This is a genomic window from Streptomyces sp. NPDC002669 (assembly GCF_042889165.1).
GTDB lineage: Bacteria > Actinomycetota > Actinomycetes > Streptomycetales > Streptomycetaceae > Streptomyces.
In genome coordinates, this window is the sequence record NZ_JBIAQQ010000023.1 from 112343 (window position 1) to 165115 (window position 52773).

Below are 52773 nucleotides of genomic sequence, written 5' to 3' on the forward strand. Positions count from 1 at the left end.
TGCCGTGTTCCTGACAAGCGCTGTCCCGGAAGTATTCAAGGCACTCAACTTGTGGCGCAAGAGGGCCCCTTGGCCTGAACCTGTCACTCCCGACACGTGTACCCCGGTGCCGTTCGGGGCACCGGGGTACCGCGTCCGGGGGCGTGACGGTGCGGCGCGTCAGCGGTCGACGCGGTTGCGCTCCCCCGCCTCGACGGCGACGGAAAGGGTGTTGCCGGGCGGCGGGAAGGGACAGATGAAGTGGTCCGCGAAGGCACAGGGCGGCAGCAGTGCCCGGTTGAGGTCGACCGTCACGCCGCCGTCGGCGTCCGGGGCGGCGGGCCGCAGGAAGCGGAAGCGGTAACTGCTCCGGCCGCTGGTGGCGTCGGCGAAGACGGCCCAGAGCGAGCCGTCGGCCTCGACCGCCACCTGGAGGGTGTGCTCCGTGCCGTCGATCCCGAAGGCGATCTCGCCGGCGAGTCCGAGTCCGCGCTCGACCCCGTCGGCGTTCTCCACCCGGACCGTGCGGGAGGCGTCGTACGGGCGGAAGGTGCCCGGCAGCACCCAGCGGGGGTCGTACGGGGTGGCCTCGACGGCCCGGAAGGCGCGTCGCGCGGCGGAGTCCGGGTCGAAGTCCCGTACCGCCCACAGCCCTTCGCGGCTCAGCACGACCAGTCGCCGTGCGCCGTGCGCGACGCGGGAGCCGTCGATGGGGCCCCGGTCGGCGGTGAGGCGCACCCGGCCGGTGAAGGGCTCGCCGTCGACGGTCAGCCCGTCCTTGTCAGTGGCGTCGAGCACCACCGCGTCGCCGTCCTCCCGCCACTGTCCGGGAATCCCGGGAAGGCGGCCCTCCGGGTGGTCGGAGAGCCAGTGGGTGCCGGTGAGGGAGAGGGGCCCGTACGGCCCGGCGACCACGGCGGTGCGCTCCTCGTGCCAGTGCTTCCAGTCCTGCGCCGCCTGCTCGGGGCCGTGCGGCTGCTGTGCGTCCGTGCTCATGCGGTCAACCCTTCCACACCGGCTCGGCGAGCCCGGGGTGCGACCACAGCGTGGGACCGCCGTATTCGGGGCGGAATGCGCCGCGCCCCTGGAGGAGCGGGACGACCCGGTCGACGAACTCGTCCAGCCCGCCCGGGGTGAGGTGCGGCATCAGGATCGCGTTCCGCGGGGAGACCTGCTGGCGGCGGATCCCGGGCTCGGCGCCGGTCCCGTCGGGGAGGGACTGGCGTCCGTCCCGGATGTCCGCCGCCCAGGCGTGCGGCGCGGGCCCCGGGCGCACCCGGCCCTCCTGCCGGCCCGCTCCGGGACGACCGCTGTCACCGCGGGCTGTCAAGCCCGTCCACACGGTGAGCCGTACGTCCGGGCCCGGTTGACGGGGCACCGCATGCCCGTTCCACTTCGGTCGCGTGTGGACCGCCTCCTGTTGAGCCGGCCCTCTGCGCCCTCGCGCCTTTCCGCCCCGCCCGGTTCCGGGTGATCCAACCGGATCACCCGGAACCGGGCGGGCGGTTCAGCAGTCGCAACCGCAGTCGCAGCTGCAGCAGTCGCTGCAATTGCTGCAACAGTCACAACATTCGCAGCAGTCACTGCAGTTGCTGCAGTCGCACTGATTGCAGAGCCCTTCGCGGCGCTGGTGGCTCCAGGGGTCCTCGAACGTCCCGCAGCACATCTGGCAGGTGCAGGCCAGGCCCGCCCACACCAGGCAGCCCATGATCAGGCCGCGCCGGTCGCGCGGCGGCTCGGGCGGCCGCCCGGGGCCACCGGGACCGCCGGGGTTCGTCGGCGCGTACGGATTGCCCGGGGGCGGACCGAACGCGCCGGTCGGGTGGGTGGCCGACGACGCGGCCGTTCCGTCCAGCAGGACCGCGCCCGGCTGGTGCGAGCACGCCGTGGTGCCGAACGCCCGGTCCACCGACTGCCGCAGCTCGTGGGCCAGCAGCACGTGGGCCAGCTTGCCGTCGGTGAACTCGGCGTCGCGCAGGGCCAGCCGTACGCCGTGCAGCGCGTCGTCGCACAGCCGGCGCGCCTCGGCGCGCGAGGTGCCGGTCGCGGTGAGCGGGTTCCAGGCGCCCGACGCGGCGTCGGCCTCCTGGTCCTCCACGGCGTCCAGCAGGTGCGCCAGGCGTCCGAAGAGCCGGCCCGCCTCGGCGAGCGGCTCCGCGTTCTGCGGCCGGCCGGCGAGGACCGCGGTGTGGGCGAAGGCCGCCGCGGTGGCGGTCTCGGTGGGCTCGGTGATGGTGAGCAGCGGGGTGCCGGGCCCGGCGGCCAGTTCGATGCCGGTCTGCCGGTCGACGGCGTCGACGAGGAGCGCCGTGTCGAAGCCGAGCTGCGCGCCGGTGCGCGCCCCGGCGCGGTCCCAGCCCGCCGCGACCCGGCGGGCCGCCGCGGCGACCGGGCGGCGCCTCAACAGGCCGTCCCCGTCGGCGACGTGGTCCCGGACCTTCGCCGAGGCCAGCACCAGCGAGACGGCGGCGGCGAGCCGGGCGCCCTCGCCGCGGGCGACCGGGGCGGTCCGCATGGCGCGCAGCGGGCAGGGCCCCGCGGTGCGTCGCCATCCGGTGGTGCGTTCCGACTGAGCCTCCGTCAGGACGGAGACGATCAGGCCGTCGTAGTTCGTCACGATCCGGGCGAATTGCCCATGGTCGGAGCGAAGCGCGAGACAGAGCCCGCAGAGATGGGCCATCCATTCGGTCCTGAGCCCCTCGGACAACCGATGGGTGCAGGGCCTGACGATTCCGAACACGACGATCCCCCGAGAGTTTTCCGCCTTCGCGCCGGGTCGTGCGACCGCGCGACGTGCATCGTACCGAGCACCCCGTTCACCCGTACGTCCCTCATGTCACCCGTACGGTCCGGGGCATCATATTTTCTTTCTTTCACTCCCTTTATACGGGAGGAACCCTGACGAAACGCCACATCTTCTGCATCAGTACCGTCACGAACCCTCTGCGCGCCGACTATCCACTTGGCGCACGATCCGCATCATGGACGACCATAGGGATACGAAAGAGATGCGGACATCACGGAACCGCGGTGAGAGGAGGCGTCCATGGGATCGGTGCGCAAGGCAAGTGCCTGGCTGGGCCTCGTGGAGGACAACGACGAGCGGTACTACGACGACGAGTACGCCGAGGGCCCCCAGACCGGGGCGGCCCAGGCATGGGTGACCGACCCCCGGGTGCAGATCGCGTCCGAGACGGCCGAGGAGACGGGCCGCCGGATCGCCACCGTCACCCCGGACAGCTTCAGGGACGCACGGGCCATCGGCGAGCTCTTCCGGGACGGCGTCCCCGTGATCGTCAACCTCACGGCCATGGATCCCACCGACGCCAAGCGCGTCGTGGACTTCGCGGCCGGCCTCACCTTCGGCCTGCGCGGCTCGATCGAACGCGTGGCCACCCGGGTCTTCCTGCTGACCCCGGCCGACACCCAGGTGGTCAGCGGCGAAGCCGTCGGCCGGCCGGCCGACGGCTTCTTCAACCAGAGCTGAGCAGGGCGCTCGTCGGGCCGTTCCCGCCCCCTTCCGGCAGCCCCCCCGCCGGTCGCGGTCCTAACGGAACGCGTCGAGACCGGTGAGCGCCTTGCCCAGCACCAGCTGGTGCATCTCCACGGTCCCCTCGTAGGTGAGCACCGACTCCAGGTTCGTCGCATGGCGCATGACCGGGTACTCCAGCGAGATCCCGTTGGCGCCGAGAATCGTGCGTGAAGTGCGGCAGATGTCGATCGCCTCCCGCACGTTGTTGAGCTTTCCGAAGCTGACCTGCTCCGGGCGGAGCCTCCCCGCGTCCATCCGCCGCCCCAGGTGGTGGGCGAGCAGGATGCCCTTGTGCAGCTCCACGGCCATGTCCGCGAGCTTGGCCTGGGTGAGCTGGAAGCCGCCGATCGGCCGGTCGAACTGCTCCCGGGTCCTCGCGTACTCCAGGGCCGCCTCGAAGCTGGCGCGCGCCGCGCCCATGGCCCCCCAGACGATGCCGTAGCGGGCATGGCTCAGGCAGCTGAGCGGGCCGCGCAGGCCGATGACGCCGGGGAGCACCGCGTCGGCGGGCAGCCGCACCTCGTCGAGGACCAGTTCGCTGGTGACCGAGGCGCGCAGGGACCACTTGTGCCGGATCTCGGGTGCCGAGAAGCCCGGCGCGTCGGTCGGCACGACGAACCCGCGGATCCCCCGGCCCGGACCTCCCTCGTCGGTCTGCGCCCAGACGACGGCCACCCCGGCGACCGAACCGTTGGTGATCCACGTCTTGCGGCCGGTGAGCACCCAGTCGTCCCCGTCCCGCCTGGCGTGGGTGCGCATCCCGGCCGGATCGGAGCCGTGGTCGGGCTCGGTGAGGCCGAAGCAGCCGATGGTCTCGCCAGCCGCCATGCCCGGCAGCCACCGCTCGCGCTGCTCCTCGGAGCCGTAGCGGTGGATGGCGTACATCGCCAGCGAGCCCTGCACGGAGACCAGGGAGCGGATGCCCGAGTCCGCCGCCTCCAGCTCCAGGCACGCCAGTCCGTACTGGACGGCGGTGGCGCCCGCGCAGCCGTAGCCCTGCAGGGACATGCCGAGCGCGCCGAGCGAACCGAGTTCGCGGGCCAGTTCGCGGATGCCGGGCAGTTCGCCGTTCTCGTACCACTCGGCGATGTGCGGCAGTACGCGGTCGGCGGCCCAGCTCCGGACGGTGTCGCGGATCGCGAGGTCCTCGGCGCCGAGCAGGTCGTCGATGCCGAGGGGGTCGGCGGGGTCGAAGGGCGGGAGCTTCGAGGACTCGGTGGTGGACATGAGGGTGCCTCCGGCGGCTCGCACGATGCTAAAACTAGCAGTGTTAGTTATGGCGTCGCACCGACGTTACGGCTCAGTGCGCCGCCCGTCCAGAGCCGGTCGCCCCGGCGGGTCGGCGCCGGGCGGGCCGGGGTATCGGGTGCGGCGCGCGGTCCGCGGCGGGCGCCTCGTGCGCGGTACGGGACTCGTACGTACTGTCCGCGTCGGTCCGCAGCGGTTCACGCACCTCGTCCGCCGGGGAGTCGGGGGCCGGCGCGGCGTGCTCCATCCCGCGCGGCAGCCGCAGCGCGGCGAGCGCCCCGAGCAGCAGCAGCGCCGCGCTGACCAGCAGCGTGACGCGCAGCCCGGAGACGAAGGCGTGCCGGGCGGTGGTGCGCAGCACCGCGCCCAGCGGTCCGCCCAGCCGGTCCGCCACCTGGTACGCCTCGCCCAGCGAGTGGGTGGCCGCGGTGCGGGCCCAGCCCGGGACGCCCTTGCCGGGCAGTTCCGAGAGGCCGGGGGTGTAGGCGGCGTTCATGACGCTGCCGAGCAGGGCGATCCCCATGCCCGCGCCCAGCTGGTACGAGGTCTCGCCGATCGCCGCCGCGCCGCCCGCGCGGTCGGCCGGGGCCTCGCTGAGCATGGATTCGTACGCCCCGAAGAGGGTGGTCTGGAGGCCGAAGCCGAGGGCGACGAAGGCCGCGGTCAGCAGCACGGGCCGGTCGTGCTGGCCCATCGCGGTCAGGGCCAGCACCGAGAGGGCGGTGAGCACGAAGCCCCAGCCGACCATCCGGCGCGGGCCCAGCAGGCGCAGGGTGTGGGAGCCGAAGGCGCCCGCGACCATGGCCGCGAGGGTGAGGGGCAGCAGTCGCAGGCCGGTCTCCAGGGGGCTCAGCCCCAGGACGAGCTGGAGGTACTGCACGGCTATGAGCTCCAGCCCGACCAGGGCCAGCATCGCGATGACGATGCAGCCCACCGAGGTGGAGAAGGCGGGTCGGGAGAACAGCCCGATGTCGATCAGCGGATGCGCGCGCCGCTTCTGCCGGCGCACGAACGCGACGAGCAGCACGGCCCCGAGCAGCAGCGGGACGAGCGTGGCCGCGCCCAGTACCTCGCCCGCGCCCGCGCGCTTGACCCCGAGGACCACGCCGAGCACCCCGGCCGCGGCCATCAGCGCGCCCAGCACGTCCCACGGACCGTCGTCGCCGCCGCGCGACTCGGGCAGCAGCAGGCGGCCGACCGGCAGGACCAGCGCCATCAGCGGAACGTTGATCAGGAAGACCGAGCCCCACCAGAAGTGCTCGACGAGGAAGCCGCCGACGACCGGTCCGGTGGCGGCGCCCACGGCGGCGACGGCGGTCCAGATGCCGATCGCCACGGCCCGCTCGCGCCGGTCGGGAAAGACCTGCCGGAGGATCGACAGCGTCGCGGGCATGATCATCGCGCCGCCGACGCCGAGCAGGGCCCGCGCCGCGACGAGCACCCCGGGGCTGTCGGCCATGGCGGCGACCGCGGAGGCCACCCCGAAGAGCGCGTAGCCGAGCAGCAGGATGCGGCGCCGGCCGACCCGGTCCCCGAGGGTGCCGAAGAGGACCAGCAGCGAGGCGCAGACCAGCGGATAGGCGTCGACTATCCAGAGCAGGGCGACGGCGCCGGGGCGCAGGTCCTCGGTGACGGCGGGGACGGCGACGTGGAGCACGGTCGAGTCGAGCGCCACCAGCAGGAGGCTGAGGCAGAGAACGACGAGGACGACCCATCGATTGGCACCGTCGGCGGCTGGGCGCAGCCGGAATCGGGCTGTGGTCGTCCCGGACATGCATGTACCTCCAAAGGTCCCTCGCGCTCGGCGGGCCAACCGGGGTGACAGGGGTTCGCTGTCCCTCATGGCCCGGCATCGACGGGCGAGTGATCCGTCAGCGTACGCGAGTTCGGCACCCTCACGCGTGGCCCACTTCATACCCCGTCGGACCTCGCGGTGTGGCGTGCACCACGCCACGCCGCCGCCCGGACCTGCGCGGACTCGCCCCGCGCCCGGCACAGGACGGTACCCAAGGCCCGCCGGGAGTCGTCCGGCGGGGCCCGTGCCGGGCGCGGCCGGTGACCGCACCGGCACCGTCCGTTCCGCCCTTCTCCCGCCCGGAGAAATTCATACCGGCGCCTCCTGTGCTTTTCTGTCCGCAGCCAAACACCCTTCCGAAATGCGTGCGAAATCAATGGCGCGGAGAGTCGCCGGAACGCTTCCGTCGATCAGGAATTAAGGCCCGTCCGAGACATAGCCCACATCACATCGTCATCACGAAGGGACCGGATCGCCCTGGTCGCTCACTAACTCGCTGTAACGTCGATTGGGTGCGTACCGACATCTTCGCCCGGCTGGACCGGGAGCCGGAGCCGCCGAAGATAGAGCCACCGCGGATGAGCCGTCACCGCATCGCCCTCTTCGGCGGGACGTTGGCGTTCTATGCCGCCATCGTCGTCGCCGTCCTGGTCTCTTCCTGGCTGGTGGCCCTGGACTGGAAGGTCATGCTCTTCCGGCCGTATCAGCAGTGGCCGGAGATCCACGCCTTCCTCGACTACTACATCGTGCTCGGCCAGCGCGGCCCCACCGCCACCATGGTCGCCTGCTGGCTCGGCTGGCGCTCCTGGCGGCAGCACACGCTGCGTCCGCTGCTGACCCTGGGCGCGGCGCTGCTGCTGCTCAACGTCTCGGTCGGCGCGGTCAAGATCGGCCTGGGGCGCCTCGGCCCGCACTACGCGACCCAGATCGGCTCCGCCGAACTCTTCGCCGGCGGCGACATATTTCCCTCGGGCCACACCGCCAACGCGGTCGTGACCTGGGGAATCCTCGCCTATCTGGCCACCACCCCACGCGCCCGGCGCTACCTGTCGGCCCTGTCGGCCATCGTCTCGCTCGGCGTCGGCCTCACCACCGTCTACCTCGGTACGCACTGGCTCAGCGACGTCCTGCTGGGCTGGGCGGCGGGGCTGCTGATCATGCTGGGCCTGCCCTGGGTCGAGCCGATGATCACCCGGGCCGAGGCGTGGATCTTCGCCCAGCGCGAGTACCTGCGGGGACGCGGACCCGTTCCGTCCGTGCCCGTCGCGGCCGGGGGCCCCCGGACCGTGCCGATCCCGGAGGGCGGCGACGTCGTGGCACAGGGACCCGTACTGGAGCCGGCCGTCGCGACGGCGGGCGGGCCGGGCACCCGCTCGCGCTCCCATCCCGCGCACCCGTCGCATCCCTCGCCGCACCTGGTGCGTTCGGAGCGGTCCCCGGTCACGCCGACCGGCAGCCGGCGCCCGCCGCACGCCGACCGCGCACCGCGGGGGGGCGCGAGCCCGGCCCGCCCGGTGGCGGGCGGCTGAGGAACCGGCCGCGGGGCCGGTACGCACGACCGCTTCCCCACCGCACAACGAGGAAGGCCCCGACCAATGTCGGGGCCTTCCTCGTGTCTCCGGAGCCCTTCTGCCGCCCGGAGGCCGGGCGGCAGGGCGGTGGGGCGGTGGGGCTCAGCCCACCCAGCAGCGGGTGACGACGGCGTCGTCGACCTCGAAGTTGATCCGCCCGCTCCGGAACTCCATGGTGATGATCGCGCCCGGCGGCAGGGATCTGACGGTGGCCCAGCCATGGCTGCGGGCCCGTCGTTCGGCCGCGTCGGCGGCGAGGCCGACGTACGCGCCGGGCGGGTCGTCGGGCTGGGCGGAGGGGGTCGGTATGGGTGCCATGCCTCTCACCGTAGGCGGCCGGGGACCCGGACGGAAGCCGGGGAGGCGGTCGCCGCACGGCATCCCCACGTCCCTCGCCGGTCACGCTTGTGTCACAGGATCACGACACGCGCACCGTCCGTGCCGCGACGCCCGGACGCGCGTCCGGGGAGCCGACACACAGTAATCACACAAAGTCGGAAATAATCACGCGGCAGCCTCGGAAATCAAACGGAATAGCCCATTCGATTCGTTTCGAATTCCCGTACAGAATGACTTGAGTAAATGAGAATGCCGCCAGGAATTCACGCTTCCTTATGGCACCCTTATCCTTTGGTCACAATATTCGCTTCGGGGGGCGGAGGCGGCTGTCCGGCGCCCCTATAGAGGCCGGCCCTCGCCTCCCGGTGACCGGTCGACACCCCTGCGGACGGAACCGGTCACCTGCGGCGGGGCTCAGTCCAGAGCCCTGGACAGCCGGTCCCGGGCCGTTTTGATCGCCTCCTCGAACTCCGGCGGCTCGACGACCTCGAAGTCGAATCCCAGCATCAGGACGTGGACGACCAGCACGTCCATGCTCGCCGCACCGGTGCGCAGCAGGCAGCTGTCGGCGTCGATCGCCTCCAGGGTCCCGGCGAACGGCGAGGTCCTCGCGGCCGCGCGCTCGATGCCCACCTTCAGCCGGACCACCGCGTGCGTGGCGTACGCGGTGGTGGAGAGTCCCTCGGAGACGTAGGCGGCCAGGTCCTCGGCCGGTGGGTCGCGGGGGACGAACCGCGGGCCGTGCGGCGGCGTGGGCGTGATCCGGTCCGCGCGGAACGTGCGCCAGGCCGCCCGGTCCAGGTCCCAGGCGACGAGGTACCAGCGGCGCTCGGCGCACACCAGCCGGTGCGGTTCGACGGTGCGACGCGTCGCGGCACCGGCGTGGTCGCGGTACGCGAAGCGCAGCCGCTCGGCGTCCCGGCAGGCCGCGGCGAGTTCGGTCAGGACGGCCGGGTCGGCGGCGTGGGCGCCGGGGTCGCGGAACAGCGGCACGGTGAAGGCGTTCAGCGCGTTCACCCGGCGCCGGAGCCGGTTCGGCAGCACCTGTTCGAGCTTGGCCAGCGCGCGTACGGAGGTCTCGCCGATGCCCTCGACGCCGTTGCCCGCCGCCGTGCGCAGCCCGACGGCGACGGCGACGGCCTCGTCGTCGTCGAGGAGCAACGGCGGCAGCTGGGCCCCGGCACCGAGCTGGTAGCCGCCGCCGGTGCCGGGGCTGGCGTTGACCGGGTAGCCGAGGTCGCGCAGCTTGTCGACGTCGCGCCGGACGGTGCGCGGGGTGACGCCGAGCCGTTCGGCGAGATCGGCGCCGGACCAGTCGCGGTGCGCCTGGAGCAGTGAGAGCAGGCGCAGCAGTCGTGCCGAGGTCTCCAACATGGGCGAGTCTGCCAGGGCCCCGGACACCCCGGGCCCGCCCCCGGTCCGGATCCTCGAACGGCCGGGCCCGTCCGGCCCCGGCCCTCGCACGGTCCGGGGCCACGGCGGCTCCGTGCGCGGCGCGAAGGTCGCTGAGCGCGGGCGCCTTGGAGCGCGGTGGCGTCAAACACGGGCATCGGGCCCCGGACGTGCGCCGGGTCGCCCCACCGCGCGCCGGACCGCACGGCACGCGCCGGACCGCCCGGCCGCACGGCGGGGCGGTGCGCCGGCGGGCTATCGAGCGGCCGGGGACTTCGCCGGGGCCGGGTCGAGCCGTACGCAGAGGTCGTTGTCGCTCGAATAACAGGGAGTGGCCAGGGCCCCCTCCCCGACGGGGCGGGCCGGGTAGACGAAGATCTTCTTCCGGTCCCAGACGTCGTCGAGGATGCGGGAGATCCGCACCCCGCCGTCCGGTCCGCCGTCCGCGGCCCCCGGGACCAGCCAGAGCGTCCACAGCTGCTGCTCGGTGAGGGGTCCGTCGGCCAGCCGGCCGACGGGGAGCGCGCAGGTGAAGGTGCCGCCCCGCCCGGTGACCGGTGCCCGCAGCACCCGGCCCTCCGCGCCGGACAGCCGCGCCTCGACCCGGGCGTCGGCGCCGAGCTCCGTCCCGTACAGCGTGCCCCGGACGGTCATCGTGCCGTCCTCCAGGGTGATCGGCCCGGCCTCGGCGTGCGGTGCGCGCAGCCAGCAGCGCACGGCGAGCCGGCCGTCGAGCGTCGGGTACGGGATGCGGACCGCGATCTGCCCGGTGTCCGGGGCCCGGTCGACGAGCAGCCGCAGGTCCCTGATCCCGGGCCGGACGGCCACCGCCTCGGCGTCGTTCGCGTCCGGCTCCCGCAGATGGACGTCCCAGCGGCCCTCGGCGGATTCCGTGCAGCCCGGCAGCACCGCGCGCAGCCGGCCGTCGCGCAGCGGGCTCAGCGCCAGCCGCACGGTCCCGTCCGCGCCCTTGGCACCGCGCAGCCGGAGCAGGAGTTCGGGCAGTTCGCCGTCCTCGTCGCGGCGGCGGTCCAGGTCGAAGGTGATCCCGCCGTCGGGGCCCACGGTGCAGTCGGCCCGGAACGTTCGGCGGGACGTGGTGGCGGTCATGCGGAGTTCCCCCTGCGGATCACGGCGGCCGCCTTGTAGCGCAGGGCGTACGCCCCGTCGAGCACCGTGCCCCGGGCGCGGTGCAGGGTGGTGCGCATCGCGCCGTGCGAGCGTTCGCGCGGGCCCCGTGCGGCGAGTTCGGTGAAGAGCCGTTCGTGGCGTTCGGCGATCCGTGCCGGGTCGAATCGCTGCGAGGCGACCAGGGCGGCGTGCCCCGCCCGGTGCCGTGCCTCGTCGTCGTCGATCAGCCCGAGCAGCGCCCGGGTCACCGCCGCAGTGTCGCCGACCGGCACCAGCCGCCCGTCGGTGCCGTCGTCGATGATCTCGCGGGGGCCGTGCGGGCAGTCGGTGGCGACGACCGGCAGTCCGCAGCGCATCGCCTCGACGATGGTCATGCCGAAGGACTCGCGGTCCGAAGTGACCGCGGCGATCGACCCCTTGGGCCATTCGGCCTCCAGCGGGTTGACCGGGCCCATCAGGAACACGTGCTCGTGCAGGCCGAGTTCGTCGATGAGCGCGACCAGTGTCTCCCGCTCGTTCCCGGTGGCGTCACCGCCGCCGTAGATGCGCAGCCGCCAGTCCGGGCGGGCGGCCACCACGTCGGCGAAGGCCCGCACGAGCAGGTCGTACCGCTTGACCCGGTGCAGCCGGCCCGCGGCGATCACCCACTTGTGGTCGCCGTCGGCGGGGGCGACCGTCGGCGCGGGCACGCTGTTGGGGATGGCCTCGATCCGTACGCCGGGCAGCTTGAGCCCGGTCCGGTAGGCACGCGCGTCGGCCTCGGTGACGGTGGTGATCGCGTCGAGCAGGGCGTAGCGGTGCCCGATCTCGCGGCGCAGCCGGTAGCCGTGGCTGTCGAGGGTGAGGTGTTCCTGGCCGATCCGGACCGGGCCGCGCCGGGTCTGCCTGCTGATCTGCACGTTGAGCCCCGGCCTGGTCCCGACCACGACGTCCGCGTCCAGGGAGCGCAGATGTTCCGCCACCCGTGCGTCGGTCAGCCTGCTGTACTGCCGGTGCCTGCTGTCGCCGCGCGGGAACACCGTGGCGGGGCGGGCGTGCTCGGGCGCGTCGCCGTCGTATGTCGGGCTCTTCTTCCGCAGGTCCACGAGGTGGCTCATGCGCACGCCCGGGGGTGCGCCCAGGACGGGGTCGTCCCGGTGCCGGAAGACCGACACGATCTCGACGTCGTGGTGCCCGGCCAGCTCCTCCGCGAGGTTGAACGTCGTTCGGATCGTGCCCCCGACTCCGTAGGCGTTGTGGAGCAGGAAAGAAATGTGCATGGAACGCCGTGTCTCCCGGGTCAACTGGCCAGTGGGCGGGGTGCACTTGCCATGACGGTACAAAGCTCCCGGAGGTTCACTCCGGAAGGAAACGATTTTCGGCCGCTCGCCGGCTCATCCGTTTTCCTGCTTTGTCGACGTATCGGCGTGCAGGGCTGTCGTCGAGTCGACCACATCGCCGTACACCCCACCAGGAGGAATCGGCGGCATGTGCCCCGACGGACACCGGGATTCACCCTCTGTGGCGGATGGTTCGATTACGTTCCCTTTCTCGCGTGACCCCGGCCGCGGATCTCCCGTTGTCATCTTCATGAGCCGGGAACCGCCCGGCGCACGCACCGAGTTCGAGGAGCCACCCGTGCCGCGCATGCTCGACGTCAGCGAGGACGTACGCGCCGAGATCGGCGATGCCGAAGCCGACCGGCTGCTCGTCGGCGACAACACTCCCGGCAGTTACGACTGCACCTCCTGCCGCACCCCGGGGAACTCCGAACAGGAACGCACCAGCACGGTGCTGTTCGTCGGCGACGAGACCGCGGTGCTCGCCTTCGCCCACGCCACCTGCATCCCCTCCCAGGTCGTCCAGGTCGCCGAGGAGCAGCTGCAGGGGGCCGTGCGCAGCATCACCGGAAACGAGGCCGGGGCCGGGCCGTCGCAGGACCTTCCCCCCGAGCAGGCCGTGCTCGGGATCACCAGCGGTCTCGTCCTGATCGACGACGAGCTCCACCCGGCCCTCGTCGTCGAGCCGACCGGCGCGATCGCCCGGCCGGGCACGGACGGCAGCCGGGGGGACGAGTTCCTCCAGCTGCTGCTGGAACAGGGCTTCCACCGGGCCCCCCGGATGGACCAGGTGCCCGCCGTCCTGCACGGCTGGTCGATCCTGCTCGCCATGGGCAAGCTGCACGCCGTGCTCCAGCCGGGCCCCGACGGCGGCGCCCCGGTCGCCTGGTGGCAGGCGCACGCCCCGCTCCAGGTCACCGAGGGCTGGCGGACCGCGGCCAACAAGTCGCAGACCGTCCTCGTCTTCGCCGCCCCGGCGGGGGCGATCGGCCAGCAGCCCCGCGAGGACCTGCTGCGCGACGCGCTGGACAGGGCCGCGGCCGACGGGCTCCTGGTCGCCGCCGCGATGCCGCTGGCCGGGACCTGATCGTGGCCGACCGGTCCTCGCGCCCGCGGCGAACCGCTATTTCTCCGTCGCGCCCGCATCCGACGGACACCGGGGTCGTTGGCCCGTACGTGCACTCATACGACTCCTCACACCAGCGCCCGAGCCCGATCCCTGCCATGCGCCCCACGCAGGACCCCTCGGGTGGCCAGTCCCACACCCCGATCTACGACGCGCTGTACTCCGAGTACCGCCGTTCGTTCCGGGCGCTGCCGGGTGACCGGAGCGGTGAGGAGAATCTCGGCTTCATGTCCTTCGGCAGCGGGCTCTTCGGCAGCCGTCTTCCGGCGGCCCCCCGCCCGGGCTTCTCCACCGGGCTGTCCGCGACCGGCGGGGCCGGCGGGGCCACCGGCACCCGTGGCGGCACCGGTTCCTGGCAGCGGGTGGGCCGGCATTCCGGGCGCACCCAGCCGGCCGCGCTGCCGCCCGGTTCACGCGGGGCCTGACGCGGCACGAAGCCCCGGCCGGTCCCGGGTCCGGGACCGGCCGGGGCTTCGTGCTGCGCCCGTGTCGGCTACTTGTTGCGGCCGCGCTTCTCGCGGACCCGCACCGAGATGTGGATCGGGGTGCCCTCGAAGCCGAATTCCTCGCGCAGCCGGCGCTCGACGAACCGGCGGTAGCCGTGCTCCAGGAAGCCCGAGGCGAACAGCACGAAGCGCGGCGGCTTGGTGCCCGCCTGGGTGCCGAACAGGATGCGGGGCTGCTTGCCGCCGCGGATGGGGTGCGGGTGGGCGGCGACGACCTCGCCGAGGAAGGCGTTCAGCCGGCCGGTGGGGACGCGGGTCTCCCAGCCGGCGAGGGCCGTCTCGATCGCCGGGACCAGCTTCTCCATGTGGCGGCCGGTGGCGGCCGAGACGTTGACCCGCGGGGCCCAGGAGACCTGCGCGAGCTCCGTCTCGATCTCGCGCTCCAGGTAGTAGCGGCGCTCCTCGTCGAGGGTGTCCCACTTGTTGTACGCGATCACCATGGCGCGCCCGGCCTCCACGGCCATGGTGATGATGCGCTGGTCCTGGACGCTGATGGACTCGCCGGCGTCGATCAGGACGACGGCGACCTCGGCCTTCTCCACGGCGGCGGCGGTGCGCAGGGAGGCGTAGTAGTCCGCGCCCTCCTGGAGGTGGACGCGGCGGCGGATGCCGGCCGTGTCGATGAACTTCCAGGTGATGCCGCCGAGCTCGATCAGCTCGTCGACCGGGTCACGGGTGGTGCCTGCCAGCTCGTTGACGACGACGCGGTCCTCGTTCGCCACCTTGTTCAGCAGCGAGGACTTGCCGACGTTCGGGCGGCCGATGAGCGCGATCCGGCGCGGTCCGCCGACCGGGGTGCCGAAGCGCTGCGCCGGGGCCTCGGGAAGCGCTTCGAGCACGGCGTCGAGCAGGTCGCCGGTGCCGCGGCCGTGCAGCGAGGAGACCGGGTGCGGCTCGCCGAGGCCCAGCGACCAGAGCATGGCGGCGTCCGCCTCGCCGCTCTGCCCGTCGACCTTGTTGGCGCACAGCACGACGGGCTTGCCCGCCCGGCGCAGCAGCTTGACGACGGCCTCGTCGGTGTCGGTCGCGCCGACCGTCGAGTCGACCACGAAGACGACCGCGTCGGCGGCCTCGATGGCGTACTCGGCCTGGGCGGCGACGGAGGCGTCGATGCCCAGCACGTCCTGCTCCCAGCCGCCGGTGTCGACGACCTTGAAGCGGCGGCCCGCCCACTCGGCCTCGTAGGTGACGCGGTCGCGGGTGACGCCCGGCTTGTCCTCGACGACCGCCTCGCGGCGGCCGATGATCCTGTTCACCAATGTCGACTTGCCGACGTTGGGGCGGCCGACGACGGCGAGCACGGGCAGCGGTCCGTGACCGGCCTCGCCGATCGCGCCCTCGACGTCCTCGAGGTCGAAGCCCTCCTCCGCGGCGAGCTCCATGAACTCCGCGTACTCGGCGTCGCCAAGCGCTCCGTGCTCATGGTCCGAGCCGTCGGAGTGAATCTGGTCGTTCATGAAGTCCGTTCCTCTTTGCATCATCGATGGGCCGCGACTGCGCGACCCACTACTCAAGTCTTACCTAGCGCCCGGTGAAACGCCTGGCCCCGTCCAGATGGGCGGTCAGCCGGGCCTGGATCCGTACCGTCGCCTCGTCCAGCGCCCTGCGCGTACGCCGGCCGCTCCCGTCGCCCGCCTCGAACGCCTCGCCGAAGACGACGTCGACCCGGCTGCGCAGGGGCGGCAGTGCCGATATCAACCGTCCGCGGCGCTCGGTGCTTCCCAGGACGGCCACGGGCACGATCGGCGCCCCGCTGCGCACCGCGAAGTACGCGAGCCCGGCGCGCAGGGAGGCGAAGTCGCCCTCGCCCCTGGTGCCCTCGGGGAAGATCCCGAGCACCCCGCCCTCCTCCAGCACACCCAGGGCCCGGGTGATGGCGGTGCGGTCGGCGGTCGTGCGGTCCACCTTCAGCTGCCCGATCCCGTGGAGGAACGGGTCGAGCGGACCGACGAACGCCTCCTTCTTGATCAGGAAGTGGACGGGCCGGGGCGCGGTGCCCATCAGCATCGGACCGTCGATGTTGTGGGAGTGGTTCACCGCGAGTATGACGGGTCCGGAGGCCGGCACCCGCCACGCCCCGAGGACGCGGGGCTTCCACAGCCCGTACATCAGCCCGATGCCGATCCCGCGTCCGACCGCCGCGCCGCGCGGCGAGGGCGAGCCCGTAGTGGCTCGGGTCACTTCGCGGCCCGCTTCTCCTCGACGAGGGTGACGACACACTCGACGACCTGCTGAAGGGTCAGCTCGGTGGTGTCCACCTCGACCGCGTCGTCCGCCTTGGCGAGCGGGGAGGTCTTGCGGCCGGAGTCGGCCGCGTCCCGCTTGATCAGCGCCTCCTTGGTGGCGGCGAGGTCGGAGCCCTTGATCTCCCCGCTGCGCCGGGCGGCGCGCGCCTCGGGCGAGGCGGTGAGGAAGATCTTCAGGTCGGCGTCGGGCAGGACGGTGGTACCGATGTCCCGGCCCTCGACCACTATGCCCCGGTCGGCCGCGGCGGCGATGGTGCGCTGGAGCTCGGTGATCCGGGTGCGCACCTCGGGGACCGCGCTGACGGCGCTGACCCTGGAGGTGACCTCCTGGGTGCGGATCGGGCCGGAGGCGTCCTCGCCGTCGACGGTGATCGTCGGGGCGGCCGGGTCGGTGCCGGAGACGATGACCGGCTTGACGGCGGCGGTCGCCACCTCCTTCGCGTCCTGCACGTCGATGCCGTTGTTCAGCATCCACCAGGTGATCGCCCGGTACTGGGCTCCGGTGTCCAGGTAGCTCAGGCCGAGCTGGGCCGCGACGGCCTTGGACGTGCTCGACTTGCCGGTGCCGGAGGGCCCGTCGATGGCGACGATCACTGCGGCCGGGGCCGTACGGGTTTCCACGGTGGTGGACACCTTCCTGGTACACGGGGGTGGGCGGGAGGACGGGGGCGCGCGTGAATCCGCCCCGCACAAGGTTACCGAGTGTCGGGGCGGAGCCCTGCACCCCTGTGGACAACGCCCTCCGCCCCCGTCCGCCCCGGGCCTACTGCCGTATCGACCAGCCCCGCTCACGCAGTGCCGTGCTCAGTGCGGGGGCCGCGCTCGGCTCGACCATCAGCTGGACCAGACCCGCCTGCTGCCCGGTGGCGTGCTCGATGCGGACGTCCTCGACGTTGACCCCGGCCCGTTCCGCGTCGGAGAAGATCCGGGCCAGCTCGCCCGGCCGGTCGCTGATCAGCACGGACACGATCTCGTACGCGGCGGGTGCGGTGCCGTGCTTGCCCGGCACCCTGACCCGGCCCGCGTTGCCGCGGCGCAGGACGTCCTCGATGCCCTCGGCGCCCTGCCGGCGCTTGTCGCCGTCACCGGATTCGAGGCCGCGCAGCGCCCGTACCGTCTCGTCCAGGTCGGCGGCGACCCCGGCCAGCACGTCGGCGACCGGGCCGGGGTTGGCGGAGAGGATCTCCACCCACATCCGGGGGTCGGAGGCGGCGATCCGGGTGACGTCCCTGATGCCCTGGCCGCAGAGGCGCACGGCGGACTCCTCGGCCTCCTCCAGCCGGGCGGCGACCATCGACGAGATCAGCTGCGGGGTGTGCGAGACCAGGGCGACGGCGCGGTCGTGGGCGTCGGCGTCCATCACGACCGGTACGGCCCGGCAGAGGGCGACCAGTTCCAGGGCGAGGTTGAGGACCTCGGTGTCGGTGTCCCGGGTCGGGGTGAGGACCCAGGGGCGGCCCTCGAACAGGTCCGCGGTGGCGGCGAGGGGGCCGGACCGCTCCTTGCCCGCCATGGGGTGGGTGCCGATGTAGGGCGTGAGGTCGAGGCCGAGGGCCTCCAGCTCGCGGCGCGGCCCGCCCTTGACGCTGGCCACGTCGAGGTAGCCGCGCGCGACGCCGTCCCGCATGGCGGCGGCCAGGACCGGGGCCACGTGGGCGGGCGGCACGGCGACGATCGCCAGGTCGACGCGGCCCTCGGGGGCCTCGTCCGTACCCGCGCCGAGCGCGGCCGCGGTGCGGGCCGATCCGGGGTCGTGGTCGGTCAGGTGGACCTGGATCCCGCGCCCGGCGAGGGCGAGCGCTGCGGAGGTGCCGACCAGGCCCGTTCCGATGACGAGGGCGGTTCTCACTGGGCGATGTCCTTGCGGAGTGCGGCGGTGGCGCCGAGGTACACGTGCGCGATCTCGGACTTGGAAAGGTACGTCTCCACGTGTGCCAGGACGCGCACCACCCGGGGCATGGCCCCCGTGATGTCCAGTTCCTGGGCGCAGATCAGCGGGACGTCGACGATACCCAGCCCGCGGGCGGCGGCGGCCGGGAAATCGCTGTGCAGGTCGGGGGTGGCGGTGAACCAGATGCTGATGAGGTCGTCCGCGAGGAATCCGTTGCGTTCGAGGACGGCGGTGAGCAGGGCCCCGACCCGCTCCTCCATGTGCCCGGCCTCGTCCCGTTCCAGTTGGACGGCTCCGCGGACCGCTCGTACCGCCACGTCGTGCTCCTCGGTTCCCTCGTGCGTCTCGCGCCTGCTGTCCGCCTGCGTGATCCCTGCCCGGTCAGCCTAGAGGGGCGGCGGGGCCCGCGGCCCCGGGTGCTCTGTCAGTGAGACGGGCCGCGTCCCGCCGCCCCTCGTGGGCGGGGCCGTTTCAGAGCCGCTGCTCGCGGACCAGGTCCTCGATGGAGCGGCCTTCGGGCACCTCCCCCGACGGGGTCAATCTGTCGACGGCCGTCGGCAGCGACCGGGCGATCTCGTCGGCCGCCCGCTCCGTGGAGACCCCGGTCTCCCGGGCGACCTGCCGCAGGGTCTCGTCCGGCAGCGCCTCGGCGATCTGGGCGCCGCTGACCGGCTGGTTCGCGCCGGTGCCGACCCAGGACCGCGCCTGGTCGACCAGGCCGGACCGGGTGAGCACGTCGATCAGCCCTTCGAGCGCGCTGCCGCCGCCCCGGCCGCTCCCACCGCCCTGGCCGCCGCCGAGCGCGCCCAGCAGTGCGCCCAGGATGTGCCCCGCGCCGCCGGAGCCGCCGCCCTGTCCGCCACCGCCCTGGCCACTGCCGCCGCCCAGCAGTCCGCCCAGCAGGCTGCCGAGGTCGTTTCCCGCCATGGTTCCGCCCTTCCGAAGGGGATGATTTATCGACAATGTCGATCAGAACCGGGGCTCCTGCCACTCGGGCGGCACGGCTCCCGGCCCCGTGCGCACCGGGAAACTCCCGGCACGGCGCGCCTCCTCCCCCGTACCCTCACCCGCATGATCACCCCTGATCCCGAGGCCCTCGTACGCGACCACACGGTCTACTCCTGTGTGATGGGCTCACGCGCCTTCGGGCTCGCCACGGAGGGGAGCGACACCGACCTGCGCGGCGTCTTCCTCGCACCGACCCCGCTGTTCTGGCGGTTCGACAAGCCGCCGACCCATGTCGAGGGGCCGGCCCCGGAGCAGTTCTCCTGGGAGCTGGAGCGCTTCTGCGAACTGGCCCTGCGCGCCAACCCCAACGTGCTGGAGTGCCTGCACTCGCCGCTGGTGGAGCACGTCGACGCCGTGGGCCGCGAACTCCTCTCGCTGCGCGGCGCGTTCCTCTCCCGGCTGGTCCATCAGACCTTCGTGCGCTACGCGGTGGGCCAGCGCCGGAAGCTGGAGGCGGACGTCCGGCAGCGCGGGGCCCCGCGCTGGAAGCACGCCATGCACCTGCTGCGGCTGCTGGCGAGCGTCCGGGACCTGCTGCGCACGGGCGAGCTCACGATCGAGGTGGGGGCGGCCCGGGAGGAACTGCTGGCGGTGAAGCGGGGCGAGGTCTCCTGGGCGGAGGTGGAACGCCGCATGAACCGCCTGGTCGAGGAGAACGACGGGGCGGTGGCCGGCTCGCCCCTGCCGCCCGGACCGGACCGGGCCCGGGTGGAGGACTTCCTGGTCCGTACCCGCCGGGCCTCCGCGTCCTGGCCCGGCGGGAACACGGCATGAGACCCGGCGGAAACACACGCTGAAGCTCGGCGGGAACACGTGCCGAGGCCCGGCGGGAGAAGCGCGCCGCAGGGCCCGACGGGCCCTGCGGCTACGACGCCCGCCCCACCGGCCGGGCGCGCACCACGAGGTCGTGCAGTGCGTCGAACCCGTCGGCCGCGTCGGGGAGCCGTGACGTCGCCTGCGCCTCGTCGAGCACCGTGTGCAGCGCCTCGACCTCCCGGGACACCGCCGCACCGTCCACGCCCTCCGCTCCCCCGTGCTCGGCCTCGGCCTTGGCCGCGATCAGATCGGGCAGCCGGGCCGGGGCGGACACCTCCCCGAGGAGCGTCGGCAGGTGTGCCAGCACCTCGCCGCTGCGCATCAGGTGGATGCCGGTGAGCAGCGCCCGGAAGGTGTACAGCAGCGGTTTCAGCTCGCCGGTCCTCTCGAAGAGCCGCCACTGGGTGTTGGCGAATCCCCGGTAGTGGTGGGCGTGGTTGCGGGTGAGCACCCGGGGGGCCAGGGCCACCAGCTCCGCGTGCGGGCCGCTCGTGTGCACGACGAGCGGCGAGAGCAGCTGCTCCAGCACGTAACCGTTGGGCTTCAGCATCAGCTGGACGAACTTCCGCAGGTCATGGGTGACGAGGTCCATCTCGACGCCGTCCCGGTCCCACATCCGCGAGCGGGTCTCCTCGGGCCGGCGCAGCCCGAGGAGGTCCTCCGCGGGCAGGAGATGGACCCCCCGAAGGTCCACATCCGAGTCCCGGGACGGGAATCCGTAGAGGTGCGCCCCGGAGACCGTGGCGAACAGCAGCGGGTGGCGCTCCCCGGCGAGGACCGGGCCGAGGTCCATGACCGGCAGTCCGGCCTCCTGGAGGGGCGTCGTTTCCGTACTCATGGCTCAAGAATCCCAGAGCGCCCCCAGCGCCAGCAGGTCGCTCCGGTACTCGATCCGCTCCGACCACTCCTTGGGCCAGGCCGCCGCCCCCAGGTGCGCCCCGGCGAACGCCCCGGTCAGGCAGGCCAGGGAGTCCGAGTCGCCCCGGGTGCAGGCGGCGCGGCGCAGTGCGGTGACGGGGTCCTCGGGGAAGAGGAGGAAGCAGTGCAGGGCGGTGGCGAGGGCCTCCTCCGCGATCCAGCCGTCGCCGGTCCGCTCGCAGGGGTCGGTCTCCGGGGAGGGGTCGCGCAGGGCGTCCTGGGCCCGGGCCAGGGCGGCGAGGCACTCCTCCCAGCCACGCCGGATGTACAGCTCGGGCGAGGCGTCGCCCGCGTACCGCCAGAGGTCGCCGAGCCAGCGCGTGAGGTAGCGGCCGCTGTTCTCGTACGCGTAGCTGCGCAGCTGCCCGATCAGTCCCGTCGGCTCGGCTCCCCGGGCCAGCAGGTACACCGCGCGGGCCGTCAGGTCGGACGCGGCGAGCGCGGTCGGGTGGCCGTGGGTGAGGGCGGCCTGCAACTGGGCGGCGCCGGAGCGCTGTTCGTCGCTCAGTCCGGGAGCGAGTCCGATCGGCGCGACCCGCATGTTGGCGCCGCAGCCCTTGGAGCCGGTCTGGCTGGCCTCCTGCCAGGGCCGGTCGCTGTCGAGCAGCCGGCAGGCGGTCATGCAGGTGCGGCCGGGGGCGCGGTTGTTGTCGGGCGAGTGGTACCAGTCGACGAACTCCTCGCGCACCGGGCGGGCCAGCCGCAGCGGGGTGAGCAGCCCGCGGTCCATGGCGGTGCGCAGGCCCCGCCCCAGGGCCAGGGTCATCTGGGTGTCGTCGGTGACGAACGCGGGCTTCGGCAGCTGCATCCGGCGCCACGGCCCGCACTTGGCGAGGATCGAGGGCACGTTGTTGAACTCGGTCGGGAAGCCCAGGGCGTCGCCGAGCGCGAGCCCGGTCAGCGCGCCGGTGGCGGCCTGCTTGGTGATGGTCCTGGTCACGATCATGTGCTTCTTCCTTCCGGTCTCAGGAGTGGAGGGTGCAGGGCGGTGGCGGCCCCCGCCCGGTAGAGCGCGGCCGGTTTTCCCCGTCCGCCGGTGCGGCGTGGCGGCCCCTCCACGACCTGGACGAAGCCGGGCGTGGTGAGGACCTTGCGCCGGAAGTTGGGCCGGTCCAGTTCGACGCCCCAGACCGTCTCGTACACCTGCTGGAGTTCCCCCAGGGTGAATTCGGGCGGGCAGAAGGCGGTGGCGAGGCAGGTGTACTCCAGCTTGGCGCCGATCCGGTCGTGGGCGTCGGCGAGGATGCGGTCGTGGTCGAAGGCGAGCGGGCCCGGGGCGCGGGGCGGGGTGCCCGCCCGGCCGGGGGTGTCCGTCTCCTTCTCCGGCATCCCGGCGTCCCACCACCGGGCGCCCGCCGCGTCGCCCCCGCCGCGCGGTTCGGGCAGGTCGGGCACGAGCGCGGCGTACGCGACGGAGACGACCCGCATCCGGGGGTCGCGGTCCGGGTCGCTGTAGGTGCGCAGTTGTTCCAGGTGGAGGGCGCCGACGGTGGCCTCCGTCAGTCCGGTCTCCTCGGCGAGTTCCCGGCGGGCGGCGTCCTCGGCGCACTCGCGGGGCAGTACGAAGCCGCCGGGCAGCGCCCAGTGGCCCTTGTACGGCTCCTCGCCGCGTTCGACGAGCAGGACGTGCAGCCGGCCGGCGCGGACCGTGAAGACGGCGAGGTCCACGGTGACCGCGAAGGGTTCGAAGGCGTGCGGGTCGTAGCCCGCGGGGATGCCGGTGCTCATCGGTTCTCCGGCAGGGGGGCGGCGAAGTCCCAGCCGTCGGCGAGCAGCCGGTCGACGGCGGCGACCGCGGTCTCCAGGCGTTTCTCGTGGGGTCCGGTGAGTTCGACGAACCGGCGCCCGGTGCGGGTGAGTTCGGCCCGGAAGCGGTCGGTCATCCAGGGGCGCAGCTCCTCGCCGTCGCGCAGTCCGTCGTCCTCGAAGGCGACGCCCTCGTGGTCGGTGAGCAGCCACAGGTGGTGGGCGACGCGGTCGGCGGTCTCCTCGACGAGCGGGTTGCGTCCGCCGATGTACCGCTCGTGCCAGACGGTGGTGGCGAAGGAGTCGGTGTCGCAGAGGAGCACCGGCGATCCGATGCGGGCGGCCTTCTCCTCCGCGGCGTTCTGGGCCTCGGCGATCAGCGGGAAGTCCTCCGTGCGGAAGACGACGTCCTCCCACTGGGCGCCGGGCCGGCGGGCGCGCAGCTCGGCCAGTTTCCGTTCGCTGAACTCCCGGCCGTACTCGGGGACGCAGCCGGTCCGGGCCCAGATGCCGCCGCGCCGACGGTAGTGGTCGGCCAGGGCCAGGGCCATCGTCGTGGTGCCGGTGGATTCCGCGCCGAGGACGACGACCCGGCGGGCGAGCGCGGCCCGTACCGGCGGCTCCAGGAAGTCCCAGCAGCCGACCGGGTCCTTGCGGACGGCCGTCCCGGAGACGGGGAAGACGGTGCGCTCGGGGTCGACGCAGACGGACTCGGCGCCGAACCTGCGGGCGAGTTCGTCCCCGTACGGCTCCGAGGTGAAGACGGCGTCCACCGGCTCGGGCACGGCCGAGGTGAAGACGGCCATGTGCGCGTCCCAGATCGCCGGGTCGTGGAGGTCCATGGGGATGTCGTCGACGGCGCCGACGACCCGCGCCTCCGGGTGGACCTCCCGCATCCAGGCGACCCGGTCGGCGAGCGGCACGGACTCGACGGAGGCGGCGCAGACCAGGACGGTCAGCCGTTCGCAGCGGTCCTGCGCGGTGCGGACGAGGTGGTGGTGGCCGGCGTGCGGCGGATAGAACTTGCCGAGGACCAGCCCGTGCCCGAAGCGCTTCATGCCGTCGCTCCCGTCAGCTCCCGCCGCTGCCCGGCGAGATCGCGCCGCCAGTTGCGCAGCCCGATCAGGCAGAGCGTCATGAACCCGATGTACAGCAGCGAGGTCAGGTAGAGCTCCTTGTACGCGTACAGCGGGACGTACACCACGTCGGCGGCGATCCAGAGCCACCACGACTCGACGAGCTTGCGGCACTGCCCGTACGTCGCCGTCAGGGACAGCGCGGTCGTCAGGGCGTCCCAGAAGGGCACGGTCGAGTCGGTGGCGCGGTCGAGCAGGGCGGTGAGGGCGAGGGCCCCCACCGCCCCGGCCACGAGCAGCCAGATCCATTCGGTGCGCGTGGTCCGCCTCACCGGCAGGTCCGGTGTTCCTGGTCCACCCCCGTGGGTCCAGGTCCACCAGCCGTAGCAGGCGAGGACGATGAAGACGATCTGCAGGCCGGCGTCGGCGTACAGACCGGACTGCGTGAACAGCAGGAGGAAGAAGAGGTTGTTGGCGATGCCGATCGGCCAGTTGGCGAGGTGCTGGCGGGCCACGAGCCAGACGCACAGCGCACCGCTGCCGAAGCCGAGCACCTCGGTCCAGCTGACCGGGGTGTCCAGAACCGTCACCAGGGGTTGCTGCAGGGGATCGAGGAAATCCGCGAGACTCACGCCCGCCTCCTTAATAGTCACTCTGACTATAAAGGGGGAACGGGCACGGCAAAAGGCCCGCGGCCGGTTCCCGTTCGAAACGTCGGGGGAAACCGGCCGCGGGCCGCGGTGCGGGGGCCGCTACAGGCCGACCTCGCGCATCAGCATGCCCACCTCGGTGTTGGTGAGGCGGCGCAGCCAGCCGGACTTCTGGTCGCCCAGCGGGATCGGTCCGAAGGAGGTGCGCACGAGCCGCTCGACCGGGAAACCGGCCTCGGCCAGCATCCGGCGGACGATGTGCTTGCGCCCCTCGTGGAGGGTGACCTCGACCAGGTAGTTCTTGCCGGTGTTCTCGACGACCCGGAAGTGGTCGGCGCGGGCGTACCCGTCCTCCAGCTGGATGCCGTCCTTGAGCCGCTTGCCTAGGTCGCGCGGGAGCGGTCCCTGGATGGCGGCCAGGTAGGTCTTCTTCACCCCGTACTTGGGGTGGGTCAGACGGTGGGCCAGCTCGCCGTGGTTGGTGAGCAGGATGATGCCCTCGGTCTCGGTGTCCAGCCGGCCGACGTGGAAGAGCCGCGTCTCACGGTTGGTGACGTAGTCGCCGAGGCACTGGCGGCCGTCCGGGTCCTCCATGGAGGAGACGACGCCGGCGGGCTTGTTCAGCGCGAAGAAGAGGTAGGACTGGGCGGCCACGGTCAGGCCGTCCACCTTGATCTCGTCCTTGTGCACGTCCACGCGCATGCCCTGCTCGACGACGATCTCGCCGTTCACCTCGACACGGGCCTGCTCGATCAGCTCCTCGCACGCGCGGCGCGAGCCCATTCCGGCCCGGGCGAGGACCTTCTGCAGCCGCTCGCCCTCCTGCTCGGCGCCGGGGTGGGTCTTGGGGAGCTTGATGTCGGGCTTGTTCGCGTACCGGTCCCGGTTGCGCTGCTCGATCTTGGCGTCGAGCTCCCGGGGACGGGACGGGGCGCCGCGGCGGCGCTGGTCACCGCTCCGGCCGCCGCCCTGTGCGGCCTTCGGGCCGCCCTTGGCCCCGCCGCGGGCCGCGGTGCCGCGGCCCTTGCGGGGACCGTCGCCGCTCTTCTCGCCGGTGGCGCCCACGTCGTAGCGGCGCTCCTCGGGCCTGGGCCGGCGGGGACGCTGCTCCTGGTTGCCGTCACGGCCGTCACGGCCGGCGCCGGCACCCCGGGGATTCCGGTTGCCGCCGCTCCTGCCGCTGCCGCTTCCGCTGTTCCTGCCACTGCTTCGCATCAAAAGTCCGTCTTGTCGTCTGCGTGAGTATCCGGGGTGTCCGGTGCGTCCGGATCGAACGACGGCACACCCTCTGGCGTCTCGGCCTCGATCGCGTCCGCCTCGGGGAGGAAGGGCGCGAGCTCCGGGAGCTCATCCAGGCCACGCAGGCCCATCCGCTCCAGAAAGTAGTTCGTCGTCCTGTACAGGATCGCACCTGTTTCGGGTTCCGTGCCCGCCTCCTCCACGAGGCCCCTCTGCAGGAGGGTCCGCATGACCCCGTCACAGTTCACTCCGCGCACCGCCGAGACCCTCGACCGGCTGACCGGCTGACGGTACGCGACCACGGCGAGGGTCTCCAGCGCCGCCTGGGTGAGGCGGGCCTGCTGGCCGTCCAGGACGAAGCCCTCGACCGCCTCCGCGTACTCGGGACGGGTGTAGAAGCGCCACCCGCCCGCCACCAGCCGTAGGTCGAAGCCCCGGCGCTGCACGGTGTACTCGTCGGACAGCTCGCGCAGCGCGTCGGCGACCGCCCGGCGGGGCCGCTCCAGCACCTTGGCGAGGTGCTCCTCGGTCGCGGGCTCGTCGACGACCATGAGGACGGCCTCCAGCGCGGGCTTGAGGTCGAGATCCGCGACGGTGGAGCCGGTGGTGTCCTGCTGACTCATGCCTTCACTTCCTCCTGGGCGCCCTGCGCCTCGGTGTCGAACTCGTCCGTGACCACGGGTTCGTCCCCCTCTCCCCCGGCCCAGCGCACCAGGAGTTCGCCGAGCGCCTCGTCCTGGTCGAGCGCGACGGCCTTCTCCCGGTACAGCTCCAGCAGCGCGAGGAACCGGGCGACGACGGTCAGGGTGTCCGGGGCGTCCTCGGTGAGCGCCCGGAAGGTGACCTCCCCCGCCTCGCGCAGCCGCGCCACCACGATCCCGGCCTGCTCCCGCACGCTGACCAGCGGTGCGTGGATGTGGTCGACGTACACCTGCGGCTTGGGCCTGGGCTGCATCGCCTTCACCGCCAGCCGGGCGAATCCTTCCGCCCCGATACTGATCGCGACCTCGGGCAGCAGCTCGGCGTGGTGCGGTTCCAGGCCCACGGTCCGCGGGAAGCGCCGTCCCTCCGACTCCAGCCGCTCGCTGAAGATCTCCGCGATGCGTTTGTACGCGCGGTACTGGAGCAGCCGGGCGAAGAGCAGGTCGCGCGCCTCCAGCAGCGCCAGGTCCGCCTCGTCCTCCACCTCGGCGGTGGGCAGCAGCCGGGCGGCCTTCAGGTCGAGCAGGGTCGCGGCGACCACGAGGAACTCGGTGGTCTGGTCCAGGTCCCAGTCCGGCCCCATGGCCCGGATGTGCGCCATGAACTCGTCGGTGACCTTGGACAGCGCGACTTCGGTCACGTCCAGCTTGTGCTTGGAGATGAGCTGGAGCAGCAGGTCGAAGGGCCCCTCGAAGTTCGCCAGCCGAACGGTGAACCGCCCGTCCTCGGCGGCCTCGCCCTCCGCCCCGGACGCCTCGGGCGCTTCTGGTGCCTCGGCCGTCTCCAGCGCTTCTGTCGCTTCCGGGGCCCCGACCGTCTCCGGTACCTCCGGCGTCTCCGATGCCTCGGCCGTCTCCGGCACGTCCGGTGCTTCCGGGGCCGCCGGGTGTGCGGGGGCCGCCCCGTCGGCGGGGAGCGCCGGGCCGCCCGCCCGTTCCGGTACGGTCCGGCTCCCCGGGCCGCGACCCAGGGGGCGGCGAGGGGGACGGGCGGGCTCGTCGGTCGTCGGCATGAGGGTCCAGGGGCTGCGGGACACGGGTGTGGCCGTACGGAAGGGACCGGGCCGCTCGACCGGCGGCCCATCAGCAGGCTAACGCCCCGGGGGCGGTGGGGAGTGGATCGGCGAGCGGCGTCATGCGGCTTCGGATCCGAGGCGGAGAGGGACCTGCTCGACCGCGGCCCAAGGCCCGGGGAAGGAGCGTCGGCGACCGACGGCTCCGCGGGCGCGGGGCGTCGGGATCCCGCTCCCCACCGCCCCGGGACGTACCGGGTTCTGCCCGGCGGTCCCCGGCGGCTCGGCGCGCGGCGTCGGACGCGGCGCGCCGCGGGCCGGGGTCTTCGCGTACGGCCGTGCCGGGACGTTCCCGGCGGCTCGGCGGCGCGTCGTGCGCCTGCCGGGGCCACAGGCCGGTCTCCGCCCGTCAGCGGCCGCGCAGCCGCCGTACGAGGATGCTCGCGTCGCCCCGCGACTCCAGGTCCGCCAGGACCACGGCGACCGCCTCGCGGACGATCCGTCCGCGGTCGACGGCCAGTCCGTGCTCACCGCGCAGCACGAGGCGGGCGTGCTCCAGGTCCATCAGTTCCTCGGCCGAGACGTAGACGGTGATCTTCTCGTCGTGGCGCTCGCGGCCGCTGGGCCTGCGGTTCGCACCGCGGCCGCCGCGCCTGCGCTGCGGCTGGACCGCGGCCGCCGCCTCCTGCGCGGCCGGCGGGGCGGACTGCTGGGGCCTGCGCCCCGCCTGCGCGGCCGCCGCGACCCGGTCGCCCTCGCCGCCGCGGCTGCGCGACTCCCCCGCGTCGGCGTCCGCCGCGGAGTGCTCCTCGCGCGATGCGGCTGCGGTCTCCTCCGCCGTGTCCGTCCCGGTTCCGTCCGCCCCGGGGTCGCTCTCACCGGCGGGGCCCGGCACCCGGGCCTCGCCGCTCGCCTTGCGCCGCCGGTCCCCGGGGGACGAGGCCTGCAGCCCCATCCCCCCGGTGGTACGGAACAGTTCGTCGGCCCCGGGCAGACTCACTCGGCGTGACACCGGGCGAGCACCTCCCTGGCGAGCTGGCGATAGGCGGCGGCACCCACCGAGTTGGAGGCGTACGTGGTGATGGGTTCGCCGGCGACCGTGGTCTCCGGGAAACGCACGGTGCGCCCGATGACCGTGTGGTAGACGTGGTCGTCGAACGCCTCGACGACGCGCGCGAGGACCTCACGGCTGTGCACCGTGCGGGAGTCGTACATGGTGGCGAGGATGCCGTCGAGCTCCAGGTCGGGGTTGAGCCGCTCCTGGACCTTCTCGATGGTCTCGGTGAGCAACGCCACACCGCGCAGCGCGAAGAACTCGCACTCGAGCGGCACTATGACCTTGTGGGCGGCCGTCAGGGCGTTCACCGTGAGCAGGCCCAGCGAGGGCTGACAGTCGATCACGATGTAGTCGTAATCGGCCATCAGCGGCTTCAGGGCGCGCTGCAGCGTGGACTCCCGGGCGACCTCGCTCACCAGCTGCACCTCGGCGGCGGACAGGTCGATGTTGCTGGGCAGCAGGTCCATGTTGGGGACCGCGGTCTTCAGCAGGACCTCGTCGGCCGACATGCCCCGCTCCATGAGCAGGTTGTAGACCGTGAGGTCGAGCTCCATCGGGTTGACGCCGAGCCCGACCGACAGGGCTCCCTGCGGGTCGAAGTCGACGAGCAGGACCCGGCGTCCGTACTCCGCGAGCGCGGCACCCAGGTTGATGGTCGACGTGGTCTTGCCGACGCCGCCCTTCTGGTTGCACATTGCGATGATCTTCGCGGGACCGTGGTCGGTCAGCGGGCCCGGGATCGGGAAGTAGGGCAGGGGCCGACCGGTCGGGCCGATCCGCTCGCGGCGCTGGCGGGCAGCGTCGGGCGCGAGGGTGGCCGCGTATTCCGGGTCGGGCTCGTATTCGGCGTCGGGGTCGTAGAAGTGCCCCTGGGGCACCTCGTCGAAGTCGGCGAAGCGGGCGGTCTCCCGGCCACTCTCGTTGCCGGCCATGGCGTTCACGTGTAGGCCGTCCATCATCTGGGGGGCTGTCGTCATGTGCTGTTGGGTGGAGAAGGCGCGGACAGCGACGGAGCCGACAGCCTCCAGCCCGTTCGGGCTCTGGCCCCGCGCAGGCATCCCTGGTTGTACACCCCCGGGAGTAAATGTCGACTCATTCACAAGTCGTCTTACCTCCTTGGATGTGACCAGGAAACTTATCGATAGGTCAGCGTGGCACCATGCCGACGATTGGCGACTCTATGGCGTGTCACCGCTTCGCAGCAACACAATCCGCCGGACCCGGCCCGATGTGTCGGCAATCGAACACCTCCCTGTCAAGGGCATGCGGCCATCACGGCGCACTTTTAACCGGTGTACGAATCGGTTGAAGAGTTACGTTCGAGACGAGTTGAACGCGCCGCGCACGGGTCCCGACATGCGTCCGGCCGGACCTTGCTCGGCAAGGTCCGGCCGGACGCATGAAGTTGACGGGAGATGGGTCACCTTCCCGCCGCGGCCCCTCGGGCCGCCGGAAGGACGTCAGCCGAGGAGCGAGCTCAGCTCGACGTGCTCCAGGCCGTGCGCCTCGGCCACCTCGCGGTAGACGACCTTGCCGTCATGGGTGTTGAGGCCCTTGGCGAGCGCGGCGTCCCGGCGCAGCGCCTCGGCCCAGCCGCGGTTGGCGAGCTCCACGATGTACGGCAGCGTGGCGTTGGTGAGGGCGTACGTGGAGGTGTTCGGCACCGCGCCCGGCATGTTCGCGACGCAGTAGAAGACCGAGTTGTGGACCTTGAAGGTCGGCTCGGCGTGGGTCGTCGGGTGCGAGTCCTCGAAGCAGCCGCCCTGGTCGATCGCGATGTCGACAAGTACACTTCCGGGCTTCATCTTGGCGACGAGCTCGTTGGTGACCAGCTTCGGGGCCTTCGCGCCGGGGATGAGCACGGCACCGATGACGAGGTCGGCCTCGACGACCGCCTTCTCCAGCTCGAAGGCGTTGGAGACGACCGTCTGCACCTTGGTGCCGAAGATCTTGTCCGCCTCGCGGAGCTTGTTGATGTCCTTGTCGAGCAGCGTGACGTGGAAGCCGAGGCCGACGGCGATCTGGGTGGCGTTCCAGCCGGAGACGCCGCCGCCGATGACGACCGCCCTGCCGGCCGCCGTGCCCGGGACGCCGCCCGGCAGCACGCCGCGGCCGCCGACCGAGCGCATCAGGTGGTAGGCGCCGACCTGCGGGGCCAGCCGGCCCGCGACCTCGGACATCGGGGCGAGCAGCGGGAGCGCGCGGTTCGCGGTCTCGACCGTCTCGTAGGCGATGGCGGTGGTGCCCGACTCCAGCAGCGCGTCGGTGCACTCGCGGGAGGCGGCGAGGTGGAGGTAGGTGAAGAGCGTCTGGTCCTTGCGCAGGCGGTGGTACTCCTCGGCGACCGGCTCCTTGACCTTGAGCAGCAGGTCGGCGGTGGCCCAGACCTCGTCGGCGGTGGGCAGGATCTGCGCCCCCGCGGCCACGTACTCCTCGTCCGTGATGGAGGAGCCGGCCCCGGCGTTCTGCTCGACGACGACCTGGTGGCCGTGGCGGACGAGCTCGTTCACACCGGCAGGCGTGATCGCCACGCGGAACTCGTTGTTCTTGACTTCGCGGGGGATGCCGACCTTCACGTCGATCACGGTCCTTGGCTCAGAGGGTTACCCGGGCATACCCATACATACCCGGATAGACACTACGTAAATGGAGACACCGCGAACGCACGCGGCACAGCCAGTCTAATGAAGGGTTTCGTACTGTCTAGCCTTACAAAGCATTATTTTTCTGTCGCCGTACTACGGATTTCGCAGGTCGAGCCCTTCTGGTCCAGCAATCTGTCGGCCACGCCCCGGTGCAGGCCCGCAGCGGCCGGGTCGCCGAGCCGGTCGAGCGTGTCGGCCAGCCGGAGCTCCAGCGCCGCCTGCAGCCGGACGTCACCGGCCCGCCGGGCCCATTCGACGGCTTCCCGGCAGGTGTGCAGCGACTCGCGCGGCCGGCCCGCGTACTCCTGGACCCGGGCCGCCTCGCTCAGCGCCCGCGCCTGGGCGGGCACGTCACCGAGCCTGCGGTACCCGGCCGCCGCGGCCCGCCAGTTCCGCAGCGCCTCGCCGTACCGTCCGGCGTAGGTGTGGACGGCGCCGAGCCGCCCGTACAGCCGTGCCTCGTCGGTCCGCTCCCCCTGGGTGAGCCGCTGCGCCAGCGCCCGGCCGTACCAGTCGGCGGCCCGCTGGTAGTCGCCCAGCTCGGCGTAGGCGCCGCCCACGGATTCCATCGCGCGGCCGGTGGCGTACGGGTCCTTCGCCTCCCGTCCGGCGTCCAGGGCGGCCCGGTACCGGGCCAGCGCCTCCCGGGTGCGGCCGGTCCCGGCGTCGAGGTCGGCGAGGTTGAGGAGCGCCGCGGCCCGCTCGCGCGGCAGGTCGCGCCGCTCGGCGACGGCCAGCACCAGGCCGTGCAGCCCGTACAGGTCCGGGGCGGCCGCCTCGGTGCCCTGGTGCGCGGCCAGTGCCCGTACCAGGGCGGCGACCAACCGCCTGGCCAGCGTGTCGAGTTCGCCGTCCTCGACGGCCATCGCGGCCGAGGCCAGCAGCGCCGGGCGGCGGGTCCGCAGCCATTCGGCGGCCGCCTCGGGGCTGGGGAAGCGCAGCGACCGCGGCAGCCCGGCGAGCTTGCGGCGGGCCGGGGAGCCCTCCGGGTCGGTGGTCGCCCGGCAGGACTGCAGCAGCCGTACGGTCCGCTCCAGCAGCCGGGCACCGGCGAGCTGGATCTCCGCCGGGCGCTCCCGGGCCTCCAGCAGCGCCCGCAGCAGCGGGGCGAGGCAGCCGGGCAGCTCGTACTGCGGCCGGCCGGCCCCGTTGCTGCGCAGCAGTCCCAGGGCCACGAAGTCGTCGAGGGTCTGCTGGGCGGCCGAGACGGAACAGCCGGCCAGTGCGGAGGCGGTGTGGGCGTCGACGAGTCCGGCGGGGGCCAGGGCGAGCAGGCGCAGTATCCGGGCGGCGGTGGCCGGCAGGAAGTCGTGGACCAGCCGGAAGACCCGGGCCAGCGGGCGGGAGCCGGTGGGCTGGTCGGTGTCCTCCGGCAGCTCGCGCAGCTGTCCGGCGATGTCGGCGACCGATGCCATGGGCTGGGCGGCGAGCAGTCCGGCGGCCATGACCAGGGCGGCCGGCAGCCCGCCGCACTCCTCGGCCAGGCGCTCGGCGGTCCGCGGGTCGACGGTGATCCTGACCTGTCCGATGGTGCGGGCCAGCAGCTTCACGGCGGCGCCCGGGTCCAGACCGCCGATGGTGCAGGGGCGGACGTCGGGAATCCCGGTCAGCGGGCCCTCGGAGGTGGCGACGACCAGGCAGTCCGGGTTGTCGGGCAGCAGCGGGTCCACCTGCTCCGCGTCCGCCGCGTCGTCCAGGAGCAGCAGGACGCGGCGGCCGGCGAGCTCCCGGCGGAGCAGCTCGGAGAGTTCGTCGCCGTCCGCGCCGGGCGGCCCCGTCACCCCCAGCCGGCCGAGCAGTTCGCGGGCGGTGCGCTCGGTGGGGACCGGCATGCCGTCGGGGTCGGTGAGCCTGGCGCGGAGCAGTCCGTCGGGGTGGTTGCCGTCGGCGAGCAGCCCGCGGGCGAGTTCACCGGCGAGCGCGGTGCGTCCGGAGCCGGGGCGTCCGGCGATCAGCAGGACCCGGGCGCGGGCGGCCTTGCGGCCGGCCAGGGTGTCCAGGCCGGTCCGTTCGATGTCGGCCCGCAGCTGCTTCAACTCGCGTTCGCGGCCCAGGAGTCGGGGCGGGGCGGTGCCGGACGGCTCCTCGGTCCCCGCCGCCTCGGCCGGGCCGCTGGTGTCCACCGCCTGATCCGTCACGGGCCACGCTCCACTTCGCTGCACGCGTCGCCCGCCGGGGCTCCGGACAGGGCGTTCCGAGCGTAGTTCAGGCGCGTGGGCGATTTCGGTGGAGCACGGCGCGGAGGTCCCCCGATCGGATCATCATCTTTTCCGATCAAGGGACTTCGACGGCCCGTACGGCGTACCGCCGGGCCCCGGAACGCCCCGGGCCCGCGAGCGGCCCCCGGTGTCCGGGGGCCCACCGACCGCGCCCGGTCAGGCCTCGAACGGGCGGGCCGGCCACGGCGCCTCGGCCGGGCGCAGCGAGTCGATCCCGTCGCCCGCCAGCACCGCCGCGAGCGAGAGGACGCCCACGACGAGGCAGTTGTTGTGCAGCTCCCCCGCGAGCACGCCCCGCACCAGCTCCTGGAGCGGCACCCGGGCCAGCTCCATGTCCGCCTCCTCCTCGGAGACCTCGAAGCGCTCCCCGTCGGCCTCGGAGAGGTTCCGGGCCAGGAAGATCCGCACGGCCTCGTCGCAGCCGCCCGGCGTGGTGTAGACGTCGGTCAGCACCCGCCAGTCCTCGGCCTTGGCGTACGCCTCCTCGTACAGCTCGCGCTGGGCGGCGTGCAGCGGGTTCTCGCCGGGGACGTCGAGCAGTCCGGCCGGGATCTCCCAGAGCTTGTGACGCACCGGGTGGCGGTACTGCCGCAGGACCAGGACCCGGCCCTCCCCGTCGAGCGCGAGCACGGCGACCGACCCCGGGTGGACCTGGTAGTCGCGGCGCACGACCGTGCCGTCCGGCATCACCACTTCATCGGTGCGGACGCTGGTCTTGTTGCCGGTGAAGGGCGTCTCGGTCGCGGTGACCTGCCACTCCTCGGGCGTGTCCTGGAAACCCATCTACGTCCTCCCACGAAAAACAGAAACCGGGGCACGGATCCTCGGTGGATCCGTACCCCGGTCAACGTTAACGCCTGTGCGGCACCGGACTACTTGCCCGAGGACGCGGCGACCTTGCGCGCGACGGCCGCCTTGACCAGGCCCGCGAAGAGCGGGTGCGGGCGGGTCGGGCGGGAGCGGAGCTCCGGGTGGGCCTGGGTGGCGACCAGGTAGGGGTGGATCTCGCGCGGGTACTCGACGTACTCGACGAGCTTGTTGTCCGGGGAGGTGCCGGAGAAGACCAGACCGGCCTTCTTCTCCAGCTCGGCCCGGTAGGCGTTGTTGACCTCGTAGCGGTGGCGGTGGCGCTCCTCCACGTACGGCTGGTCGTCGTACGCCTCGCGGACCAGCGAGCCCTCGGCGAGCTTCGCCGGGTACAGCCCGAGCCGCATGGTGCCGCCCAGGTCGCCCGCGCCCTCGACGTACGCCAGCTGCTCCTCCATCGTCGAGATGACGGGGTGCGCGGTGGCGGCGTCGAACTCGGTGGAGTTGGCGTCGGGGATCTCGGCCAGGTTGCGCGCGGCCTCGATCACGATGCACTGGAGCCCCAGGCAGAGGCCGAGCAGCGGCACCTTGTTCTCGCGGGCGTACTGGATGGCGCCGATCTTGCCGTTGACGCCGCGGTCGCCGAAGCCGCCGGGGACGCAGATCGCGTCGACGTCACCGAGCTGCTTCGCGGCGCCCGCCGGAGTCTTGCAGTCGTCCGAGGCGACCCACTTGACCTTGACCCGGGCCTTGTTGGCGAAGCCGCCGGCCCGGATGGCCTCGGTGACCGAGAGATAGGCGTCGGGCAGGTCGATGTACTTGCCGACGAGCGCCACGGTGATCTCGTGGTCGGGGTTGTGGACCCGGTCCAGCAGGTCGTCCCACGTCGTCCAGTCGACGTCGCGGAACGGCAGGTCGAGCTTGCGCACGACGTAGGCGTCCAGGCCCTCCGTGTGCAGCACCTTCGGGATGTCGTAGATCGACTTGGCGTCGATGGCGGCGACCACGGCGGCCTCGTCGACGTCGCACATCAGCGAGATCTTGCGCTTGATGGACAGCGGCACCTCGCGGTCGGCGCGCAGCACGATGGCGTCGGGCTGGATACCGATGTTGCGCAGCGCGGCGACGGAGTGCTGGGTCGGCTTGGTCTTGAGCTCGCCGGACGGGCCGATGTAGGGCAGCAGCGAGATGTGCACGACGAAGACGTTGTCCCGGCCGACCTCGTGGCGAACCTGGCGGACGGTCTCCAGGAACGGCAGCGACTCGATGTCGCCGACCGTGCCGCCGACCTCGGTGATCACGACGTCGACGTCGTCGGTGGCCATCCGGCGGATGCGGTGCTTGATCTCGTTGGTGATGTGCGGGATGACCTGCACGGTGTCACCGAGGTACTCGCCGCGCCGCTCCTTGGCGATCACCTGGGAGTAGACCTGGCCGGTGGTGACGTTGGCGGAGCCGTCGAGGTCGACGTCGAGGAAGCGCTCGTAGTGGCCGATGTCCAGGTCGGTCTCGGCACCGTCGTTGGTGACGAACACCTCACCGTGCTGGAACGGGTTCATCGTGCCCGGGTCGACGTTCAGGTACGGGTCGAGCTTCTGCATGGTGACCCGGAGGCCACGCGCCTTGAGCAGGGCACCGAGGCTGGAGGCAGTCAGACCCTTGCCGAGGGAAGAGGCGACACCCCCGGTGACGAAGATGTGCTTGGTCGTCGTGGATGTGGGCTGCATAGCCAAAGGGGGCTCCCGTGGTCGCGATCGTGAGGTGCGTACCGGCGTTCTCGTCCGGAGACTCCGGAGGTGCCGTCGCTGCGGTTCGGGGGCCTCGTCTGCGGTTGCGGACGACCACCGGTCCACGGGCTACCAGGGTATCAGCGCGGAGGGGAGACCGCTTCCGGCGACGTCCCGACCCTCCACCTCGCATGATCACCGCGAGTGTCCGCACACACACCCGTTCGGGTCGGACCGGTTGTCAAGACCGTCGCGCAGATCATCGGAGTGCGTCGTATCCTGCTCGGACACTTGCCCCGGGTGAGGTGACACGTTCGCAGGTTCCCACCACACGCCTTGCGACGACCTCTTGACCCGCAGTAATGCCCTACGGGGCGACATGGCCGTTCGACTGGAGACGCACGTGGCCGGGCGCATCGAGGATTACGCACTCATCGGAGACATGCAGACCGCCGCCCTGGTCTGCCGGGACGGCACAGTGGACTGGCTGTGCCTTCCCCGCTTCGATTCGCACGCCGTCTTCGCGGGACTGCTGGGTACCGAGGAGCACGGCTTCTGGCGCCTGGGTCCCGCGCGGGCGGACGGCACCGAACCGCAGGCCGCGGACCGCCGCCGCTATCGCGGTGATTCCCTCATCCTGGAATCGGAGTGGGACACGCCCCGCGGAACGGTCCGGGTGACCGACTTCATGCCGCCGCGCGACGGCGCGCCGCAGGTGATCCGGATCGTGGAGGGGATCAGCGGCCGGGTGCCGATGCGCTCCGAGCTGCGGATGCGGTTCAGCTACGGACGGGTCACCCCCTGGGTGCACAAGGTCGACGGCCGCACGGTCGCCGTCGCGGGCCCGGACTCCGTCTGGCTGGACACCGCCGCCGACACCTACGGCGAGAACCTGACGACGTACTCCGACTTCACGGTCGCGCCGGGCGACCGGATCGCGTTCACGATCAGCTGGCAGCTCTCGCACCGCGAGCCGCCGGGCCTGCCGGACCCGGAGGGTTCGCTGGACGCGACCGCGGACTTCTGGCGCGAGTGGGTCGAACAGTGCACGTACCACGGGCCCTACCGGGAGGCCGTGGTCCGTTCCCTGATCACCCTCAAGGCGCTGACGTACGCGCCGACCGGCGGCATCGTCGCCGCGCCGACCACCTCGCTGCCGGAGGACATCGGCGGGTCCCGCAACTGGGACTACCGCTACACCTGGCTGCGCGACGCCGCGATCACCCTCTCCTCGCTGCTGCGCACCGGCTACCGGGAGGAGGCCCGCGCCTGGCGCGAGTGGCTGCTGCGGGCGGTCGCGGGCGATCCGGAGAACCTGCAGATCATGTACGGGATCGCGGGCGAGCGCGAGCTGGGCGAGGCCGAGCTGGACTGGCTGCCCGGCTACGAGAACTCGGCCCCGGTCCGGGTCGGCAACGGCGCGGCGGGCCAGCTCCAGCTGGACGTGTACGGCGAGGTCACCGAGGCGCTCCACCTCGCCCACATGACCGGGCTGACCCGCAACGACTACGCGACCGGCCTCCAGCTCAAACTGATCGAGTACCTGGAGAAGCACTGGGACGAGCCGGACGAGGGCATCTGGGAGGTGCGCGGCCCGCGCCGCCACTTCGTCCACTCGAAGGTGATGGCCTGGGTCGCCGTCGACCGCACCATCAAGCTGATCGAGTCCGGGGACGCGGAGGGCCCGCTGGAGCGGTTGCGGGAGCTGCGCGACGAGATCCACCGGGACGTCTGCGAACGGGGCTACGACCCGGAGCGCAACACCTTCACCCAGTCCTACGGCTCGCGGGAGCTGGACGCCTCCCTGCTCCTGATCCCGCAGATGGGCTTCCTGCCGCCGGACGACAAGCGCGTGATCGGCACGATCGAGGCGATCCAGCGCGAGTTGTCCACCGAGGACGGCTTCGTGCTGCGCTACCCCACCGCGGGCGAGGACGCGGGCGTCGACGGCCTGGAGGGCGACGAGGGCGCGTTCCTGGCCTGCTCGTTCTGGCTGGCGGACGACCTGGCGATGATCGGCCGGGTCGACGAGGCGCGCCAGCTCTTCGAACGGCTGCTGGCCCTGCGCAACGACCTGGGCCTGCTCGCGGAGGAGTGGGACCCCCGGCTCCAGCGCCAGGTGGGCAACTTCCCCCAGGCGTTCAGCCACGTGCCGCTGATCGACACCGCGCTGCGGCTGACGGCGAGCGGGGCGTACGCCGGTTGAACCGGCGGTGACCGCCCGTACCGTCCCCTGTCCGGCCGGCCCCGGTGACGTTTACCGCGCGGCCGGCGGGGCGGGGGCCGGCCGTGCGGTCACCGGTCCGCGGGGCGGGTCTCGATGAGCGGCGGGTCCCGCCCGAGGAAGTTCCCTCAGTGCGGCGGGGCGACGGCCGTCCCGGTCACGACGGGGCGCTTCGACGGCAGCCCCCATTCGCTCCAGGACCCGTCGTACACGGCCGTGTCGTCGTAGCCCGCCAGCACGGCGCCGAGCGCCACGACGCACGCGGTGACGCCCGATCCACAGCTGAACAGCAGTCGCTCGCGCTCTCCGACGAGGGCGCTGAACATCGCGCGCAGTTCGTCCGCCGGGCGCATCAGGCCGTCGCGCCGGACCTCGTCGAAGGGCAGGTTGACCGCGCCCGGCATGTGCCCGGCGCGCAGTCCCGGCCGGGGCTCGGCGACCGTACCGGCGAACCGTTCCCGGGAACGGGCGTCGAGGACGGCCGCTCCGGGGTCGGACAGGGCCGCCGCCACCTCGGCGCCGTCGACGAACAGCTCCGGGCGCGGCCGGGCGGTGAAGTCGCCGCGGGCCACCGCGGGGCCGGATCGCGCGTCCTCCACCGGCAGTCCGGCGTCCGTCCAGGCGGGCAGACCGCCGTCGAGCACCGCGGCCCGGTCGAAGCCCATCGCGCGCAGCATCCACCAGGCGCGGGCGCTGGAGTAGATGCCCGCGCAGTCGTAGACGACGACGGTGTCGGTGTCGTGCACGCCCAGGGAGCGCAGTTCCTCGGTGAACCGGTCGGGGGCGGGCATCGTGTGGGGCAGGGGCCCGTCGTGGTCGGACAGCGCCCCGTCGATGTCGAAGGTCCTCGCGCCCGGGATCCGCAGCCGCGCCCCCCGGTGCGCGCCCACGGAGGCGTCGAGGACCACCAGGCCCGGCCGGTTCAGCCGCGGCCCCAGCCAGTCGGCTCCGACCAGCGGGCCGAAGGGTCCCGGCCCGCTGGTGCCCGCCGGTACGTCGTCGCCCACGTCTGCTCCTGGTCCGGGTCCCGATACGAGGGCCGCCCGGCCGGAACCGGGCGGCGGTCACAAGATCGCAGCGGTCCCCGCCCCTGTCAACAGCCTCCCCGGCCCCTCCCGTCCCCCGGCCATCCCCTCTGCCGTCCGGAACCGGGTACCTTCCTGAGCAGGGCGATCGCCCGTCCGATCCGAGTGGAAGCGCGAGGCCAGAGGCAGTGGAGACGCAAGGCGGAATCACCGTGCAGCGGGCCCTGGAGCTGCCGGGGCTGCGCAGCGGGCTCCCGGAGGTGGTGGCCGGCGCGGACCGGCTGAGCCGTACGGTGCGCTGGGTGCACGCGGGCGAGGTCCCCAACATCGCCTCGCTGCTCAAGGGCGGCGAGCTGCTGCTGACCACCGGTCTGGGGCTCGGCACCCGCCCCGCCGAGCAGCGGGCCTTCGTCCGCAGGCTCGCCGACCGCAAGATCGCCGCCCTGGTGGTCGAGCTCGGGCCGCGCTTCAGCAGGCTGCCCGCGTCGATAGTGGACGCCGCCCGCGCCGCGGGGCTGCCGCTGGTGCAGCTGCACCGCGAGGTGCCGTTCGTGACGGTGACCGAGGAGATCCACACCGAGATCGTCAACGGCCACTACGCCCTGCTGCGGCAGGCCGAGGACGTGCACCGCCGGTGCACGGAGGCGCTCCTCGGCGGTGGCGGGGTGCCCCAGGTGCTGGGCATCCTGGCGGACTTCACCGCCAACCCGGTCTTCCTGGAGACGGCGGACGGCCAGCTGCTGTACGCGGCGGGCCCGGGGTCCGGCACGGTCGGCGCCGATCCGCTCCAGGTGTGGGAGGGGATGCGCGGCGACCGGGCGGCCCGGGAGGCCCCGCCCACCGGTTCGGTGCTGGTGGACGTGCCGGGCGGCGGCCCCGGGACGGGTTCGGTACGGGCCCGGCTGGTGCTGCTGGCGGTGTCCGGGCCGTTGGTCACCGTGCATCGGATGGCGGCGGAGCGGGCGGCGGGGATCCTGGCCGTCGTGCTGATGCAGGCCCGGCAGGAGGAGGAGCTCGCGGCCCGCGGCCGGGGCGACTTCCTCACGGATCTCGCCGAGGGCCGGATCACCCCGGAGGACGCCCCGGCGCAGGCCCGCGTCCTGGGTTTCAAGCCGGGCGGCATACCGCTGCTGCCGGTCGTGATGCGGCTGGCGCCCGAGCTGTCCGTGTCGGGGAACTGGGCGTTGCTGGCGCGGGCGGTGCTGGAGGAGCTCGCGTCGGTGGGGGTACCGGTGCTGCTCGGTGTGCGCCCCGTGGAGGGCCGGGTGCCGGTGCTGCTCGGGCTGCGGTCCGAGACGGAGCGCACGGCGGTGGCGGACCGGGTCGCGGCGGCGCTGCGGGCGGGGGTGGAGCGGGCCGGTCTGGAGCGCGCCGGGTCGCATCCGCCGGTCGTGGTGGTGGGGGTGGCGGGCGGCTGGGCGGCGGCCGGCGCGGGGCTGCGGCACGCGGCGGAGACGGCGACGGCCGCGCACGGGCTCGGCGACCGGCCCTGGTACGACGCCCGGCGCCTCGACATCGACCTGCTGCTGTGGCGGTTGCGGGACCACCCGGACCTGGCGGCGTTCGTGGACCGGGCGATCGGTCCGCTGCGCGACCACGACCGCACCTCGCGTCCCCCGCTGCTGCCGACGCTGGAGACGTACCTGGCCCACGCGGGCCGCAAGGCGGAGACCGCGCGGGAGCTGCATCTGAACCGTCAGACCCTGTACAACCGGCTGGCCCGGATCGGTGAGCTGCTCGGCACCGATCTGGACGATCCGCAGGCGGTCCTGGCCCTGAGCCTGGCCCTGCGGGCCCGCCGCCACACCCCGTAGGGCCGGGCTCAGCGCCCCCGCGTCGCCAGCGGCTGGGTCAACTCGTCGTAGATGCTGAGCACTTGGGCGATGGTGTCGTCCTCGGTGGGCCAGGTCGCGGCCTGTACCGGCCCCGCCGCGGCCAGTTGCTCGCGCCGGTGCGGGTCGCAGAGCAGTCCGGACACCGCCCGCGCGAGCGCCTCGGGGTTCTCGCACGGTACGAGTTCCGCGGCGTCGCCGACGAGTTCGGGCACCCCGCCGACCGCGGTGGCGACCAGCGGCACACCGAGCCGCAGCGCCTCCTGGGCCAGCACCGAACGCGCCTCCCAGCTGCTGGACAGCACGGCCAGGTCGGCCATGGCCAGGAGCCCGGTGGGGTCCTCGTGATCGCCGACGATCCGGACGGACAGTTCCTCGTTCCTGATCCGGCGTTGCAGGGCGGCCCGCTCCCGCCCCTCGCCCGCGATGACCAGCAGCGGCGCGGGGTCGAGGTCGCACCACATCCGTGCGGCGTCGAGCAGGGTGCCGTACCCGTGATGCGGTACGAGGCTCCCGTACGACACGATCAACGGCCGCTCGACCACGCCGAGTTCGGCCCTCGCCTTGCCGGCCTCGTCGGGGTCCGGGGCGGGCCGGCGGGGTACGGGGGCGGAGACGGGGGCGAGCCTGGCGTCGCGCGCGCCCCGGCTCCGCGCCCGGTCGACCAGTTCCGACGTCGTACCGAGCACGACCGCGGCCGCGCGGGCGGCCCTTCGTTCCATCAGGCGCAGCAGTCGGGCGCGGGCGCCCTCGGCGAGGGCGCGGGCGTGCCAGGTGACGACCAGGGGGATGTCCAGGCCGCCGAGTGCGAGGGAGGCGCGCACGGCGGCGTGCAGGCCGTGCGCGTGGACCACGTCCGCCGTCGCGCAGGCGGCGCGCAGGGCGGCGACGGCGGCGGGATCGCTGCGTCGCGGCACGGGGGCGAAGAGGGCTCCCGTGCCGGAGTAGTCGTGGGCGCGGTCCAGTTCGGCGGGGGCGCAGACGGTGACGTGCACGCCCCTCGCCATCAGTCCCGCGGTCAGCGAACCGACGTGGGCGCTGCTGCCCGCGCTGCCGCCGCCCAGGACTTGGACCGTACGCAGCTGTGACACGTTGAATGGCTCCCGGGGGTCCCGAGTCGGCGGTGATTGCACCGCCAAGGATGCCAGTCCGTACGCACGTTCCGGCACGGTCGGGGCGCCGTTCCTGCCCACATCGCAACAACGGCACACGCCCTATCACCCTCACGGGTGAGAAAACGGCGCGCTATTGACCAGCTGTCAGGAAAGCGGGCCCCTCCGACGGGAGAAAACCCCTCTGTCAGCGCTCCGGCAGCGTCCGGGCGAGCCGGCTGATCCGGTCCCCGTGCACCGCCGCCACGACGAGCCCGGCCGCGTGGAGAACGAGCCCGGCCCGGCCCCCGGCCGCGACGACCGCGACCCCGAGAGCCGCCCCCAGGGCGTGGGCCCCGGCGTCCCCCATCATGGTCCGCTCCCCCAGGTCCTCGGCGACGAGCGCCGCCACGGCCCCCAGCGGTGCGGCGGTGAGCCCGCCGCGGCCCAGCCCCGGCGCGCCGAGGGCGAGCACGGTCGTGGCGGCGGCCGCGGGCCGCACGTCCATCAGGTTGACGAGGTGCGCGCCCCCGGCGATCACGACCGCGGCGAGCACCCGGTCGACGGGCCGTTCCCGGAGCAGCGCACCGGCCGCGAGCCCGGCCGCCCCGATCCCGAGGAGCTTCACCGCGCCGCCGGTCAGCTCGCCGTCGCGCAGCGCGCCCAGGTGGGCTCGGAAGCCGCGGCGCGGATCGCCCGCCCCCGCGAAGTCGTCGTACGCGCCGCAGCCGCCGGCCGCCAGCACGGCGAGCACGGCGGCACACCGGGTACGGGCCGGCAGGGGCAGCACCGCCGCTCCGGCCGCGGTACCGAGCACCGCGGCGGGTCCGGCGTACAGATCGACGGTCCGGCCCGCGTGGTTGACGCGCTGCCAGCGCCCGCGCGGCCGGGCCCGCAACGCCCGGTACACGCCCGTCGCGACGGCCGCCGAGACCGCGCCGGACACGGCCCCGCCGAATGTCACTCCCATGCGCGCCAGGCTACGCGGGGCGCCGCCGGGCACGACCGACGCGTACCCGGCACCGGCAGAACTCCGTGCGGGTGAAACTCCGCACGGAGGTGCCTCAGCCCTCCACCCGTGCCGCGGCCAGCAGTTCCTCCGCGTGGGCCCGCGCCGTCTGGGAGTCCTCCTGGCCCGCGAGCATCCGCGACAGCTCCCGCACCCGGTCCTCGCCCTCCAGGACCGTGACCCCGCTGCTGGTCACCGCCCCGTCGACGGTCTTCTCCACCAGCAGCTGCCGGTCCGCGAACGCCGCCACCTGCGGCAGGTGCGTGACGACGACGACCTGCGCGGACCTGGCGAGCTTGGCCAGCCGCCGCCCGACCTCGACCGCGGCCTTGCCGCCGACCCCCGCGTCGACCTCGTCGAAGAGATACGTGGGCACGGGGTCGGCGCCCGCGAAGACCACCTCGACGGCCAGCATCACCCGGGACAGCTCACCGCCCGAGGCCCCCTTGGCGATCGGCCGCGGCTGGGCCCCCGGGTGCGGGGCCAGCAGCAGTTCGACCTCGTCGGCGCCGGACGGCCCGTAGACCACGCTCCGGCCGTCGATCTCGATGCCGGACGCCTCGTCGGGCGCCTCGGTCTGCCGGATGGCGAAGGAGACCCGGGCGTGCGGCATGGCGAGCGAGGCCAGCTCCGCGGTCACGGCCTCGGCGAAGAGCTCCGCGGCCCGGTTGCGCGCGTCGGTCAACGACTGCCCCAGGACGGAGAGTTCGGCGCGCAGCGCGTCCCGCTCCGCCGTCAGCTCGCCGATGCGGTCGTCGTCGCCCTCCAGCTCGGTGAGCCGGGCGGCGCCCTCCCGGGCCCAGGCGAGCACCGCGGTGATGTCCTCGCCGTACTTCCGGGTGAGCGCGGTGAGCGCGGCGCGGCGCTCCTCGACCGCGGCGAGCCGCAACGGGTCCGCGTCCAACTGATCGGCGTACCCGGCCAGTTCGCCCGCCACGTCGGAGAGCAGGATCGAGATCTCGCCGATCCGGTCGGCGAGCGCCGCCAGCGCCGGGTCGTGGTTGCGCACCGCCTCCAGGGACCGGCCCGCCGCCGCGACCACGGTCGTCGCGTCGATGCCCTCGGGGTCCTCGGGGTTGCCCGCGAGCGCGGTGTGCGCGAGGGACGCCGCGGAGGCGAGCGCCTCGGCGTGGCCGAGCCGTTCCGCCTCGGCCGCCAGGTCGGCGTCCTCGCCGGCCAGGGGCTCGACCGCGGCGATCTCGTTCAGCCCGAAGCGCAGCAGATCCGCCTCCTGGGCGCGTTCCCGGGCCCGGGTGGTCAGCTCGTCGAGCTCGGTGGCAACGGCCCGCAGCCGCCGGTACGCCGCGGCGTACTCGGCGTGCGGCACGGCGACGCCGTCGCCCGCGTACCGGTCGAGCGCCTGCCGCTGCCTGGCCGGCTTGAGCAGCCCCTGCTGGTCGGTCTGGCCGTGCACCGCGACGAGTTCGTCGGCGAGTTCGGAGAGCACCCCGACCGGCACGGACCGGCCGCCGAGATGCGCCCGGGAGCGCCCCTCCGCGGAAACCGTGCGGCTGATCAGCAGCGCGCCGTCCTCGATCTCGGCCCCGGCCTCCTCGGCCCGCAGGGCGACGGCGTCGCCGTCGGACACCGTGATCCGGCCCTCGACGACGGCGGCCTTGGCCCCGATCCGTACCAGGGCCGGGTCGGCGCGCCCGCCGAGCAGCAGCCCCAGACTGGTGACGACCATGGTCTTGCCCGCGCCGGTCTCACCCGTCACCGCGGTGAAGCCGGGTGACAGCTCCACCACCGCGTCGTCGATGACTCCGAGCGACCGTATCCGCATCTCCTCCAACACGGAGACGACCTTACGAGGTCCGGGCCCCGATGTGCGACGGACCCCGCCTCCCTGCCCTCACTCTCCCGTGTGTACACGAAGGATTCGCAACACCTCCGGGGGAATGTCCGTCGCTCAGTGCGGTGCGCCCCGCCACCCCGAGACCGGCAGGGCGAACTTCGCGACCAGCCGGTCCGTGAACGAGGCGTGGTGCAGCCGGGCGAGCCGTACGGGCACCGCGCCGCGGCGCACCTCGACCCGCGCCCCGGCGGGCAGCTCCACGGTCCTGCGCCCGTCGCACCAGAGCACCCCGTGCGGGGTGTGCTGCTGGACCTCGACGGCCAGCACCGAGGTGGGCGAGGTCACCAGCGGCTTGGCGAACAGCGCGTGGGCGCTGATCGGCACCATCAGCAGCGCCTCGACCTCGGGCCACACCACGGGGCCGCCCGCCGAGAAGGCGTAGGCGGTCGATCCGGTCGGGGTGGCGCAGACGATCCCGTCGCAGCCGAACCCGGTCACGGGGCGGCCGTCGATCTCCAGGACGACCTCCAGCATCCGCTCGGGCGACACCTTCTGCACGGCCGCCTCGTTGAGCGCCCAGTCGGTGTGGACGACGTCGCCGTTGCTGTGCACGAGGACGTCGAGGGTCATGCGTTCCTCGACCTGGTAGGCCCGGGTGACGACCCGGTCGACGACCTTGTCCAGGTCGTCCCGCTCGGCCTCGGCGAGGAAGCCGACCCGGCCGAGGTTGACGCCGAGCATCGGCACCCCGGACGCGCGGGAGAACTCGGCGCCGCGCAGCAGCGTCCCGTCCCCGCCGAGCACGATCAGCAGTTCGCAGCCGTCCACGGCCCTGGGGGTGGTGTCCGTGACCGTCTCGACGGCCGGTGGCAGCGGCAGATCGGCCGCCTCGGTGGCCAGCACCCGCACGCCCAGGCCGTTGCGCAGCAGTCCCTGTACGACCAGTTCGGCACTGCGGATCGCGGCCGGGCGGCCGGTGTGTGCCAGAAGAAAAACGGTTCGTGCCGTGTTCGTCGTCATTCGTGCCGCATTCGTCGTCAACGAGGCCCCTCCGCCACTGCACGGTCGACATCCGCGGGATCCAGTTCAGGTGCTCCGGCCCGCAGCCAGAGAAAGTACTCGACGTTCCCCGACGGGCCCGGCAACGGGCTCGCCGTCACTCCCCGCACCCCGAGGCCCAGCTCCCAGGCCCGGCGCGCCACTTCCCGTACCGCCTCGGCCCGCAGTTCGGGACTGCGCACCACACCGCCGCTGCCGAGCCGTTCCTTGCCGACCTCGAACTGCGGCTTGACCATGAGGACCAGGTCCGCGTCGGGGGCGGCGCAGCGCGCCAGGGCGGGCAGGACCAGGCCCAGCGGGATGAACGACAGGTCGCCGACCACCAGGTCCACCGGCTGCCCGTCGATCGCCTCCAGCGTCAACTCCCGTACGTTGGTACGGTCCTTGACAGTGACGCGGTCGTCGGACTGGAGCGACCAGGCCAGCTGCCCGTAGCCGACGTCCACGGCCACGACATGACCGGCACCGGCCCGCAGGAGCACGTCGGTGAAGCCTCCGGTCGAGGCCCCGGCGTCCAGGGCCCGCCGCCCCTCGACCGCCAGCCCGAGGGGCACGAAGGCGGCGAGGGCGCCCGCCAGCTTGTGCCCGCCGCGCGAGACGTACTCGGGGTCGCTGTCGTCCTTGATGACGACGACGGCCGCGCTGGTCTCGACCTGGGTGGCGGGTTTGGTCGCGGTGTTCCCGCCGACGGTCACCCGCCCGGCGGCGATCAACTGGCTCGCGTGCTCGCGCGAGCGCGCGAGCTTTCGGCGTACCAGTTCGGCGTCGAGACGGCGACGTGCCACTCCTGCCACGTTCGGTTCAGCTCCTGTGGTCGTACGGGGGGACCGGCGCGAGCACGGGCCCGGCGTCCAGCGCGGTCAGCGTTTCGCGCAGTCCGCGGTGTACATCCTCGTACACCTCGACGTGTCCCTCCGTCGGGAGGTGGTCCGCGTCGGCGAGACGCTCCAGGCCGGCGTCCACCCCGGCGTCGCCGGTGGCGGTGCGCGGGACGCCGAGGGGGGCGGGCGCGGCCAAGTCGAGCGGCGCCCCCGCGCCGTCGGGGACCGGGTCCTCGCCGGACGGACCCCGCACCATGCCCCCGGACGCCGTCGGCACTGCGGTCGTCCCCTGTTCCGGCATCGAGTCGCTCATGCGGAAACGCTACCGCGAAGGGCTGGGGTACCGTCGTTCACGATGGCGACCATGGCTGAGTGCCGCAGCGCGCTCGACAGACTTTCCGACAACCTCGCGGGTGCCGACGGCGACGTGCGCGCCGCGGCGGCCCTCGACCGTTCGCTGAGCTGTCACATCAAGGACCTCGACGTCACGTTCACCGGCCGGCTGGCCGATGGCCGGATCCAGGTCCTGGACACGGTGGACGGTCCGCCCCGGGAGAAGGCCGAGATCCGGCTCGCGATGACCGGGGACGACCTGGTGGCGATGGTGGACGGCGACCTGAACTTCGCCAGGGCCTGGGGCTCGGGCCGGGTCCGGCTGGAAGCCGGCTTCCGGGACCTGCTGAAGCTCAGATCACTGCTGTAGTGGCGCACCGCTGCGATCCGGCGGGGCGGGGCCGGGAAGGGCCCGTACGCGGGCTCAGCCCCTGGCGACCGCCCCGGCCGCCTCCACCCCGCCGCGCGGCCTGCGCGCGGCGGGCACGACCAGCGGGGTCCCGGTCTCCGGATCGTCGATGACCTGGCACCGCAGCCCGAAGACCCGTTCCACCAGCTCCGCGGTGACGACCTCGCCCGGCGCCCCCTCGGCGACCACCTCGCCGTCGCGCATCGCGACGAGGTGAGTGGCGTACCGCGCGGCGTGGTTCAGGTCGTGCAGCACGGCCACCAGGGTGCGCCCCTGCGTCTCGTGCAGCTCCGCGCAGAGGTCGAGGACGTCGATCTGGTGCTGGATGTCGAGGTACGTCGTCGGCTCGTCGAGCAGCAGCAGGGGCGTCTGCTGGGCGAGCGCCATGGCGATCCACACCCGCTGCCGCTGCCCGCCGGACAGTTCGTCGACATGGCGGTCCGCCAGCGTGTCGACCCCCGTCGCCGCCATCGATTCCCCGACGACACGTTCGTCGTCCGGCGACCACTGGCGCAGCAGCCCCTGGTGCGGGTACCGGCCCCGCCCGACGAGGTCGGCGACGGTGATGCCGTCCGGCGCGATGGAGGACTGCGGCAGCAGCCCCAGCGTCCTGGCGACCTTCTTCGCCGGCATCGAGTGGATCGCCTGCCCGTCCAGGAGCACCCGCCCGCTCTCCGGCTTCAGCATCCGGGCCAGCGCCCGCAACAGGGTCGACTTGCCGCAGGCGTTGGGGCCGACGATCACCGTGAACGAGTTGTCGGGTATCTCGACCGACAGGTTCTCCGCGATGACCCGCCGGTCGTAGCCGAGGGTCACCGAGTCCGCGGTGAGGCGCTGCATGGTCGTACTCCCGGAGTCGGAGGCGGGCGGGTGCGAGGGGACTTCCTTCGCCCCCGGACGGAGGCCGGGCCGGACCCGGTTCCGCCTGTTCGGTGGGTCGCCGTCCGGACGGCGACCCACCGAACAAGGCAAAGTTAGGTTAGCCTACCCTCTGCCGAATCCAGACTCCGGACCGGCCCGCCGCCGTGCCCCGGGCCCCGCCGCGTTCGGGCTCCGGGCCGGCCCGCGCCCGATCCCGGTCTCCCGTCACAGCCCCAGCCGCGAGACCGCCTTGCCCGCGTCCAGTCCGCACGAGCCGTCCCCGGCGTGCGACCAGGCCGCCCCGCAGAGCGCCCGCAGCCCGTCGAGCGCGTCCCCGTCTCCCTCCAGCACCAGTTCGTCCCCGCGCGCCGACGCCGTCCAGTCCCCGCACACGAAGCCGCGGCCGGTCTCCGTCACTTCGGGCTGCCCGGTGAGCAGCCCCCGCAGGTCCGCGTCCACGTAGGTGGGGCGGTGCCTCGGCCCGGCGGCCACCAACTGCGCCGCGTCCGTCACCCCGGTGAGCACCAGCAGGGAGTCCACACCTCCGTTGAAGGCGCCCTCGATGTCCGTGTCCAGCCGGTCCCCGACCACCAGCGGGCGCTCGGCCCCGGTCCGCAGCACCGTCTCCCGGTGCATCGGCGGCAGCGGCTTCCCGGCGACCTGCGGTTCGGCCCCGGTGGCGATCCGTACGACCTCCACCGCCGCCCCGTTGCCCGGCGCGATGCCCCTGGCACCCGGAATCGTCAGGTCGGTGTTGGACGCGAACCACACCGCCCCGCGCGCGATCGCGTACGCGGCCTCGGCGAACCGCCCCCAGGCCATGTCCGGCCCGCCGTACCCCTGCGCCACCGCGACCGGTTCGTCGTCCGCGTACTCCACCGGCACCAGGCCCCGCTCCCGCAGCGCGACCCGCAGCCCCTCGCCGCCCACCACCAACACCCTGGACCCGGCGGGCAGTTGGTCGGCCATCAGCCGGGCCACCGCCTGCGCCGAGGTGATCACGTCGGTGGGTTCGGCCGGAATGCCCAGCTCGGTGAGGTGCTCGGCCACCGCCGCCGGGGTCCGCAGGGCGTTGTTGGTCACGTACGCCAGGTGCATCCCGCCGTCCCTCGCCGTGCCCAACGAGTCGACGGCGTGGACGATCGCCCGCCCGCCCGCGTACACCACTCCGTCGAGATCGAGCAGCGCCGTGTCGTACGCCTCGTACAACGCGGTGCTGCTCCCCTTCGGTGCGTTCCTGCTCACCTGACTCATCCGTCGCGCTCCTCGCTCCATGCTTCCGTCCGATCATCGCTCATCGCCCGTCGCTCACCGGAGCCGCCCGCATACGATGCAGAAATGAACACACCAAGTCCGGCCGACCAGGGGCTGCGCCTGATCCCGTTCCGTGGACTGCGATACGTCCCCGAACAGGTCGGCAGCCTCTCCGCGGTGACCTCACCGCCGTACGACGTCGTCGTTCGACCCGACGGGCTGCACCACTTGGAATCGGCGGATCCGCACAACATCGTCCGGCTGATCCTGCCCCAGGCCGACACCGCCGCCGCCCGCCACAAGCAGGCGGCCGAGACCCTGAACCGCTGGCTGTCCGAGGGTGTCCTCGCGCCCGACGCCGAGCCGGCCCTGTACGTCTACGAGCAGCGCGACGCGGAGATCCTGCAACGCGGCATCGTGGGCGCCCTCGAACTCTCCGCCCCCGCCGACGGCATCGTCCTGCCGCACGAGGACGTGATGTCCCATGTCGTCGAGGACCGGGCCGACCTGATGCGCACGACGGCCGCCCACCTCGAACCGCTGCTGCTCACCTATCGCAGCGACGACGGCGGTCCGGGCGCGACCGCCGTCATCGAGCGGACCGTGAACCGCCCCCCGCTCCTCGCCACCACCACCGAGGACGGCTTCCGCCACCGTCTCTGGGCGATCACCGATCCCGACGACCGGGCCGAGATCGACACCGACCTGGCACGGCACCAGGCCCTGATCGCCGACGGCCACCACCGCTGGGCCACGTATCTGCGGCTGCAGCAGGAGCACACCGGTCACGGCCCCTGGGACTTCGGCCTGGTCCTCCTGGTCGACACCGCCCGCTACCCGCTCCGGGTGCGCGCCATCCACCGGCTGCTGCGCCGCCTCCCGGTCGCCGACGCGCTCGCGGCGCTGGACGGCCTCTTCCGCGTCCGGCCCCTGGACGTGCCGCTCCCGCAGGCCCTGGAGGCGCTCGCGGAGGCCGCCGCGGAAGGCAACGCGTTCCTGCTCGCGGGCGACGGCGGGTTCCATCTCGTCGACCGCCCGGACGCCGCCCTGCTGGCCCGCACGGTGCCCGCCGACCGTCCGGCCGCCTGGCGGACCCTGGACGCGACGGTCCTGCACTCGGCCCTGCTCGACCAGGTCTGGCGCATCCCCGACGCCCCGGAGCACATCGCGTACATCCACGACACCGCGGCCGCCGTCGAACAGGCCGAACGCCTCGGCGCGACAGCGGTCCTGATGCATCCGGTACGGGAGGAAGTCGTCCGCGACCTCGCCCGGCAGGGCGTCACGATGCCCCGCAAGTCGACCTCCTTCGGCCCCAAGCCGGCCACCGGCCTCGTCCTGCGCAGCCTCGACCTCGGCTGACCCGCACCAACGACGGAGGGCGGCACCCCTTCCCGGGATGCCGCCCTCCGTCATGCCTCACGCCTGGGACGTGCCGTTCTCGTCCTCGGTCCCGGCCTTGTCGGCCGCACCGTCCGTGACGTCGGGCTTGCCGGTGTCCTCGTCCGCCTCATCGGCGTCCGCGTCCGCGTCGGCCGGGACGACGGTGTCGTCCTCGCCCTCGTCGTCACCGAGGGCGTCGACGAACTCGACGCCGTCCAGCTCCGCGAGCCGGTCCGAGGCATCCGTGGAACCGTCCTTGTCCGCCTCCAGCGCCTTGCCGAACCACTCGCGCGCCTCGTCCTCACGCCCTGCGGCCAGCAGCGCGTCGGCGTACGCGTAGCGCAGCCGCGCCGTCCACGGGTGCACGGCGCTCGACGCGAGTTCGGGGCTCTGCAGGGTGACGATGGCGGCGTCGAGCTGCCCCATGTCCCGGCGGGCCCCGGCCGCCACCAGCCGCATCTCGACCTGACCGGCCTTGTCGAGCTTCTGCACCTCGGGCTCGCCGGCCATGGCCATCGCCCGCTCGGGCCGCCCGAGTCCGCGCTCGCAGTCGGCCATGACGGGCCAGAGCTCCACGGAACCGGTCATCCGCTTCGCCGCCCGGAACTCCGCCAGCGCCTCGGAGTACTTCTGCGTCGCGTACGCGGCGAACCCGGCCGCCTCACGCACGGCGGCGACCCTGGAGGCCAGCCGCAGCGCGATCCGCGAGTACGCGTACGCCTGCTCGGGGTCCTCGTCGATCAGCCGGGCCACCATGACGAGGTTCCTGGAGACGTCCTCGGCCAGGGTCTTCGGCAGGCTCATCAGCTCCTGCCGCACGTCCTTGTCGATCTCGTCGCCGGTGACGTCCTCGGGGATCGGGAGCCGCTTGATGGGCTCGCGGTCCCGGTCGTCCCGCCGCTCGTACCCACCGCGGTCGTCACGCCCCCGGTAGCCGCCCCGGCCACCACGGTCGTCCCGCTGCCCGCGGTAACCCCCGCCCCGGCTGTCATCACGCCGGGGCCCACGGTCGCGGTCGTCGCGGCGGAAGCCGCCGCCGCGGTTGTCGTCGTCACGGCGCGGCCCACGCGGCCGGTCATCACGACGCTCGAACCCACGACCACCACGGTCGTCATCACGGCGCGGACCACGGAACCCACCACGGTCATCGTCCCGACGCGGACCACGGTCCCGGTCACGGTCGTCACGACGGAACCCGCCACCACGGTTGTCATCACGCCGGTCATCCCGACGGAACCCACCGCCACGGTTGTCGTCACGCCGGTCATCCCGACGGGGCCCACCGCCGTAGCCACCCCGGCTGTCGTCGCGGCGGAAGCCGCCACCGCGGTTGTCATCATCACGGCGCGGCCCACGCGGCCGGTCATCACGACGCTCGAACCCACGACCACCACGATCGTCATCACGGCGCGGACCACGGAACCCACCACGGTCATCGTCCCGACGCGGACCACGGAACCCACCACGGTCGTCATCACGGCGCGGACCACGGTCCCGGTCACGGTCGTCACGACGGAACCCGCCACCGCGGTTGTCGTCACGCCGGTCATCCCGACGGAACCCACCGCCGTAGCCACCCCGGCTGTCATCACGACGGGGCCCGCGATCCCGGTCATCACGCCGGAAGCCGCCACCGCGGTTGTCATCCCTACGGGGCCCGCCGGCCCGGTCGTCACGGCGACCGTTGAAGCCGCCCCGGTCACCACCGTCCCGGCGACGCGGCTCGCGCTCCGAACGATCGTCGGGAGAGTTGGTGGACATCGGCGTGACTCCTGTCATCGGGTACTACAAGACATTCTGGCGCAGTCGGACATCCAACGCGCTCCGGAAAAACAAAAAGGACCCTTGGTCCCAGCGTGAACGCTGGGACCAAGGGTCCTTCAAAGATTGTTCGGCGGCGTCCTACTCTCCCACAGGGTCCCCCCTGCAGTACCATCGGCGCTGAAAGGCTTAGCTTCCGGGTTCGGAATGTAACCGGGC

At 73.1% G+C, this 52773-nt stretch carries 48 protein-coding genes, 1 rRNA gene and 1 pseudogene; 9 read left to right on the forward strand and 41 right to left on the reverse strand.

Annotated features, from left to right (window positions below; translation table 11 throughout):
- Positions 1 to 159: 159 nt before the first annotated feature.
- The 3 genes and pseudogenes from ACFYW1_RS28925 to ACFYW1_RS28935 form a co-directional block, all read right to left on the reverse strand.
- Positions 160 to 975, reverse strand: coding sequence for a DUF1684 domain-containing protein (locus ACFYW1_RS28925; RefSeq protein ID WP_388999442.1), 816 nt, complete (start codon positions 973 to 975; stop codon positions 160 to 162).
- 4 nt (positions 976 to 979) lie between these two features.
- Positions 980 to 1132: pseudogene (locus ACFYW1_RS28930) on the reverse strand (F420-dependent methylene-tetrahydromethanopterin reductase); the annotation flags it as partial.
- A gap of 354 nt (positions 1133 to 1486) precedes the next feature.
- The gene (locus ACFYW1_RS28935; RefSeq protein WP_388999445.1) at positions 1487 to 2719 is read right to left on the reverse strand and encodes a DUF5685 family protein; all 1233 of its coding nucleotides are present in this window, start codon (positions 2717 to 2719) and stop codon (positions 1487 to 1489) included.
- Positions 2720 to 3025: 306 nt separating this feature from the next.
- Here ACFYW1_RS28935 and ACFYW1_RS28940 point away from each other — a divergent pair, with 306 nt between their 5' ends.
- Positions 3026 to 3466 carry a cell division protein SepF gene (locus ACFYW1_RS28940; protein ID WP_148833848.1) on the forward strand — a complete coding sequence of 147 codons (441 nt, stop codon included), beginning with the start codon at positions 3026 to 3028 and terminating at the stop codon, positions 3464 to 3466.
- A 60-nt stretch (positions 3467 to 3526) separates the two neighbouring features.
- Here the strand turns inward: ACFYW1_RS28940 and ACFYW1_RS28945 are convergent, their stop codons facing one another.
- Both ACFYW1_RS28945 and ACFYW1_RS28950 read right to left on the reverse strand, forming a co-directional pair.
- Complete coding sequence (locus ACFYW1_RS28945; RefSeq protein WP_388999448.1) at positions 3527 to 4738, reverse strand: acyl-CoA dehydrogenase family protein; 1212 nt, start codon at positions 4736 to 4738, stop codon at positions 3527 to 3529.
- Positions 4739 to 4811: 73 nt separating this feature from the next.
- Positions 4812 to 6533 carry an MFS transporter gene (locus tag ACFYW1_RS28950; protein WP_388999451.1) on the reverse strand — a complete coding sequence of 574 codons (1722 nt, stop codon included), beginning with the start codon at positions 6531 to 6533 and terminating at the stop codon, positions 4812 to 4814.
- A gap of 533 nt (positions 6534 to 7066) precedes the next feature.
- Here ACFYW1_RS28950 and ACFYW1_RS28955 point away from each other — a divergent pair.
- A complete protein-coding gene (locus ACFYW1_RS28955) occupies positions 7067 to 8083 on the forward strand; it encodes a phosphatase PAP2 family protein (RefSeq protein WP_388999454.1) in 1017 nt (338 codons plus the stop codon).
- 144 nt (positions 8084 to 8227) lie between these two features.
- On the opposite strand, the gene ACFYW1_RS28960 is transcribed toward ACFYW1_RS28955, so the two are convergent.
- The 4 genes from ACFYW1_RS28960 to ACFYW1_RS28975 all read right to left on the reverse strand — a co-directional run bounded on the left by ACFYW1_RS28960 (position 8228) and on the right by ACFYW1_RS28975 (position 12246).
- Positions 8228 to 8443 carry an I78 family peptidase inhibitor gene (locus ACFYW1_RS28960; protein WP_283850871.1) on the reverse strand — a complete coding sequence of 72 codons (216 nt, stop codon included), beginning with the start codon at positions 8441 to 8443 and terminating at the stop codon, positions 8228 to 8230.
- Positions 8444 to 8878: 435 nt separating this feature from the next.
- Complete coding sequence (locus ACFYW1_RS28965; protein WP_388999457.1) at positions 8879 to 9838, reverse strand: helix-turn-helix transcriptional regulator; 960 nt, start codon at positions 9836 to 9838, stop codon at positions 8879 to 8881.
- Positions 9839 to 10111: 273 nt separating this feature from the next.
- A complete protein-coding gene (locus ACFYW1_RS28970) occupies positions 10112 to 10966 on the reverse strand; it encodes a transferase (protein ID WP_388999460.1) in 855 nt (284 codons plus the stop codon).
- On the reverse strand, positions 10963 to 12246 hold the full coding sequence (locus ACFYW1_RS28975) for a glycosyltransferase family 4 protein (protein WP_388999463.1): 1284 nt from the start codon (positions 12244 to 12246) through the stop codon (positions 10963 to 10965). Before ACFYW1_RS28975 ends, ACFYW1_RS28970 begins: the two co-directional genes overlap by 4 nt.
- 358 nt (positions 12247 to 12604) lie before the next feature.
- Between ACFYW1_RS28975 and ACFYW1_RS28980 the strand changes: the two genes are divergently transcribed.
- Positions 12605 to 13393, forward strand: a complete 789-nt coding sequence (locus ACFYW1_RS28980) for a hypothetical protein (protein ID WP_388999466.1) — start codon at positions 12605 to 12607, stop codon at positions 13391 to 13393.
- A gap of 137 nt (positions 13394 to 13530) precedes the next feature.
- Positions 13531 to 13857, forward strand: coding sequence for a hypothetical protein (locus ACFYW1_RS28985; RefSeq protein WP_388999469.1), 327 nt, complete (start codon positions 13531 to 13533; stop codon positions 13855 to 13857).
- 68 nt (positions 13858 to 13925) lie between these two features.
- Here ACFYW1_RS28985 and der read toward each other — a convergent pair whose 3' ends face one another.
- From der to ACFYW1_RS29015, 6 genes are all read right to left on the reverse strand, one after another.
- Positions 13926 to 15395, reverse strand: coding sequence for a ribosome biogenesis GTPase Der (der, locus tag ACFYW1_RS28990; protein ID WP_388999472.1), 1470 nt, complete (start codon positions 15393 to 15395; stop codon positions 13926 to 13928).
- Positions 15396 to 15459: 64 nt separating this feature from the next.
- Positions 15460 to 16119: a lysophospholipid acyltransferase family protein gene (locus ACFYW1_RS28995; protein WP_388999475.1), complete on the reverse strand. Its 660-nt coding sequence runs from the start codon at positions 16117 to 16119 to the stop codon at positions 15460 to 15462.
- Positions 16116 to 16817, reverse strand: coding sequence for a (d)CMP kinase (gene cmk, locus ACFYW1_RS29000; protein ID WP_388999478.1), 702 nt, complete (start codon positions 16815 to 16817; stop codon positions 16116 to 16118). The genes ACFYW1_RS28995 and cmk overlap by 4 nt, the downstream gene beginning before the upstream one ends.
- Before the next feature lie 130 nt (positions 16818 to 16947).
- A complete protein-coding gene (locus tag ACFYW1_RS29005) occupies positions 16948 to 18033 on the reverse strand; it encodes a prephenate dehydrogenase (RefSeq protein ID WP_388999481.1) in 1086 nt (361 codons plus the stop codon).
- Positions 18030 to 18392, reverse strand: a complete 363-nt coding sequence (gene aroH / locus ACFYW1_RS29010) for a chorismate mutase (protein WP_388999484.1) — start codon at positions 18390 to 18392, stop codon at positions 18030 to 18032. Before aroH ends, ACFYW1_RS29005 begins: the two co-directional genes overlap by 4 nt.
- Before the next feature lie 154 nt (positions 18393 to 18546).
- A complete protein-coding gene (locus ACFYW1_RS29015) occupies positions 18547 to 19002 on the reverse strand; it encodes a YidB family protein (RefSeq protein ID WP_388999487.1) in 456 nt (151 codons plus the stop codon).
- A 144-nt stretch (positions 19003 to 19146) separates the two neighbouring features.
- Between ACFYW1_RS29015 and ACFYW1_RS29020 the strand changes: the two genes are divergently transcribed.
- Positions 19147 to 19857 (forward strand): DNA polymerase beta superfamily protein, encoded by a 711-nt coding sequence (locus ACFYW1_RS29020; RefSeq protein ID WP_388999490.1) that lies wholly within the window; start codon positions 19147 to 19149, stop codon positions 19855 to 19857.
- Positions 19858 to 19948: 91 nt separating this feature from the next.
- Here ACFYW1_RS29020 and ACFYW1_RS29025 read toward each other — a convergent pair whose 3' ends face one another.
- From ACFYW1_RS29025 to ACFYW1_RS29090, 14 genes are all read right to left on the reverse strand, one after another.
- On the reverse strand, positions 19949 to 20737 hold the full coding sequence (locus ACFYW1_RS29025; RefSeq protein WP_388999493.1) for a DNA polymerase beta superfamily protein: 789 nt from the start codon (positions 20735 to 20737) through the stop codon (positions 19949 to 19951).
- A 3-nt stretch (positions 20738 to 20740) separates the two neighbouring features.
- The gene (locus ACFYW1_RS29030; protein WP_388999496.1) at positions 20741 to 21763 is read right to left on the reverse strand and encodes an ADP-ribosylglycohydrolase family protein; all 1023 of its coding nucleotides are present in this window, start codon (positions 21761 to 21763) and stop codon (positions 20741 to 20743) included.
- A complete protein-coding gene (locus tag ACFYW1_RS29035; protein ID WP_388999499.1) occupies positions 21760 to 22545 on the reverse strand; it encodes an NUDIX domain-containing protein in 786 nt (261 codons plus the stop codon). The genes ACFYW1_RS29030 and ACFYW1_RS29035 overlap by 4 nt, the downstream gene beginning before the upstream one ends.
- Positions 22542 to 23621: an AAA family ATPase gene (locus ACFYW1_RS29040; protein WP_388999502.1), complete on the reverse strand. Its 1080-nt coding sequence runs from the start codon at positions 23619 to 23621 to the stop codon at positions 22542 to 22544. Before ACFYW1_RS29040 ends, ACFYW1_RS29035 begins: the two co-directional genes overlap by 4 nt.
- The gene (pnuC, locus tag ACFYW1_RS29045) at positions 23618 to 24271 is read right to left on the reverse strand and encodes a nicotinamide riboside transporter PnuC (RefSeq protein ID WP_388999505.1); all 654 of its coding nucleotides are present in this window, start codon (positions 24269 to 24271) and stop codon (positions 23618 to 23620) included. Before pnuC ends, ACFYW1_RS29040 begins: the two co-directional genes overlap by 4 nt.
- Positions 24272 to 24391: 120 nt before the next feature.
- Positions 24392 to 25504 carry a pseudouridine synthase gene (locus ACFYW1_RS29050; RefSeq protein ID WP_388999508.1) on the reverse strand — a complete coding sequence of 371 codons (1113 nt, stop codon included), beginning with the start codon at positions 25502 to 25504 and terminating at the stop codon, positions 24392 to 24394.
- A complete protein-coding gene (gene scpB, locus ACFYW1_RS29055; RefSeq protein ID WP_388999511.1) occupies positions 25504 to 26151 on the reverse strand; it encodes an SMC-Scp complex subunit ScpB in 648 nt (215 codons plus the stop codon). Before scpB ends, ACFYW1_RS29050 begins: the two co-directional genes overlap by 1 nt.
- Positions 26148 to 27242 (reverse strand): segregation and condensation protein A, encoded by a 1095-nt coding sequence (locus ACFYW1_RS29060; RefSeq protein WP_388999568.1) that lies wholly within the window; start codon positions 27240 to 27242, stop codon positions 26148 to 26150. The genes scpB and ACFYW1_RS29060 overlap by 4 nt, the downstream gene beginning before the upstream one ends.
- A 409-nt stretch (positions 27243 to 27651) precedes the next feature.
- Positions 27652 to 28242 carry a hypothetical protein gene (locus ACFYW1_RS29065; protein WP_388999571.1) on the reverse strand — a complete coding sequence of 197 codons (591 nt, stop codon included), beginning with the start codon at positions 28240 to 28242 and terminating at the stop codon, positions 27652 to 27654.
- Entirely contained in the window at positions 28239 to 29357 is a 1119-nt protein-coding gene (locus ACFYW1_RS29070) for a ParA family protein (RefSeq protein ID WP_148833898.1), read from the reverse strand. The genes ACFYW1_RS29065 and ACFYW1_RS29070 overlap by 4 nt, the downstream gene beginning before the upstream one ends.
- Positions 29358 to 29759: 402 nt before the next feature.
- The gene (ald, locus tag ACFYW1_RS29075) at positions 29760 to 30875 is read right to left on the reverse strand and encodes an alanine dehydrogenase (RefSeq protein WP_388999574.1); all 1116 of its coding nucleotides are present in this window, start codon (positions 30873 to 30875) and stop codon (positions 29760 to 29762) included.
- A gap of 143 nt (positions 30876 to 31018) precedes the next feature.
- Positions 31019 to 33082 carry a tetratricopeptide repeat protein gene (locus ACFYW1_RS29080; protein WP_388999514.1) on the reverse strand — a complete coding sequence of 688 codons (2064 nt, stop codon included), beginning with the start codon at positions 33080 to 33082 and terminating at the stop codon, positions 31019 to 31021.
- 237 nt (positions 33083 to 33319) lie between these two features.
- Complete coding sequence (locus ACFYW1_RS29085; RefSeq protein WP_388999517.1) at positions 33320 to 33946, reverse strand: NUDIX domain-containing protein; 627 nt, start codon at positions 33944 to 33946, stop codon at positions 33320 to 33322.
- Positions 33947 to 34035: 89 nt separating this feature from the next.
- The gene (locus tag ACFYW1_RS29090) at positions 34036 to 35697 is read right to left on the reverse strand and encodes a CTP synthase (RefSeq protein ID WP_388999521.1); all 1662 of its coding nucleotides are present in this window, start codon (positions 35695 to 35697) and stop codon (positions 34036 to 34038) included.
- Between the two features lie 379 nt (positions 35698 to 36076).
- Between ACFYW1_RS29090 and ACFYW1_RS29095 the strand changes: the two genes are divergently transcribed.
- Positions 36077 to 37903 (forward strand): glycoside hydrolase family 15 protein, encoded by a 1827-nt coding sequence (locus ACFYW1_RS29095; protein ID WP_388999524.1) that lies wholly within the window; start codon positions 36077 to 36079, stop codon positions 37901 to 37903.
- 146 nt (positions 37904 to 38049) lie between these two features.
- On the opposite strand, the gene ACFYW1_RS29100 is transcribed toward ACFYW1_RS29095, so the two are convergent.
- On the reverse strand, positions 38050 to 38928 hold the full coding sequence (locus ACFYW1_RS29100; RefSeq protein WP_388999527.1) for a sulfurtransferase: 879 nt from the start codon (positions 38926 to 38928) through the stop codon (positions 38050 to 38052).
- A gap of 206 nt (positions 38929 to 39134) precedes the next feature.
- Between ACFYW1_RS29100 and ACFYW1_RS29105 the strand changes: the two genes are divergently transcribed.
- On the forward strand, positions 39135 to 40760 hold the full coding sequence (locus tag ACFYW1_RS29105; RefSeq protein ID WP_388999530.1) for a PucR family transcriptional regulator: 1626 nt from the start codon (positions 39135 to 39137) through the stop codon (positions 40758 to 40760).
- Positions 40761 to 40768: 8 nt separating this feature from the next.
- Here the strand turns inward: ACFYW1_RS29105 and ACFYW1_RS29110 are convergent, their stop codons facing one another.
- From ACFYW1_RS29110 to ACFYW1_RS29135, 6 genes are all read right to left on the reverse strand, one after another.
- The gene (locus tag ACFYW1_RS29110; RefSeq protein ID WP_388999533.1) at positions 40769 to 41869 is read right to left on the reverse strand and encodes a glycosyltransferase family 4 protein; all 1101 of its coding nucleotides are present in this window, start codon (positions 41867 to 41869) and stop codon (positions 40769 to 40771) included.
- A 208-nt stretch (positions 41870 to 42077) separates the two neighbouring features.
- Entirely contained in the window at positions 42078 to 42839 is a 762-nt protein-coding gene (locus ACFYW1_RS29115) for a hypothetical protein (RefSeq protein ID WP_388999536.1), read from the reverse strand.
- 94 nt (positions 42840 to 42933) lie between these two features.
- Positions 42934 to 44661 carry a DNA repair protein RecN gene (gene recN, locus ACFYW1_RS29120; RefSeq protein ID WP_388999578.1) on the reverse strand — a complete coding sequence of 576 codons (1728 nt, stop codon included), beginning with the start codon at positions 44659 to 44661 and terminating at the stop codon, positions 42934 to 42936.
- Between the two features lie 126 nt (positions 44662 to 44787).
- Positions 44788 to 45693: an NAD kinase gene (locus tag ACFYW1_RS29125; protein ID WP_148833917.1), complete on the reverse strand. Its 906-nt coding sequence runs from the start codon at positions 45691 to 45693 to the stop codon at positions 44788 to 44790.
- Between the two features lie 17 nt (positions 45694 to 45710).
- On the reverse strand, positions 45711 to 46526 hold the full coding sequence (locus ACFYW1_RS29130) for a TlyA family RNA methyltransferase (protein ID WP_388999540.1): 816 nt from the start codon (positions 46524 to 46526) through the stop codon (positions 45711 to 45713).
- Positions 46527 to 46533: 7 nt separating this feature from the next.
- Entirely contained in the window at positions 46534 to 46866 is a 333-nt protein-coding gene (locus tag ACFYW1_RS29135; protein ID WP_388999543.1) for a hypothetical protein, read from the reverse strand.
- A 42-nt stretch (positions 46867 to 46908) separates the two neighbouring features.
- Here ACFYW1_RS29135 and ACFYW1_RS29140 point away from each other — a divergent pair, with 42 nt between their 5' ends.
- Complete coding sequence (locus ACFYW1_RS29140; protein ID WP_148833921.1) at positions 46909 to 47256, forward strand: SCP2 sterol-binding domain-containing protein; 348 nt, start codon at positions 46909 to 46911, stop codon at positions 47254 to 47256.
- 54 nt (positions 47257 to 47310) lie between these two features.
- Here the strand turns inward: ACFYW1_RS29140 and ACFYW1_RS29145 are convergent, their stop codons facing one another.
- Both ACFYW1_RS29145 and ACFYW1_RS29150 read right to left on the reverse strand, forming a co-directional pair.
- Positions 47311 to 48135, reverse strand: coding sequence for an ABC transporter ATP-binding protein (locus ACFYW1_RS29145; RefSeq protein ID WP_388999547.1), 825 nt, complete (start codon positions 48133 to 48135; stop codon positions 47311 to 47313).
- A 246-nt stretch (positions 48136 to 48381) separates the two neighbouring features.
- Positions 48382 to 49410, reverse strand: coding sequence for an HAD hydrolase-like protein (locus ACFYW1_RS29150; RefSeq protein WP_388999550.1), 1029 nt, complete (start codon positions 49408 to 49410; stop codon positions 48382 to 48384).
- An 84-nt stretch (positions 49411 to 49494) separates the two neighbouring features.
- Here ACFYW1_RS29150 and ACFYW1_RS29155 point away from each other — a divergent pair, with 84 nt between their 5' ends.
- Positions 49495 to 50772 (forward strand): DUF1015 domain-containing protein, encoded by a 1278-nt coding sequence (locus ACFYW1_RS29155; protein ID WP_388999553.1) that lies wholly within the window; start codon positions 49495 to 49497, stop codon positions 50770 to 50772.
- 57 nt (positions 50773 to 50829) lie between these two features.
- On the opposite strand, the gene ACFYW1_RS29160 is transcribed toward ACFYW1_RS29155, so the two are convergent.
- From ACFYW1_RS29160 to rrf, 3 genes are all read right to left on the reverse strand, one after another.
- On the reverse strand, positions 50830 to 51597 hold the full coding sequence (locus tag ACFYW1_RS29160) for a tetratricopeptide repeat protein (protein ID WP_388999556.1): 768 nt from the start codon (positions 51595 to 51597) through the stop codon (positions 50830 to 50832).
- Entirely contained in the window at positions 51597 to 52343 is a 747-nt protein-coding gene (locus ACFYW1_RS29165; protein WP_388999581.1) for a hypothetical protein, read from the reverse strand. Before ACFYW1_RS29165 ends, ACFYW1_RS29160 begins: the two co-directional genes overlap by 1 nt.
- 339 nt (positions 52344 to 52682) lie before the next feature.
- Positions 52683 to 52773 (reverse strand): 5S ribosomal RNA (gene rrf, locus ACFYW1_RS29170); the annotation flags it as partial.

Excerpts from the sequence above, each read along its gene's own strand:
- ACFYW1_RS28925 (WP_388999442.1), bottom strand. The coding sequence starts at position 975 with ATGAGCACGGACGCACAGCAGCCGCACGGCCCCGAGCAGGCGGCGCAG.
- ACFYW1_RS28940 (WP_148833848.1), top strand. The coding sequence starts at position 3,026 with ATGGGATCGGTGCGCAAGGCAAGTGCCTGGCTGGGCCTCGTGGAGGAC.
- ACFYW1_RS28945 (WP_388999448.1), bottom strand. The coding sequence starts at position 4,738 with ATGTCCACCACCGAGTCCTCGAAGCTCCCGCCCTTCGACCCCGCCGAC.
- ACFYW1_RS28950 (WP_388999451.1), bottom strand. The coding sequence starts at position 6,533 with ATGTCCGGGACGACCACAGCCCGATTCCGGCTGCGCCCAGCCGCCGAC.
- ACFYW1_RS28960 (WP_283850871.1), bottom strand. The coding sequence starts at position 8,443 with ATGGCACCCATACCGACCCCCTCCGCCCAGCCCGACGACCCGCCCGGC.
- ACFYW1_RS28965 (WP_388999457.1), bottom strand. The coding sequence starts at position 9,838 with ATGTTGGAGACCTCGGCACGACTGCTGCGCCTGCTCTCACTGCTCCAG.
- ACFYW1_RS28970 (WP_388999460.1), bottom strand. The coding sequence starts at position 10,966 with ATGACCGCCACCACGTCCCGCCGAACGTTCCGGGCCGACTGCACCGTG.
- ACFYW1_RS28975 (WP_388999463.1), bottom strand. The coding sequence starts at position 12,246 with ATGCACATTTCTTTCCTGCTCCACAACGCCTACGGAGTCGGGGGCACG.
- ACFYW1_RS28985 (WP_388999469.1), top strand. The coding sequence starts at position 13,531 with ATGCGCCCCACGCAGGACCCCTCGGGTGGCCAGTCCCACACCCCGATC.
- der (WP_388999472.1), bottom strand. The coding sequence starts at position 15,395 with ATGAACGACCAGATTCACTCCGACGGCTCGGACCATGAGCACGGAGCG.
- ACFYW1_RS29015 (WP_388999487.1), bottom strand. The coding sequence starts at position 19,002 with ATGGCGGGAAACGACCTCGGCAGCCTGCTGGGCGGACTGCTGGGCGGC.
- ACFYW1_RS29020 (WP_388999490.1), top strand. The coding sequence starts at position 19,147 with ATGATCACCCCTGATCCCGAGGCCCTCGTACGCGACCACACGGTCTAC.
- ACFYW1_RS29025 (WP_388999493.1), bottom strand. The coding sequence starts at position 20,737 with ATGAGTACGGAAACGACGCCCCTCCAGGAGGCCGGACTGCCGGTCATG.
- ACFYW1_RS29030 (WP_388999496.1), bottom strand. The coding sequence starts at position 21,763 with ATGATCGTGACCAGGACCATCACCAAGCAGGCCGCCACCGGCGCGCTG.
- ACFYW1_RS29035 (WP_388999499.1), bottom strand. The coding sequence starts at position 22,545 with ATGAGCACCGGCATCCCCGCGGGCTACGACCCGCACGCCTTCGAACCC.
- ACFYW1_RS29040 (WP_388999502.1), bottom strand. The coding sequence starts at position 23,621 with ATGAAGCGCTTCGGGCACGGGCTGGTCCTCGGCAAGTTCTATCCGCCG.
- ACFYW1_RS29050 (WP_388999508.1), bottom strand. The coding sequence starts at position 25,504 with ATGCGAAGCAGTGGCAGGAACAGCGGAAGCGGCAGCGGCAGGAGCGGC.
- scpB (WP_388999511.1), bottom strand. The coding sequence starts at position 26,151 with ATGAGTCAGCAGGACACCACCGGCTCCACCGTCGCGGATCTCGACCTC.
- ACFYW1_RS29060 (WP_388999568.1), bottom strand. The coding sequence starts at position 27,242 with ATGCCGACGACCGACGAGCCCGCCCGTCCCCCTCGCCGCCCCCTGGGT.
- ACFYW1_RS29070 (WP_148833898.1), bottom strand. The coding sequence starts at position 29,357 with ATGCCTGCGCGGGGCCAGAGCCCGAACGGGCTGGAGGCTGTCGGCTCC.
- ACFYW1_RS29085 (WP_388999517.1), bottom strand. The coding sequence starts at position 33,946 with ATGGGTTTCCAGGACACGCCCGAGGAGTGGCAGGTCACCGCGACCGAG.
- ACFYW1_RS29090 (WP_388999521.1), bottom strand. The coding sequence starts at position 35,697 with ATGCAGCCCACATCCACGACGACCAAGCACATCTTCGTCACCGGGGGT.
- ACFYW1_RS29095 (WP_388999524.1), top strand. The coding sequence starts at position 36,077 with ATGGCCGTTCGACTGGAGACGCACGTGGCCGGGCGCATCGAGGATTAC.
- ACFYW1_RS29115 (WP_388999536.1), bottom strand. The coding sequence starts at position 42,839 with ATGGGAGTGACATTCGGCGGGGCCGTGTCCGGCGCGGTCTCGGCGGCC.
- recN (WP_388999578.1), bottom strand. The coding sequence starts at position 44,661 with ATGCGGATACGGTCGCTCGGAGTCATCGACGACGCGGTGGTGGAGCTG.
- ACFYW1_RS29125 (WP_148833917.1), bottom strand. The coding sequence starts at position 45,693 with ATGACGACGAACACGGCACGAACCGTTTTTCTTCTGGCACACACCGGC.
- ACFYW1_RS29135 (WP_388999543.1), bottom strand. The coding sequence starts at position 46,866 with ATGAGCGACTCGATGCCGGAACAGGGGACGACCGCAGTGCCGACGGCG.
- ACFYW1_RS29140 (WP_148833921.1), top strand. The coding sequence starts at position 46,909 with ATGGCGACCATGGCTGAGTGCCGCAGCGCGCTCGACAGACTTTCCGAC.
- ACFYW1_RS29145 (WP_388999547.1), bottom strand. The coding sequence starts at position 48,135 with ATGCAGCGCCTCACCGCGGACTCGGTGACCCTCGGCTACGACCGGCGG.
- ACFYW1_RS29150 (WP_388999550.1), bottom strand. The coding sequence starts at position 49,410 with ATGAGTCAGGTGAGCAGGAACGCACCGAAGGGGAGCAGCACCGCGTTG.
- ACFYW1_RS29155 (WP_388999553.1), top strand. The coding sequence starts at position 49,495 with ATGAACACACCAAGTCCGGCCGACCAGGGGCTGCGCCTGATCCCGTTC.
- ACFYW1_RS29160 (WP_388999556.1), bottom strand. The coding sequence starts at position 51,597 with ATGAGCCTGCCGAAGACCCTGGCCGAGGACGTCTCCAGGAACCTCGTC.
- ACFYW1_RS29165 (WP_388999581.1), bottom strand. The coding sequence starts at position 52,343 with ATGACCGGCGTGACGACAACCGCGGTGGCGGGTTCCGTCGTGACGACC.